Below are 57,671 nucleotides of genomic sequence, written 5' to 3'. Positions count from 1 at the left end.
GTCAACATCGCCGTCATGACCGTATCCGACACGCGCACGCTCGCCGACGACCGCTCGGGCGACGCGCTGGCGGAGCGGCTGACCGGCGCCGGCCACCGGCTGGGCGCCCGCGCCATCGTGAAGGACGACGTCGCCGCCATCCGCGCCCAGGTCCAGGCCTGGATCGCCGATCCGGAGGTCGACGTCGTGCTGACCACCGGCGGCACCGGCGTGACCGGCCGCGACGTGACGCCGGAGGCGGTGGAGGCGCTGTTCGACAAGGCGATCCCCGGCTTCGGGGAGCTGTTCCGCCAACTCAGCTACGCCAAGGTCGGCACCTCGACAATCCAGAGCCGGGCGACCGGCGGGGTCGCCAACGGCACCTACATCTTCGCCCTGCCGGGTTCGCCCAGCGCCTGCCGCGACGCCTGGGACGACATCCTGGTGTTCCAGCTCGACAACCGGCACCGCCCCTGCAACCTCGTCGAACTGATGCCGCGCCTGCGCGAGCATCAGGTGTGACCGACACCGCCGGTCTTCACGGTGCCCTGACGCGGCTGCCGACCTTCGCCGGTTTGCCTTCCGGGGCGCTGGAACCGATGCCGCGCCGGGGCGTGGCGCACGACCATGTGCGGCTGTCGGGAAAGGGCTTGGTCGCCCGCGTCCCGCGCTGGAGCCAGCTCGGGCTCGACCCCTTCGCCAATCTGGAACAGCAGGCCACCGCCTTCCGCCGCGCCGCCCCCGGCGGACACACTCCGGAGCTGGCCGCCGTCCTGCCGCCGGGGCCGGAGCTGCCCATGGGCGCGCTGGTGGTGACGGAAATCGTCGGGCGCCCGCCGCGCCTGCCGGGCAACATGCCGGCCATCGCGCGGGCGCTCGCCGCCTTGCATGCCCTGCCCCTGCCGCCGGACGGCGAGCGTCCCCCTGCCCGCCCCTGCCGACCCGGTGGCGGCGACCCTGGCCCAGGTGGAGCGGCAGGCGGTGTGGTTCGAGCGCGCCGGGCTGGCGCCGAACGCCCTCGCCCTGCTGGAGCGGGAACTCGACGACGCCCGCGCCTTCCGCTGCGCGGCGCCGGTCCCCATCACGCTGGTCGGCAGCGACGTCCACCCCGGCAACTTTCTGATCGACGCCGCCGGCAAAGCGTGGTTCACCGATCTGGAGAAGGCCCAGTACGGCCACCCGGCCATCGACCTCGCCCACGCCAGCCTCTACACCTCCACGATGTGGGAGCGGGAGGTCGCGGCGGTCCTGGCGCCGGACGAGGTCGCGGCGTTCCACGCGGCCTGGGAGGCCGCGGTGCCGCCCGCGCTGGCCGAGGCGGTGCGCCCGTGGCGCCGGCCCTTGCGCCGGCTGACCTGGCTGCGCACCTTGTCCTGGATGGCCCGCTGGCGGGTGGAGGGGCGGCCCTCTCGCCGGACATGCCGGACTCGCTGGCGGCCCACATGGACGCCCACGCGGTCGACGTCCTCCGCCCGGACGTCATCCGGCGTGTCGCCGCCGAATGGCGCCAGGACGGGGGCATTGAGCGGCCGAGACATGCGATGGATCGGGCCGCAGCGTGGTTAACCCTTGCCGGCGGTTGGTGTTAGACTGAGGAATCGAGTTTCAGGCTTTCCTGATCCGGACTCCGTAGGCGTGCAGGTGGACGCGGCATGATGACATTCCGATTTGGCCGGGCCCGATTTGGTCGGACGGCGTTTGGCGCCTTGCTCCTTTCGACGGCGGGCCTCCTGCCGGCCGGCAACGCCGTCGCCGCGGCCCCGGCGGCGACGGAACGTCCGTCGCTGACCTCGGCGACGGGCAGCTATCTGGCCGGGCGCTTCGCCCAGCGCCAGGATGATTGGGCCGCCGCCGCCCTGTTCATGGCGCACGCCCTGTCCGCCGACCCCGGCGACCTGACGCTGCTGCGCCGCACCTACCTGCTGAAGCTGGGCGAAGGGCAGTTCGACGCTGCCATCGACCTCGCCAAGCGGCTGCTGGAACAGGACAACGACCCGCAGATGGCCATCGCCCTGCTGGCCTCCGACAATCTGGCCCGCGGCAAGTTGAAGGAAGCCAAGGCCATGGCCGCGCGCATGCCCAAGGAGGGCATGGCGAAATACATCGGCCCGCTGATCGACGCTTGGCTGGCCGCCGCGGAGGGCAAGACCGACGCGGCGCTGAAGGCGCTGGAGCCGCTCTCCACCGCCAGCGGCTTCGCCGCCCTGCACGACCTGCACGCCGGTCTGCTGCTGGAGTTGGGCGGGCGCAAGGACGCCGCCGGGGAACGCTTCGCCCGCGTGCTGGACAAGGAGGCGCCGCTGCGCGTCATCCAGATCGTCGGCAGCTTCTATGAGCGCAGCGGCCGCAAGGATGAAGCCCGCAAGCTGTACGAGTCCTTCCGCGCCGGCAACCCCGACAGCCTGATGGTCGAGCCGGCGCTGAAGGCGCTGGACGAGGGCACGGCCGCCGCCGCGGTGGTGTCCGACGCCAAGCAGGGGCTGGCGGAGGCCCTGTTCGACCTGGGCAGCGCCATCCATCACGAGGGGGCGGAGGAAACCGCCCTGCTGTTCGGGCGGATCGCCCTTCATCTGCGCCCCGACCTGTCGCTAGCGCGGCTGATGATCGGCGACATCATGGAGAACCGCGACCACCACGCCGACGCGCTGGTCGAGTTCCAGGCGCTTGAGAAGGACCCGGTGCTGGGCTGGACCGCCCGGCTGCGCGCCGCCGAGAGCCTCGCCCGGCTGGAACGCACCGACGACGCCATCGCCGCCTTCTCCTCCCTGTCCGCCGAGCGTCCCGAGCGAACCGACGCGCTGATCCGGCTGGGCGACCTGTACCGCGTCGCCAAGCGCTACGGCGAGGCCGCCGACAGCTACAGCAAGGCGCTGGAGCGCATCGGCACGCCGGAGGAGCGGCATTGGGCGGTGCTCTACGCCCGCGCCATGTCCTACGACAAGGTGGATCGCTGGCCGGACGCTGAACGCGACCTGCGGGCGGCGCTGGCGCTGAAGCCGGACGAGGCCTTTCTGCTGAACTATCTGGGCTACAGCTACGTCGACCGTGGGCTGAACCTGGAGGAGGCCAAGAAAATGATCGAGAAGGCCGTCGCCCTGCGCCCCAAGGACGGCTACATCGTCGACAGCCTGGGCTGGGCGCTCTACCGCACCGGCGATTTCGAAGGGGCGGTGGAGAAGCTGGAGCGCGCGGTGGAGCTGAAGCCGACCGACGCCACCATCAACGACCATCTGGGCGACGCCTACTGGCGCGTCGGGCGCCGCAACGAGGCCCGCTTCCAATGGACCCGCGCGCTCCGCACCGCGGAGGAGGAGCCGCAGAAGGAGGACATCCGGGCCAAGTTGGACAAGGGCCTGATCGACCCCAAGGCCGCCGAGGCGGCAGCGCCGAAGGTTCAGTAAGCGGCGCCTGCATAGGCTCTGGCGCTCACCGCGCCCATGCCGCATAAAGCCCTTCTTCCCCATTCGGGAAGAAGGGCTTTTCGTTTCCGGGGACCCGACCATGAGCGCCATCGCCGAGGCCGCGCCGGCCAAGCTGAACCTCTATCTGCATGTGGTGGGCCGCCGGGACGACGGCTATCACGAGTTGGACAGCCTCGTCGCCTTCGCCGACGTGGCGGACCGGGTGACGGTGCAGCCGGGCGTGGCGCGGATCGCGCTGCGCGGGTGGACCTGCCGCCGGTCGGGCCGCGGCTAGCCATCTCCGGCCCCTTCGGCCCGGCCTTGATGGGGAGAATCCGGCGAACAACCTCGTCATCCGGGCCGCCCACGCGCTGGCCGCCCGGCTGGGGCGCGAGGCCGACGCCATGATCGCGCTGGAGAAAGTGCTGCCCATCGCCTCCGGGATCGGCGGCGGCTCGGCGGACGCCGCGGCGACGCTGCGCGCCCTGGCCCGCCTGTGGGACGTGCCGGTGACCGACCGGCGGATCTACGAGGTCGCGGTCTCGCTGGGCGCCGACGTGCCGGTCTGCGTCGCCGGGCGGAGCTGCTATTTCGGCGGCGTGGGAGAGGTGCTGGAGGAGGCGCCGGCTCTGCCGGAAACCCATGCGGTGCTGGTCAACCCCGGCGTGCCGGTGCCGACCCCCGCCGTGTTCAAGGCGCGCAAGGGCGCCTTCAAGAGCGCCTTCTCGGCACCGGCCCGCTTCACCGAGGCGCCGGCCGACGCTGCGGCGCTGGCCGCGCTGCTGAAGGAGCGGCGCAACGACCTGACCGAACCGGCGCTGACCGTCGCCCCGGTGATCGCCGACGCGCTGGCGGCGCTGGAAGGCACGGACGGTTGCCTGCTGGCCCGCCTGTCGGGCAGCGGTGCGACCTGCTTCGGCCTCTATGCGGATGCGGAACAGGCCGCCGCCGCCGCCCGGTCGATCCGGGCGGCGCGGCCGCGCTGGTGGGCGAAGTCCGCGCGGCTCCTGCCGACCCCGGCGGACGCGCCGCCGCTGCCCAAGGGATTGGTGGCACCGTCCGCGCTCACCACCGCCCCGGCGCCGCCGGTCCCCTTCCCGGACACCGGCGGCTGGGGCGTCGGCTGAGGGATCAGCAACCACCGCTGCGGGTTATCGCGCCACCCAGCATGGCGCCGCCCAGCGTGCCGGCGGCCGTCGCCGCCAGCTTGCCGTCGCCACGCCCGAACTGCGAGCCGACCAGCCCGCCGACCGCGGCCCCGCCCAGCACGCCGATCAGGTCGCCATCGAGTGGCCCGCACTCCACGACCTGCGGCGCCGCGCGGACCACGCGCGGGCGCTGCTGGACGATCACTGGCGGCGGCTCCTCGATGTAGACGGGGGCCGGAGCATAATGCACGACCGGCGGCTCCTCATAGACCACCACCGGCGGGGGCGGCGGACGATCACCACCCGCCCGTCGCCATAGCCGCCGTCGATGTAGCCGTGCTCGTAATACCGGCCACGCTCATGGCGCTCACGGTCATGGCGTTCGCGCTCATGATGGCGCTCCTGCTTGGCGCGCCAGCCATGGGCCGGGGCCCAGTCCAGCGGATCGGCGAGGACCGGGGACACCCCCGCGCCCAGGGCCGCCACACCGGCCAGCAGCGCGACGGCGAGGGATTTGGGGGTGAAGCGGATGTGCGTCATGATGTCTCCAGGGTACGTCTCACCCGAATGAACATCCGGGGCTGGAGTCTTCATCCATCCGACAACCGGGAAGCGCGTGACAATTTTGAGAGTGCGCGAAGGGGGTGGGGCAAGAGCAACCTCACCCCACCGCCGGCAGCCGATCCAGGAACTTGTCCAGCGTGATCGGGTATTCGCGCACCCTCAGGCCCGTCGCGTTGTGGACCGCGTTGGCGACCGCTGCGCCCACACCGCACAGGCCCAGCTCGCCCACCCCCTTCGCCTTCATCGGCGAGGAGATCGGGTCGGCCTCGTCCAGGAAGATCACCTCCTGGTGCGGGATGTCGGCGTGGACGGGCACCTCGTAGCCGGCGAGGTCGTGGTTGACGAAGAAGCCTGTCCGCTTGTCGAGCGCCAGCTCCTCCATCAGCGCGGCGCCGACGCCCATGGTCATGGCGCCGATCACCTGGCTGCGCGCTGACTTCGGGTTCAGGATGCGGCCCGCCGCACAGACCGCCAGCATCCGCCGCACGCGGATCTCGCCGGTCGCGGCGTCGACCGCCGCCTCCACGTAATGGGCGCCGAAGGTCGACTGCTGGTATTTCTTGTCGAGGTCGCCGTATTCGATGCCGTCCTCGGCGGACAGGCCGTCGGCGCCCGCCGCTTCGGCCAACGGGACCCTGCGGTTGCCGGCGACGACCTGACCGTCAACGAACTGCGCGTCGGCGGAGTTGACGCCCAGCCGCTGCGCCACCGCCTCGCGCAGTTTCACGCAGGCGGCGTAGACCCCGGCGGTGGCGTTGTTGGCGCCCCATTGGCCGCCCGAGCCCGCGGACACCGGGAAACTCGAATCGCCGAGCCGCACCGCCACCTTGTCCAGACCCACCCCCATCATCTCCGCCGCGGTCTGGGCGATGATGGTGTAGCTGCCGGTGCCGATGTCGGTCATGTCGGTCTCGACCGTGACGATCCCGCGCTGGTCCAGCCGCACCCGCGCCGCCGATTTGGTCAGCAGGTTGTTGCGGAAGGCCGCCGCCATGCCCAGCCCGACCAGCCAGCGCCCGTCGCGCACCTGCCCCGGCTTCGGGTTGCGCTTGGCCCAGCCGAACCGCTCCGCCCCCAGGCGCAGGCACTGCACGAGCTGGCGCTGCGAGAAGGCCCGGTTGGGATCGGCGGGGTCGGTCTGGGTGTCGTTGCGGATGCGGAACTCCACCGGGTCCATGCCCAGCGTCTCCGCCATCTCGTCCATGGCGACCTCCAGCGCCATCATCCCCGACGCCTCGCCCGGCGCCCGCATGGCGTTCCCTTCGGGCAGGTCGAGCGTGGCGATGCGGTTGCCGATCAGGCGGTTCGCCCCGGCGTAGAGCAGCCGCGTCTGGTCGGTCGCCGTCTCCTCCGAGCCGCCGGGCAGGTTGCCCGACCAGCTTTCATGGGCGATGGCGGTGATCGTGCCGTCCGGCATGGCGCCGATGCGGACGCGCTGGATGGTGGCGGGGCGGTGCGTGGTGTTGTTCATCATCAACGGCCGCGACAGCCCGACCTTGACCGGCCGCCCGGCCTCCCGCGCGCCCAGCGCCGCCAGCAGCGCGTCGGCGCGCAGGAACAGCTTTCCGCCGAAGCCGCCGCCGATGAAGGGGAGATCACGCGCACCTTGTCCTTCGGCATCTTCAGCGTCGCCGACAGGTCGGTGACCATCCAGTCGATCATCTGGTTGGAGGTCCAGACGGTCAGCCGGTCGCCCTCCCAGGCGGCGATGGTCGCGTGCGGCTCCATCATCGCGTGGCTTTCGTCCGGCGTGGTGTAGGTCTCGTCGAGCGTCACGGGCGCCGCCGCGAAGGCGCCGGCGAAATCGCCGACCACCGAATCGCCGTCCTTGGTCTTCTCCGCCTTGTCCTTGACCGCCGCCAGATCATAGGCGCCGTCCGTGGCAGTGTAGTCGATGCGGACGAGCCCCGCCGCGGTGCGCGCCTGCTCGAAGGTTTCCGCCACCACCAGGGCGACGGCCTGCTGGTAATGCTCGATCTCCGGCCCGCCGAGCAGGGTCGCGGCGTTGCGCTTGCTCTTTTCGAGGGAGCCGGCGTTCTCCGCCGTGACGATGGCGACGACGCCGGGGGCCTTTCGCGCCGCTTCCAGATCCATGGACGCGATGCGCCCCTTGGCGATGCCCGAGCCGATGACCCAGCCATAGGCGACGTTCGGCGCCACGTCGTGCCATTCATAGGCGTAGGTGGCCTTTCCCGTCGTCTTCAGCGGCCCGTCGATGCGGTCGGTCGGCTTGCCCACCACCTTCAACTGGTCGATCGGGTTGGTGGTCGCGGGAGTGTCGAACTTCATGTCTCACCCTTTCGCTTCGGCCAGCACCGAGGCGAGCGTCCGCTCGACCAGGGTCAGCTTGAATGCGTTATCGTGCGTCGGCTTCGCATCGGCCAGCAGCCCGGCGGTGACCGCCTTGGCGCCGCGCGGCATCTCGGCCTCGGCGGCCTCGACGCGCCATGGCTTGTGCGCCACGCCGCCAAGCGCCACCCGGCCGCTGCCGTCGCGCTGCACCACCGCCGCGACGGAGACGAGCGCGAAGGCATAGGACGCGCGGTCGCGCACCTTGCGGTAGACGTGGGTGCCGCCGACCGGCTTGGGCAGCGTCACCGCGGTGATGAGTTCGCCGGGAACCAGCGCCGTCTCGATGTGCGGCGTGTCGCCGGGCAGCCGGTGGAACTCCGCGATGGGGATTTTCCGCGTCGTCCCGTCGGCCCGCACCGTTTCCACCGTGGCGTCCAGCGCGCGCATGGCGACGGCCATGTCGCTGGGGTGGGTGGCGATGCAGGCGTCGCTCGATCCGACCACGGCGAGCTGCCGGCTGTAGCCGCCGATGGCGGCGCAGCCGCTGCCGGGCTGGCGTTTGTTGCAGGGCTGGTTGGTGTCGTAGAAGTAGGGGCAGCGCGTGCGCTGGAGCAGATTGCCCGCCGTCGTCGCCTTGTTGCGCAGTTGGCCCGACGCCCCGGCGAGCAGGGCCCGCGACAGCACGCCATAGTCGCGCCGCACCCGCTGGTCGGCGGCCAGCGCCGTGTTGCGCACCAGCGCGCCGATGCGCAGCCCGCCGTCCGGCGTCGCCTCCACGGTGTCGAGCTTCAGCCCGTTGACGTCGATCAGATGGGCCGGCGTCTCGATCTCCAGCTTCATCAGGTCGAGCAGGTTGGTGCCGCCCGCGATGAATTTGGCGCCCGGCCGGCGCTCGACGGCCGCCGCCGCCGCGGCGGGGGAATCCGCCCGCTCGTAGGTGAAGGGTCTCATGCCTCCTCCGTGCAACGTCCGAGATCGCATCGACGATGTTGGAATAGGCGCCGCAGCGACAGATGTTGCCGCTCATCCGCTCCCGGTACTCATCGACCGTAGCCTGCGGTGCGGCGTTGAGGTCGGCGGTGACGTGGCTGGGCACGCCGGCCTTGATCTCGTCCAGCATCGCCACCGCCGAACAGATCTGGCCCGGCGTGCAGTAGCCGCACTGGTAGCCGTCATGCTCCACGAAGGCCGCCTGCATGGGGTGCAGCCTGCCGGGCAGGCCCAGCCCTTCGATGGTGGTGACGCTGCCGCCCTCGTGCATCACGGCGAGCGTCAGGCAGGCGTTGATCCGCTGCCCATCCACGATGACCGTGCAGGCGCCGCACTGGCCGTGGTCGCAGCCCTTCTTGGTGCCGGTGAGGTGCAGATGCTCGCGCAGCGCGTCGAGCAGCGTCGTCCGCGTGTCGAGTTCAAGGTCGCGGCGCTGCCCGTTCACGGTGAAGGTGACCTTGGACAGGACGGGCGACAGAGTGGACGCTTCGGCTCCGGTCGCGGGGGTGGCATGGCGGTCTCTCCAACGGTGGCCGCCCGCGCCGGCGCCCGGAACGGCGCCGCCGTCAGCGCGGCGGTGGCGGCGGTCCCAAGCAGGAGGCCGCGCCGCGTCATGTCGAGGTCGCCGGAATAGTGCATCGGTGGAATCCTCTTCCCTTCCTGGCTGTGACCCCGGCCCCGCGGGGCGGGGCGCAGGCGTGCGGACGGCTCATCCGCTTGTGCGGATGGGGAAAAGCTAGGCCGTGCCGGTCCGTGGATTACCCGCCGGTCTCTGATAAGTCTTATGAAACGGATCAATGGAACGCAGCGGCCCTGTGGACGGTTGAACCGGGTTTGCCCGGCGCTTTCTCATGCACTCGCCTTGATCCGCTTGCGACGCACCGACATGATTGGCCGACGCCGGGGCTCATCGCCCCACGGCAAAGGGCTGAGCAAAGGAAGGTGAGCGTTGGATCTGCGTCAGTTGCGGTATTTCATCGGCATCGTCGATGAAGGCTCCTTCACGGCCGCGGCTCAGAAGCTGAACGTCGCCCAACCGGCCCTCAGCCACAACATCCGCAATCTGGAGGCGGGCCTCGGGGTCAAGCTGCTGACCCGTGGCGTCCATGGGGTCAAGCCGACCGCCGCCGGCACCCGGCTGTACGAGCACGCGGAGATCATCTTGCGCCACGTCGCCCAGGCGACCGAGCAGGTGCGCAACTGCTCGGGCACGCCGAGCGGGCTGGTGACCGTCGGCTTCACCTCCTCGGTGGCGCTGGTGGCGGCGGTTCCCCTGGTGCAGGCGGTCCGCGCCGAGCTGCCGCAGGTGTCGCTGCGGGTGGTCGAGTCCTTCAGCGGGACGATCCTGGAATGGCTGAACGACGACCGGCTGGATTTCGGCTGCATCTACGACGTGACGCGGTCGCGCACGCTGCTGGCGGAATCGCTGGTGCGCGAGGACCTCTACCTGATCGGGCCGCCGGGCGGTGACGATGGCGAGATCGCCTTCGACGAACTGGCCGGCAAGGACCTGATCCTGCCGAGCCGCCCGCACAATCTGCGCGACCGCATCGAACGGGTGGCGCGCGAGACCTGCACGATCGTCACCGTGGCGGTGGAGATCAACGGGCTCCCTCAGATCAAGGCGCTGGTCGCCAAGGGGGTGGGCTATTCGGTCCTGCCGATCTCGGCGGTGAGGAGGAATGGCGGACGGGCCAGGTCTCCGCCCGGCTGATCGTCTCGCCGTCGCTGCGCCGCTCGGTCCATCTCTGCCGGCCCCGCGGCGCCCCGGTGACCGAGGCTGCGGCAGCGGTGCGCGAGACCTTCCTGCGGGTGGTGCGCGATCTGGTCGGCGGCGGCGACTGGCCCGGCACCCTCCTGCTGGACGAAGAAGCGGCGTCCTCGTAGCCGCCTCGGCCTCATAGCGCTTCGTTATGCGATGCATGCCCCATCTGTATTGGATCGGGGCCGGTCCGGCTGTTTACCATCCCGGTCACGGACGATCGGCACAGGCCCACAGCGGAGGCTTTCCAGAATGACTTTACCTCTGTCGGGACGGCTCGTCGTCTCGCTGGAGCAGGCGGTGGCGGCGCCGCTCTGCACGTCGCGCCTCGCCGACGCCGGGGCGCGGGTCATCAAGATCGAGCGGCCGGAGGGCGACTTCGCCCGCGGCTACGACGCCGTGGTCCACGGGCAGAGTTCCTATTTCGTCTGGCTCAACCGCGGCAAGGAGTCGGTCGTCCTCGACATCAAGACGCCCAAGGACGCCGAGCTGCTGGAGCGGCTGATCGCCCGCGCCGACGTCTTCGTGCAGAATCTGGCGCCGGGTGCTGCAGAGCGGGCCGGCTTCGGCTCGGACGCGCTGCGCCGCCGCCATCCCCGGCTGATCACCTGCGACATCTCCGGCTATGGCGACGACGGCCCCTACCGCGACATGAAGGCCTACGACCTGCTGGTGCAGAGCGAGACCGGGCTGGCCTCCATCACCGGGTCGCCGGACCAGCCGGGGCGCGTCGGCGTGTCGGTGGCCGACATCGCCTGCGGCATGAACGCCTACACCGGCATTCTCCAAGCGCTGCTGGAACGCGAGCGCAGCGGCGAGGATCGGCGGTGGCCGTCTCCCTGTTCGATCGCTGGCGGAGTGGATGATGGTGCCGCTGATGCACCACGACCATGGCGGCAAGGCGCCGGGTCGGGTCGGGCTGATGCACCCGAGCATCGCCCCTATTCCGCCTTCGCCCTGGCCGACGGCCGGCAGGTGGTGCTGTCGATCCAGAACGAGCGCGAATGGGTGGCCTTCTGCGCCGACGTGCTGCTGCGGCCGGAGCTGGCGACGGACGAGCGCTTCTCGACCAACAACCGCCGCGTCGCCAACCGGCCGGAGCTGGACGCGCTTGTCGCCGCCATCTTCCGGACCATGGACCACGCCGAGGCCGTGCGCCGCCTCAACCGCGCGCGCACCGCCTTCGGCTCGCTGAACGAGGTGGCGGACCTGTCCACCCACGCGCAGCTGCGCCGCGTGACCGCCGAGACGCCGGGCGGACCGGTCGAGGTGGTGGCGCCGCCGGTGCAGGTGCGCGGCCGACCCTACGCCTCCGGCGCCGTTCCGGCGCTGGGCCAACACACCGACGCCGTCCGGCGTGAGATCTTCGAATCGACGCCGTCCGGCGTCAAACCGTCGAACAATAAGGGGGAACATGAGCATGGACCATTTGCGCGATTGGATCGGCCGGTCGGAAGGCGCCGAGGACGTCGCGGCGCCGGTGGCGCTGACCGGACTGGCGGCGATGCTCGACCACGACACCCCGCCCTGGCCGGCGGGCGAGGTGCCGCCGCTGGGGCATTGGCTGTATTTCCTGCCGAAGGCGCTTCAGCGCGACATCGCCGAGGACGGCCACCCGCACAAGGGCGGCTTCCTGCCGCCGGTGGAACTGCCCCGCCGCATGTGGGCCGGCGACACCCTGACCTTCCACCGCCCCATCCGCAGCGGCGAGGCGATCACCCGCCGCTCGACCATCGAGGAGGTCACCCCGAAGGAGGCCGGTCGGGCCGGATGGTCTTCGTGAAGGTCCGGCATGAGATCAGCACCGCCGCCGGCGTCGCCATCACCGAATTCCATGACATCGTCTACCGCGAGGCCGCCAAGCCCGGCGACGCCCCCGTCCCCGGCGAGCGCCCGGCGGGCGAGGCGGTGTGGCAGCGGCGCATCCAGCCCGATCCGGTGCTGCTGTTCCGCTATTCGGCCCTGACCTTCAACGGCCACCGCATCCATTACGACCGCGACTATTGCCGCGACGTCGAGGGCTATCCGGGGCTGGTGTTCCACGGCCCGCTCAGCGCCACCATGCTGATGGACCTGTTCCTGCGTGAAATCCGGGGGCGCGGGTGACCGGCTTCCGTTTCCGGGCGAAGCGGCCGCTGTTCGACATCCATCCGCTGACCCTGTGCGGCGCCCCGACCGCCACCGGCGCCACGCTGTGGGTGACCGACCACGAGGGCTTCGTGGCGATGTCCGCCGAGCTGGAGGCCGAACGGTCATGACGGCGGCGCATCGCGGCACGGTTGGAGGAGGCGTCTGATGTCCCTGCCGTATCAATCCTACCTCTTCGTCCCGGCCGACAACACGAAGCTGCTGGAGAAGGCCCACCAGCGCGGGGCGGACGCCCTCATCCTCGACCTCGAGGACGCGGTCCTGCCCGCCGGCAAGCCGGACGCCCGCCGCGGGCTGCCTGCGCCGATCGACCGGCTGCACGGGCTGGGCGCGCCGGTGCTCGTGCGGATCAACAGCGGCTGGCGCGACGCCGTCGCCGATCTGGAGGCCGCGGTGCGTCCCGGCGTGGTCGCCCTGGTGGTGCCCAAGGCCGAGGACGCCGGGGCGCTGCGCGTCCTCTCCGCCATGATCGCGGAGTGGGAGGCGGAGCGCAGCCTGACGCCGGGTGCCATCGGCCTCGTCGCCCTCGTCGAGAGTCCGCTGGGGCTGGAGCGGCTGGGCGAGATCGCCGCCGTCCCGCGCGTGGCGGCCCTGGCGCTGGGCAGCGAGGATTTCGCCCTGACGCTGGGGGTGGAGCCGACCGAGGCGCTGCTCGCCCTGCCCTGCCGCCAGATCGCGCTGGTGGCCGCCGCCCGCGGTCTCGCGGCGATCGGCCTGCCCGGCTCGCTGGCCGAGTTCCGCGACCTCGACGCCTACCGCGCCATGGTGGCGCAGGCGCGGGCCGTCGGGATGACCGGCGCGCTGTGCATCCACCCGGCCCAGCTGCCCGTCGTCCGCGACGTCTTCGCCCCCTCCGCCGCCGACATGGCCTGGGCCGGGCGGGTTGTCATGGCGTGGGACGAGGCCCAGGCGGCGGGGCGCGGCGCCGTGTCGGTGGACGGGCGCATGGTCGACCGCCCCGTCGCCGAGCGGGCGAAGGCCATCCTGGCGCGCACCACCGCTACAATCAAAAACGCAGGGTGACGAGACATGAAGACCAGCATCGGTCAGGGCTTCGACGAGATCCGCGACGCCGTGCGCGCGCTCTGCGCCGAATTCCCCAGCGAGTACCATCGCCGCATCGACGAGGAGCGCGGCTATCCCGAGGAATTCGTGGACGCGCTGACCAAGGCCGGCTGGATGGCCGCCCTGATCCCGGAGGAATACGGCGGTTCGGGTCTCGGCCTGACCGAAGCCTCGGTGATCATGGAGGAGATCAACCGTTCGGGCGGCAATTCCGGCGCCTGCCACGGCCAGATGTACAACATGAACACGCTGGTCCGGCACGGCTCGGAGGAGCAGCGCCGCCGCTACCTGCCGAAGATCGCGGCGGGCGAGCTGCGCCTCCAGTCGATGGGCGTCACCGAGCCGACCACCGGCACCGACACCACCCGCATCAAGACCCGGGCGGAGAAGAAGGGCGACCGCTACGTCATCAACGGGCAGAAGGTGTGGATCTCCCGCGTCCAGCATTCCGACCTGATGATCCTGCTGGCCCGCACCACGCCGCTCGATCAGGTGCGCAAGAAGTCGGAAGGCATGTCGATCTTCATCGTCGACATCAAGGAGGCGATGCAGAAAGGCATGACCGTCCAGCCCATCCGCAACATGGTCAACCATGAGACCAACGAGCTGTTCTTCGACAATCTGGAAATCCCCGCGGAGAACCTGATCGGCGAGGAGGGCCAGGGCTTCAAGTACATCCTGACCGGCCTCAACGCCGAGCGGGTGCTGATCGCGGCGGAATGCATCGGCGACGGCTACTGGTTCATCGACAAGGTCTGCGACTACACCCGCGACCGTCAGGTGTTCGGCCGCCCGATCGCCCAGAACCAGGGCGTGCAGTTCCCCATCGCCGAGAGCTTCATCGAGGTCGAGGCCGCCAACCTGATGCGCTTCGAGGCCTGCCGCCTCTACGACGCGGGAGAGAGCCCTGCGGCGCCCAGGCCAACATGGCGAAGTACCTCGCCGCCAAGGCCTCGTGGGAGGCGGCGAACGCCTGCCTGCAGTTCCATGGCGGCTTCGGCTTCGCCAGCGAATACGACGTGGAGCGCAAGTTCCGCGAGACCCGGCTGTATCAGGTGGCGCCCGTCTCCACCAACCTGATCCTGGCCTATGTCGCGGAGCATGTCCTGGACCTGCCGAAGTCCTACTGACCGGACAGGTGTTCCCGGGCGCAATTCCTCATCGGTGCCGGAGGTGGCCTGAAAGCCGCCTCCGGGTTTGAGCTGATCCGCCGCCCGAAAAGGAAAAGGTGGGTGACGGAGCCCGGAAGGCCCCGTCACCCGCCTTGTTTTTGGAGTGCGCTCCGGCCCCGCCGCCTCAGCCGAACCAGCCGGCGGCGTTGCCGGTCTGGCCGAGGATGGTGATGCGGTTGCCTCCGCCGATGTCGAGGGTGGTGTTGCCGCCCTCCACCCGGGCCGAGCGGATCACCGCGCCGAGGTCCATGCTGGCGTCGTAGAGCGCCAGACGGTCGACCCCGACCTGGAAGTCCATCACCACCGATCCGCCCGACGCCCGCCCGAAGGCGAAGACGTCCGCTCCGGCGCCGCCCCACAGCGTGTCCGCACCGCCGTCGGCGAACAGCACGTCGTTGCCCGACCCGCTGTTCAGCAGGTCGTTGCCCGCCCCGCCGAACAGCGTGTCGTTGCCGTCCTCGCCGAACAGCGTGTCGTCGCCGCCGTCGCCGCTGGCCAAGTCGTCGCCCGCGCCGAGACCGATCAGGTCGCGCCCCGCCCCGCCCAGCGCCACGTCGTTGCCAGCCCCGCCGCTGATCGTGTCGTCGCCCGCGTCGCCGATCAGGAAGTCGTTGCCAGCCCCGCCGAACAGCAGGTCGTTGCCCGCCCCGCCGGACAGCGTGTCCTCGCCCTCCTCGCCGGTCAGCGTGTCGTCGCCGTCCTCGCCGAACAGGATGTCGTGGCCCGTCCCGCCGAACAGCGCGTCGTTGCCGACGCCGCCGCCGACCAGGTCGTTGCCCTCGCCGCCGAACAGCCAGTCGTCGCCCTCGCCGCCCATCACCACGTCGTCGCCGTCGTCGCCGTACAGCGTGTCGTTGCCGCCGGCACTGGCGATCGTGTCGTTGCCGCCGCCGCCGTGCAGGATGTCGTCGCCGGCCCCCAGGTACATGTACTGCTGGTGGTCGTCGCCGTAGACGATCTGCTCGCCGTCGCCGCCGACCAGCGTGGCGTTGCCGACCACCGCCGCGAATTCGACGTTGTCGAGCTGGATGGTCACCGGACCCGCCGCCGCCGAGGTGTTGAGCACCACCGCGGTCGGCGCCGTGCTGGCGACCCCGGTGCCGCCCAGCGTGTTGCCGGTCACCTTGGTCTGCACCGCCTGGCCGGCGGTCGCACCCGGCGTGCTGAAGTCGATGGCACGCACCAGGAGCTGGGCCTGGGCGGAGAGCACCGAGAGGAAGCCGTCGCCGCCGCCGGTCAGGTTGCCGCGCGAGGCCGTGCCGGCGTCGGTGCGCGCCTCGATGGCGGCGATCAGACCGGTCAGCCCGGTCTGCGCCTCCGCGGCGGTCTGCCGCTCGGCGCTGCCGCTGGTGGTGACGGCCACGCCGTTGGAGACGCTGACCGTCAGGGTGGTGACGGTGGACACCGCACCGGTCTGCCGGTCGACCACCTGCTCGCGCACCACCGGCACGTCGGCGAGGTCGGCGTTGGCGGTGCTGGTGTCCTCGACCCGCTCCCCGTTGCTGGCCGCGATGGTCACGGTGGTGACGCGCTTGCCGTCGTCGCCGGTGGTGATCGAGCCGTTGACGGTGGCGCCGTCCACGGTGGCCGTCGGCGGCGGGGCGACCGGGGCGGGCTTCTCCGCGGTGGCGGTGAGCTTCTGCGTCGCCGCGGTGAAGGGCGGCGAGGCGTTGCCCGCCGGGTCGGTCAGGCCGAGGGTCAGGGTGAGCGTGCCGTCGCCCAGGCCGGAGAGGTCCAGCCCGGTCACCCGCATGGTCGGACCGCTCATCACGCCGCTGCCGGTGACCTGGCCGCCGCCGGTCGAGGTGATCGTCCAGGTGAAGCTGGTCCCGGCCTCGCCGCCGCTGATGGTGAAGGCGGCGCTGGACTGCTCGATGGCGTCGATGCTGTCGTCCTCGAACAGCACGGTGGCCGTCGGCGGGGTGGTGTCGACGGTCAGCGACTGCGTGCCAGGGATCGAGGTGTTGCCCGCCGCATCGGTGGCGGTGGCCGAGACGGGGTTGGCGCCGTTGGCGTTGAGGCTCAGCGTGCCGGTGACCGGTGTGGCCGTGGCGAGGTCGAGGCTCCAGGCGCCGCCGTTCGTGGCGGTGGTGGTGTAGGTGGCGCCGCCCACCGTGACGGTGACGGTGCTGCCGGCCTCGGCCGAACCGGTGAGGGTCGGCGTCGTGCTGTTGCTCAGCGCCGCGCTGGTCACCGCCGGAGCATTCGGCGCAGTGGTGTCGATGACCAACGACTGGGTGCCCGGCGCCGAGACATTGCCCGAGGCATCGGTCGCCGTCGCAGAGATCGGGTTGGCACCGTTGGCGTTCAGGCTCAGCGATCCGGCGGTCGGCGTGTCGGTAGCGAGGTTGATGGACCAGTTTCCACCCGTCGCGGTGGTGGTGTAGGTGGCGCCGCCCACCGTGACCGTCACCGTCGCCCCAGCTTCGGCCGTGCCGGCGAGGGTCGGCGTCGTGCTGTTGCTCAGCGCCGTCGTGACGGTCGGAGCGTTGGGCAGTGTCGTGTCGATGGTCAGCGACTGCGTGCCCGGCGTGGAGACGTTGCCCGCGGCGTCGGTGGCGGTGGCGGAGACGGGGTTGGCGCCGTTGGCGTTGAGGCTAAGCGCCCCGGCGGTCGGCGTGTCGGTGGCGAGGTTGATCGACCAGTTTCCACCCGTCGCGGTGGTGGTGTAGGTCGCCCCACCCACCATGACGGTGACCGTGCTGCCGGCCTCCGCCGTGCCGGTGAGGGTCGGCGTCGTGCTGTTGCTCAGCGCCGTCGTGACGGTCGGAGCGTTGGGCGGGGTGGTGTCGATGGTCAGCGACTGCGTGCCAGGGCCGGACACGTTTCCGGCGGCGTCGGTGGCCGTCGCCGAGACCGGGTTGGCGCCGTTGGCGTTCAGGCTCAGCGCCCCGGCGGTCGGCGTGTCGGTAGCGAGGTTGATCGACCAGTTCCCACCCGTCGCGGTGGTGGTGTAGGTGGCGCCGCCCACCGTGACCGTCACCGTCGCCCCGGCTTCGGCCGTGCCGGCGAGGGTCGGCGTCGTGCTGTTGCTCAGCGCCGTCGTGACGGTCGGAGCGTTGGGCAGTGTCGTGTCGATGGTCAGCGACTGCGTGCCCGGCGTGGAGACGTTGCCCGCGGCGTCGGTGGCCGTCGCCGAGACCGGGTTGGCGCCGTTGGCGTTCAGGCTCAGCGCCCCGGCGGTCGGCGTGTCGGTAGCGAGGTTGATGGACCAGTTTCCACCCGTCGCGGTGGTGGTGTAGGTCGCCCCACCCACCGTGACCGTCACCGTCGCCCCGGCTTCGGCCGTGCCGGCGAGGGTCGGCGTCGTGTTGTTGCTCAGCGCGGCGCTGGTCACCACCGGGGCGTTGGGCAGCGTGGTGTCGATGGTCAGCGACTGCGTGCCGGGACCGGACACGTTTCCGGCGGCATCGGTGGCGGTGGCTGAGACGGGGTTGGCGCCGTTGGCGTTCAGGCTCAGCGCCCCGGCGGTCGGCGTGTCGGTGGCGAGGTTGATCGACCAGTTTCCACCCGTCGCGGTGGTGGTGTAGGTCGCCCCACCCACCGTGACGGTGACCGTGCTGCCGGCCTCCGCCGTGCCGGTGAGGGTCGGCGTCGTGCTGTTGCTCAGCGCCGTCGTGACGGTCGGAGCGTTGGGCGGGGTGGTGTCGATGGTCAGCGACTGCGTGCCAGGGCCGGACACGTTTCCGGCGGCGTCGGTGGCCGTGGCCGAGACCGGGTTGGCGCCGTTGGCGTTCAGGCTCAGCGCCCCGGCGGTCGGCGTGTCGGTGGCGAGGTTGATCGACCAGTTTCCACCCGTCGCGGTGGTGCTGTAGGTGGCCCCACCCACCGTGACGGTCACCGTGCTGCCGGCCTCCGCCGTGCCGGCCAGGGTCGGGGTGGCGCTGTTGGTCAGCGCCGCCGAGGTCACCGACGGAGCGGTCGGAGCGGTGGTATCGACCGTCAGCGTCTGCGTGCCGGGAGTGGACGTGTTGTTGGATGCGTCCGTGGCGGTGACCGAAACCGGGTTGGTTCCGTTGGCGTTCAGGCTCAGCGACCCGGCGGTCGGCGTGGCCGTGGCGAGGTTGATGCTCCAGGTCCCGCCCGTCGCGGTAGTGCTGTAGGTGGCCCCACCCACCGTGACGGTCACCGTGCTGCCGGCCTCCGCCGTGCCGGCCAGGGTCGGGGTGGCGCTGTTGGTCAGCGCCGCGCTTGTGACGACCGGAACCGCGGGAGCCGTCACGTCGGCCACGTTGACCACCGCGCTGACGCCGGAGATGGTCGCGCTTCCGGTGGCGCCGCCGCTGTCGGTCAGGCCGGCGATGGCCACCGTGCGGTTGCCCAGCGTCGCCGTCGCGCTGGTGTTCTTGTAGGTGACGCCGCCAAGCAACGCGTTCATCTGCGCGTCGCTGCGCTCCAGCCCGCTGACCGTCACCGTGGCGACGCCGCCGACCACCGACACGGTGACGCTGGCGTTGCCGCCCGAAGCGCCCAGGCCGGTCAGGGTGGCGGTGGCGCCGTTGGTCAGGGCGACATCCGTGCCGCCGATGGCCAGAACCTCGGTGGCGTCGACCACGCCGCTGACGGTGAACACCGCGCCGCGGAAGCTCTGCCCCGCCTCCACCGTGGAGGCCGCCACGCCGCTGAACAGGCTGGTCGACGCATCCACCCCGACGCCGAAGGTCTTGCTACCGCCGGTCGCGGTCAGGGTCGGCACGGCGTCGACGGTGATCGTCACGGTGGCGCTGCCCGTGCTGTAGGCGTCCGTGCTGGTGTCGGCGGTGCTGCCCGCCGTGCCGCTGGTCAGGTCCCACGCCTTGAAGGTCAGGCCGCCGGTGTCGGTGTTGGTGAAGCCCGACCCGCTCGGCACGAAGCGCACGCGGTCCGACCCGGCGAGCAGCAGCGCCGAGCCGTTGGACGAGCCCGTGGGAATGTCCGTCCAGGCGCCGGTGCCGATCTTGTACTGCCAGGTGCCGTTTGTGTTGGTCACCCCGGTGACGGCGATGCCCAGCGGAACGACGGTGACGAGCGGGAACGGGCTGTTGTATTCCGCGTCGGTGGCGGTGCCGGCGGAGGCCAGCAGGGCGGTGACCGTCGTCCCGGTGTTGGCGGCGTCGGCGATGCCCTGGTCGATGGCGGTCAGGCTGCGGACGTCGTTGGACAGGATCGGGCTGTCGTTGGCGCCGGTGAAGTTGAGGGTGAGTTGCTTCTCGACGGTCCGGTTGCCGTCGGAAACGGTGAAGGTGCTGGTGCCCTGCATCGGCCCGGCGGGTACGCCGTTGAGGAAGGCGGCGTCGAACACGTAGGCGTAGTGGCCGGTCTGGCTGTTGACGTAGGAGGTGCCGCCCGGCCCGGTGGACCAGGTGTCGTAGGTGACACCGTTGCTCAGCGTGACGCTGCCGTACTGGAGCGGGGAGGCCTGCGATCCGGCGATGGAGTAAGTCAGCGTGTCACCTTCCAAATCGGTCGCGGAGAGCTGTCCGTCGATCAGCGGGAAGGTGTCGTTGGCGGCGGTGTCGACGAGGGTCGGCGGGATGGTGGGGACGGCCAGGACCGGCGGAGCGTTGGTGTCGATGCGGTCGTTGTTCTGGCTGATCGGGGTGGTGTAGGGGGTGTTGGCGTTGCTGGCGCTGTCGACCAGGACGATGTTGACCGGGATGTCCTGGTTGGCGGCGAGGTTGCCGGTGCGCTGGCCGTCAGCGGTGACGGTGAAGGTGGCGGTGTAGGTGGTCGCGCTGAGCCGGGTCAGGTTGCCGAGCGCGAAGCCGTTCACCGTGCTGCCGTTGCCCAGCGTGTAGGTGTCGCTGTCCGACGCCACGGTGATGGTCACCGTCACCGTGTCGCCGACCTTGGCTGGTTGGTTGGGGATGGTGACGTTGGTGATCGACGGCGGCGTCGCGTCGGGCGCCGGGGTGCTGTTCGTCACGGACTGGTTGGTGACGCTGGCCGGAGCGTTGCTCGCGGTGTCGGTCAGGGTGCCTGTGCCCGGGTTGTAATCGAGCGTCACCGTCTCGCCGTGGGTGACCGCCGAGGCCAGCGTGAAGGTCAGCGTGGCGGTGCCGGACCCGCTGGCATAGGTGGCGACGCGGGTCTGGCCGGCGACCGTGACGGTCAGGCCGGCGGCGCTGCTCGCCGACATGGCTTCGGCGAAGGTCACCGTCAGCGTCGTGCCGTTCACCGCCGCGGAGGCGATGGTCGGCCGGTTCGCATCGATGCGATCGGCGCCTTGGCTGATCGCCGTGGTGTAGGGAGTGTTGGAGTTGCTGGCGCTGTCGGTCAGCACGATGTTGACCGGCACGTCCGAACCCGCCGCGACGTCGGTGCCGCCGCTGGTCACCGTGAAGGTGGCGGTGTAGGTCGTCGCGTCGACCTTGGTCAGGTTGCCGAGCGCGAAGCCGCCGACCGTGCTGCCGGTGCCCAGCGTGTAGGTGTCGCTGTCCGACGCCACGGTGATGGTCACGGTCACCGTGTCGCCGATCTTCATGACCGCGTCCGGGATCGACACCGCGGTGATCGACGGCGGTGTCGTGTCGGTGGCGACCGGCGGCAGGGAGACGTAGGTGTCCGTACCGCTCAGCGTCAATGTCTGATAGGGCGTGTAGATGGTCTCGACACCGGACACGAAGACGGTGCCGGCGGTATCGGTGATGGTCACCACATCGTTGCCGGTGCCGCCGATCACCGTTTCCAGCCCCTCGACCTGGACCGTGTTGCCGCCGGCGCCGAGTTGGATGACGTCGGTGCCCGCGTTTCCGACGATGGATTCGACGGCCGACACCGTCATGGTGGTGCCCTGGCTGGTGCGCACCGTCACCACGTCGGTGCCGGTGCCACCGATCACGGATTCCAGGGACCCCACTTGGATCGTGTTTCCGCCATTGGCGAGTTGGACGACGTCGGTGCCGAGCCTTCCGACGACGCCTTCGATCGCGGAAACCGCGAGAGTCATGCCATCGTTGTTGAGCGCGACCAGCACGTCGTCGCCGGAGGTGCCGATGATCGTCTCGAGCAGCGACACCAGCATCGTGCTGCCGGTCGTGTTCCAAGGGATCGGCCCATTGCCGACGACGGCCGTCCCGTCCCGGAGCGTCATGTTGACGACATCCTTGCCGCCGCCACCGATCAGGGTGCTGAGGCTCGCCACCGTGATGGTGTTGCCGACGTCGAGGAGGATGGCGGTGTTTCGGCCGCCGGTTCCGCCAACGATCGTTTCGATCGACGACACGGCAAGTGTGCCGGCAGTGGTCTGGAGATCGGCCGAGCCGGTCTTGAAGGACATCGTCACGACATCGTTGCCGCTGCCGCCCATAAGGGTCTCAAGGAAGGCGACGCCGATCGTGTTGCCGCCGCTGGCCAGATGGACGACATCATTAACGGAAGCGCTGGCGTTCCCCAGGACGATCTCGATGCCTTCCAGGAACATCGTGTTGCCGCCGGTGCCGCCTATGGTGGCGACAAGGTCCAGGCCGTCGGTCCCGATCAGCGTCTCCATCAGGGCCACCGCCATGGTGCTGCCGACGGAGCCTGCGGCGTTGATGTTGATGACGTCCTTGCCGGCGCTGCCGACCATCGATTTCAGATAGCCCACCGACATGGTGTTGCCGGTGGTGCCGGCGAGCGTGATGAGGGCGGTGCCGGTGTTCGTGCCGAGGATCGTCTCAAGCGATTCCACCACCATGGTGGCGCCGGTGGACGTCAGCAGGACCCGGTCGTTGCCGGAACCGCCGATCAGGGTTTCGAGGGCCTGGACGGTGATCGTGTTGCCGGCCGTACCGGCCAGCGTGACGACGTCCTTCCTGGTGCTGGATGTGCCGCCGATGAGGCGATCGAGGTTGGAGACGGTCAGGGTCTGCCCCTGGGTGTTGAGCCGCACGCCTTGGGTGCTGCCGTTGCCGACGATCCCTGACCAAGCCTCCGTCGAAGAGAACACATAGTCCGAGCCGCCCGCGAGCGTCAGTGTTCCACCAGCAGCCATCTCATCCCTCTTGCATCGGCGTTTTGGCTCCGCAGCCGTGGCAGCAAGAGCGTGGCAGTCTCCACAGACTGGCCACTACCTCTTAAAAGCGGGTAAATAAAGTTAATGCTTTATCGGCGTCAGCCTGCCCAAAACCCGAATTCCTGTGGTGGCATTGATCCTGCCGGCCAAATCCAGTTTGGCGCGTTGATGACACAGCACTTCAGCTTCACGGGACAGGACGGTTATGAATCACGATCGTTTGCCCATGCCGCTCCTCACTTGTCGCGTCTTAGTTGACCTGTTCTGGAGATAGGCAAGTCATTTTGTAACGGCGTATTCGTAAAAATGGCTATTGATTACAAAATGCATCAGTATGAATCCAAAGATTGCGTTCATGCGTGCGATTGCCCGGTCACGGCATCGTCCACCGGGGCGGGAGGTTGACAGTCACGCGATCAAACGAGTCTATGGTCGCAAGCGTGGTCTGGCGGTCCGGCCACGGCCAGCCGGGGGGGACGGGGATGGATCATGCGCAGGCCACGACCAGTCTGGAGGCCCTCCTCGCGGCCAATCCCCGTGACGGCGCCGCCTGGAGCATGCTCGGCCACCTTCTGCGCCGTGCGGGAAAACTGGACGGCGCCATCGCCTGCCACCGGCGGGGCTTGGAGGTCGCGCCGGAGAACGCCAGCATCTGGAGCAATCTGGGCAACGCCCTGGTGGAGGCCGGCCGGTTCGACGAAGCTTTGGCCGCGCATGCGGAGGCGCTGCGGCTTGAACCGCAAGCCCCGGCCTTCCTCTTCAACAGCGCCGTGGCCCTGCGCAAGGCGGGGCGCTTCAAGGACACGCTCGCGATGATCGAGCGGGTGGCGGCGAACGGGACCGCCACGCCCGAGTTGCGGTGGGAGCGGGCGCTCGCCCGGCTCCAGATCGGCGACTACGTCCACGGCTTCACGGATTACGAGGCGCGGCGCGGGCTCGCCGCCTATCATGGCCGGCCACCTTCGGAACAGGCCTGGAACGGCGGATCTCTGGATGGGCGCACCCTGTATCTGTTCACCGAGCAGGGATTCGGCGACGCCATCCTGGCGGCGCGCTACGTGCCGCTGGTCAGGGAGCGGGGCGGCCGGGTGCTGTACGACTGCCATCCGGAGTTGCGCCGGGTGCTGTCGGGGCTGGGCGTGGACGCCGTCCTGCAACCGGGAGCCCCGCCGCCGGCCTTCGACGTCGAGGCGTCACAAATGAGCCTGCCGGGCCTGTTCGGTACCACGCTGGCCTCGGTCCCGCCGCCGGTGCCCCTGACCGTTCCGGACTCGTCCCGCGCGAAGGCCGCCCATCGGCTCGGCGCGCGGGAACCGGGCACGCTGCGCGTCGGGATCGTGTGGTCGGGGCGGGTGACCTTCGGCGACAACGGCCGGCGCGCCACCAGCCTCGCCCGGTTCCTGCGCTTCGCCGAGGTGCCGGGCGTGCGGCTGTACAGCCTTCAGAAGGGGCCGCCCGAGGCCGAACTGGCGGACAGCGGCGTCGCCGGACACCTGGTGACGCCGCTCGGCCCCGACCTGGACGATTTCGCCGACACGGCGGCGATGCTGGAACAGCTCGACCTCGTCATCATGACCGACAGTTCGGTGGCGCATCTCGCCGGGTCCCTCGGCAAGCCGGTCTGGAACCTCGTGCAGCACGTTCCCTATTGGATCTACGGCTTTTCCGGTGATCGCACGCCGTGGTACCCGACGATGCGGCTGTTCCGCCAAGGCCCTGACCAGGATTGGGAGCCGGTGTTCGCCCGGGCGGCGGACGCCCTACGCGAGGAGGTCCGCCGCCGCACCGGCCGGTGATACGGCCGGCGTCGGGCGCTCAGCATTCCGCCGCCGCGCCCCGATCACCCCCGAGCCAGAGCCTCCACATGTCGCGGTAGGCCGCCTCGACCGCTGCCGCGAAGCCGCGATGGTCGCTGAGCGCCGAGCGTTCCATCCGTTCCCTCATGCCGCGGCGCAGCGCGGTCAGGCGCCCGGTGTCCCCGGCCAGGGCGACGGCCGCCTCGATATAGCCGGCCTCGTCCGTGGCGATGAACGCGTCCAGCCCGCATTGGGACAGCAGGCTGGCGCCCACCCGCGCAACGTGATGACGGCCGGCGAGCGTGACCACCGGCACCCCCATCCACAACGCCTCGCAGGTGGTGGTGGTGCCGTTGTAAGGGAAGGGATCGAGGCCGATGTCGATCCGGTCGTAGGCCTGCAGGTGATGATCGATCACATCCATCGGGGGAAGCAGATCGACACGGCCGGGGTCAACGCCGTTGCCGGCGAACTGCCGGAGATAGCGTTCCCGCGTCGGCGTGTCGGCGAAGGCGCGGCTCTTGAGGATCAGGCGGGCGGACGGCACGCGCGCCAGGATGGCCGACCACACCCGCACCACCTCCGGCGTCACCTTGGCGGCGTTGTTGAAGGACCCGAAGGTCACGAAGCCGTTGGCCAGCGCCGGCGGTTCGTCGCGCGCGGTGACGAAGCGCAACGGCTGAAAGGCGAGAAACCCCTTGGGCAGGCGGACCAGCCGCTCGGCGTGCCAAGCGTCGGTGAGGCCGGGCGGGTCGGCAACCGCGTCGGTCAGGCGGTGGTCGATCGCCGGCATGCCGGTGGTGTCGGGATAGCCCAGCCAGGCGACCTGGATCGGGGCCGGCTTGCGGGCGAACAGCAATGGCCGGCTGTGCGCCGTGTGGCCGGCCAGATCGACCAGGATGTCGATGCGGTCGCGCTCGACCAGCGCGGCGGCGGCCGTGTCATCCAGGGCGGTCAACGACCGCCAGCCGTCGGCCAGACTCCTCATGTGTTCGGTGATCGCGTCGTGATGGTTCGAGGTGGCGTAGCAGAACACCTCGACCGCACCGCGGTCGTGCTCGCGCAGCAGGGGCTCGATGAAATGGGCGCAGGCGTGGGCGCGGAAGTCGGGCGAGACGTAGCCCACCCGCAGCCGGCGGCCGGGGTTGCGATCGTTGAGGTATCCCCGGTCCAGCGGCATCAGCGGGCGGGCGTGCCGCTCGTTCCAGTGCGCGTGGGCGCGGGCGATGACCTCGGGCGGCACCCAGGGCGTGTAGTGCAGCGCGAACAGCAGGTTGGAATGGAGCAGGGCAAGATCGGGATGGCGTTCGACGCCGCTTTGGAAGACCGCGATGGCCTCGGTGATCCGTCCTTGCTCCTTCAGCGCCTCGCCGAGGTTGACGACGGGTTGCGGCAGGTCGGGCTGCGCCTGCATCGCCATCCGGTAGCAGTCCACGGCGCGGCTCGACTCCCCGAGGTCGCGGTGGACGTCGCCCATGTTGCTGTGGGCCCCGCCCATGCCGGGCTTCAGCCGCACCGCCCGGCGGTAGGCGGCGATCGCCCGCTCGGGCTGCCGCTCCGTCTTCAGGAGGTTGCCGGCGTTGAACCAAGCGTCGGCGTAGTCCGGGCACAGGGACAGCGCCACCCGCACCGCCGCCAGCGCCTCCGCCGGCCGATCGAGGTCGGCCAGCGCGCAGGAGAGGTTGCTGCGGATCGGCGCGTCGTCTGGCAGCGCCTCGACGGCCCGGCGGTAGCAGGCGGCGGCCTCCTCCCACCGCCCCGTGCCGCGCAGCAGGATGGCCAGATTGTTGTTGGCATGGGCGTGTCCGGGATCGTCGCGCAGGATCGCCCGGTAAGCGGCCTCGGCATCGGCGTGCCGGCCCGCCCGGTGATGCTCCAGGGCGGCGGCGAAGCGTTGGAGCGCCATTCCGGCCGGGTCCTCCATCAGCGCAGGCCCGCGTCGTCGAGGATGGCGAGCAGCCGGTCCGCCGCGCGGCTCCAGGGGAAGCGTTGCACCAGATGGTCGCGGGCCGACGGATGGCCGATGTCGTCGCCGCGGATGATGGCGGTCAGGATGTTCGCCGCCGCGTCCTCGTCCGGGTCCCACCAGTCGAGCCCGTGGAACGGCGGGTAGGCCTGCTCGCTGTAGGGCAGGCGCGCGGGGCGGACGGCCGCCGGGATCAGGCGGGCCACCCGGTCGTCGAGATAATCCACATAGGCCGAATGGCGCGGCGCGATCAGGCTCAAGCCCATGGCACCCGCCTTGGAGAGGGGAAGGTCCCAGCCCTCGCCGTGCGACATGCTCCAGTAATGGTTGGCCGCCCGCATCAGCCCCGTCATGTCGGCGTCCGACAGGAGCTGGTTGATCAGCACCACCGGCGCCGCGTCGGCCATCCGCTTTCCGACGGCGGCTTCCGTCCGCCGGACCAGATCGCCGAGTTCCGCGCCGAACGCCGGGTTTTTTCCGTTGCCCAGCTTCAGGATGAGCACCGCATCGTCGGCGGGCGCCGTTCCACGCAGCCAGACCCGCAGCAGCCCGTCGATGTTCTTGCGGGGAATGAAATCCGAAACGTTGAGGAAACGGTGCCGGTAGCTGGAAACCCGACGCCCGCGCGTATCGACCAGGGTCGGCACGGGGCCGTCGGCGGCGCTGTCCTCCGGGTCGACCCCCAAGGGGCAGACCCGCAGGCGATCCTCCGGGAAGCCCTGCGCCGCCCAGGCCGCACGGGACGATTCACTGGGCACGATGATGAGGTCGCTGTGCTCGCTCTGGCGCCGCCATGCCGGCGGTATCCGGGTTCCCTCGAACATCGTGAAGGTCACCGTCGCCAGGCCGGGCACCCGCTCGACCGCCAGCGGGATGAGGAAGTTCACCAGGGCCTTGGCGGGAGCCGGCGGGCCGAGATCCTCCTCCCAGGACTCCGGACCGAAGATCCCGATCGCCTGCAGGGGCACGGTCCGCCGGCGCAGCGTCCGGATGAAGCGCTGGCAGAAACGGCCGTAGCCCGTGGCGCTTGTGAAGGCCCCCCGGACCGCCAGCCCCGATCCGGATACGTGCGCCGCCGATCCGATGACGCGGTAGCGCGTGCAGCGCGTCAGACCATTGGCCGCCTGGGAGGCGGTCGGGTCGAGCCGGAGCGCGCGGCCGAAAACCCCGGCGGCCTCGTCCACCCGACCGAGCCTCAGCAGCGTTTCGCCAAGCTGGACCTGAGCGACGGCGCCCTCGGGCGCGATGGCGACGGCCCGGCGCAAATCCCGGGAAGCCGCCGCCAAGTCACCGGCGAGCATCCGGATCAGGCCGAGATTGTGCCATTGCACGCTCGGGCCGGGATCGAGGCGCGCGGCGCGCAGCAGGAACCGGGCGGAACCGTCCAGGTCCCCCATTTCCTGCGACACCGTGCCCAACCGGCTGCAGACGACCGCGGACTCCGGCTGCACCGCCACCAGAGTGCGCAGCGCGCGGGCAGCAGCGGGCCACTCCCGGCGATGTTGCAGGACGATGCAGAGGTTGGTCAGCGCGGCGGCGTGACCCGGAACGATGCGAACCGCGTCGCACAACGCCTCCCTGGCGGCGCCGTCCTGGCCGGTCGAGAACAGCGCGGCGCCGAGCAGGTTGAGCGCATCGAAACGCCCCGGTTCCACCGCCAGCACGGCCCGGCAGGCGTCGATGGCCTCCGTCAGCCGCCCGGCGCCGTAAAGCCGGGACGCCCCTTCGATCCTGTCCGTCATGACACCCCCACGGCGCGGCGGGCGACCACGGCGGCAATCTCGGCAGCGATCCGGGCCATCACCCCGTCCCAATCGTTGCGGCGCGTCATGCGGAACAGCCGGGTCTGCGGGTACCAGGGCGTGTGGTCGGGGAGGCGCATCCAGCGCCAGTCCCCCAGCCACGGCAAGGCGAGGAACACCGGACGCTCCATGGCGCCGGCGATGTGGCCGACCACGGAATCGCAGGCGACGATCAGGTCCATGCCCTCGATGATCGCGGCGGTGTCGACAAACCCCTCATCCTCACCTTTTCCATCCCGGTCCGGCAGCGAGACGATTCCCAGCCGGTCGTCGGGCCGCTCCCATTGGCCGGGTTCGTCCGCCTTTTGCAGGCTGTACAGCCGCACCCCGGAAAGGTGCGACAAGCGCGCGAAGCGTTCCAGCGGAATCGAGCGGTCGGCCCCCGCGGCGCGCCACTGGATGCCCACCCGGAAGTCGCCCGGCCGCCCCGCCTCGGCGATCCGCCGGCGCCAGAACGCCGCCCGGTCCGGATCGGCCCGCAGGTATGGAACGCCGCCGGGGATCGTCGCCACCGTCGTCCGGCAGCGATTGGGCAGGCTCATCAGGGGCAGGAGGCAGTCGGCCTCGGGAAGCGGTTCGCCGCGCGCCACCAGCGCGTCGATGCCCGGAACGCCGGCGAGGAGGCGCTTGAGAGGCGGCTGGCATTCGAAAATGGTGCGGGCGCCCATGGCCTTGAGCACGGCCATGTAGCGGATGAATTGCACGGTGTCGCCGAGCCCCTGCTCGAAATGGACCAGGATGGTCTTGCCGGCAAGCGGGCCGCCGTCCCACAGCGGTGTGCCGGGACGGTCGCGGTTCCATTGCCAGACGGCTTGGCGGGTGCGCCATTCATACTCGGCCGTGCCCTCCGCGAAGTTTCCGGTGGTGAGCAGGCTGACGCCGAGATTCTTGTGATGCTCGGCGGAGCCCGGCTCAAGCCGGACGGCCCGCCGATAGCTCACGGTGGCGTCCTCCGGCCGTCCTTGCGACAGGAACGCCGCGCCCCGGTTGTTGTTGGCCGCCGCCGCGCCCGGTTCCAGCAGCACGGCCAGCCGGTAGGCGGCCTCGGCCCGTTCGGGCTCGTCCACGGCCATCAGAGCGTTGCCGAGGCTGAACGCCGCGTCCGGGTAACCGGGCCGCAACGCCACGAGACGGAGAAGCGGCGCCACCGCCTCCCCGGTCCGTCGGCATTCGATCAGCAACGACGCCCACTGGAACAGCGTGTCGGCGTCGTCCGGGCGCAGGCGATGCGCGACCCGCAGCGCCACCGCCGCGCCGTCCCCGAGCCCCAGGCCGCGCAGCACCAGCCCCAGGACGAACCAGACCACCGGATGCTCCGGCCGGATCGCCGCCGCCGTTCGGAAGGAGCAAGCCGCCGCCTCCAGTGATCCGGCGTCGACATGACGCAGGCCGGAGCCGAAGCACCGGTCGAACGCTTCGCCGGACCCGTCGAACGTCGCCTCGATCACCCACCCTCTCCATCCAATCGGTCGACCCGGCAAATGGGTTTGGAATTGCCGCGCCCAATGGTAACCCTTTGCCCGATGATTTCACGCTTAGCACGCCTCCATGATGGTCCGGGAGGGGCGGCGGCACCGAGGGGAAGCATGAGCACGGCCCGGCATTTCGCGTCCCCCGCCGAAGCGCTGGGCTACGCCCTGACGCTGCATCAGAACGGCCGGCACGCCGAGTGCAGCGCGGTGTGCCGCGCGATCCTGGCGGTCAAGCCGGACCATCATGGCGCGTCCTTCCTTCTCGGCGTCGCCGCCTTCACGCTCGGTCGGATTGAGGAGTCGCAGCGCCACCTCGCCGTCACCATCGCCCTGAAGCCGGATCTGGCCGACGCCTGCTTCAATCTGGCACTTCTGCTGCGCCGCCGGGGCCGTCTTGCCGAGGCGGCGACGCTTCAGGCGCGGGCGATCCGGCTGGCTCCCGGACAAGCCGATGCCGGGCAGAACAATGCCGGACCGATCACCACTCTGGGCGAAATGCTCCGCGAGCTGGGTCGGATCGCGTCGGCCCGCGCCGTTCTTCGCCGGGCGGTCGCGCAGGCCCCGGACGACGCCGAGGCGTGGCGCGAGTCCGGCCACGCGCTGCGCGATGCGGGCGAACCGGGCGCGGCGGCCGTCGCCTACGGGCGGGCGTACCGGCTCGACCCCGGCCGCACCGAATCCCTTGGCGACCGGCTCCATGCCGCCCTCTCGCACTGCGACTGGAGCGGGTACGACGCTCTGTGCCGGGAGGTCCTGGCGGTCATCGACAGCGGCCGGGGCATCGCCCTGCCGCTGCTCACCCTGCTGATCGACGCGAGCCCAGCGCAGCAGGACCGCGCCGCCCGCCACTTCCACCGCGCGGTGGTGCAGCCGGCGGCTGTCCCGCAAGTCGCTGCGGTCCCCGTGGCGCCTCCCCTCGGCTCCGATGGCCGGCTCACCGTCGCCTACCTCTCCGCCGACTTCCACGAGCACGCCACCGCCTATCTGGCGGCCGAGCTGTTCGAGTTGCACGACCGCGACCGCTTCCATGTCGTCGCCTGTTCCTATGGTCCCGACGATGGCGGCCCGACGCGCCGCCGCCTGGAGGCCGCCTTCGACGCCTTCCACGACATCCGCGGCTGCGATGCGGAGCAGGTGCAGGCGATGCTCACGGCCGAGGGTGTCCACATCCTGGTCGATCTGAAGGGCTACACGCGGCACGTCCGCTTCGACCTGCTGGCGCGCCGGCTGGCGCCGGTCCAGGTCGCCTATCTCGGCTATCCCGGGACGATGGGCAGTGACGTCATGGATTATGTGATCGGCGACCGCTTCGTCACGCCTCCGGAGCATCAGCCGCACTATCGGGAGCGGCTGGTCATCATGCCGGACTCCTATCAGGTCAACGACCGGCGCCGGCCGCTGGACGCGCCCTTGCCGGACCGTGCTGCCTGCGGCCTGCCCCCGCACGGTTTCGTCTTCTGCGCGTTCAACGCGCCGTTCAAGATCACCCCGTCGCTGTTCGGGCTGTGGATGCGCGTGCTGGCGCGGGTGCCGGGGAGCGTGCTGTGGCTGCAGCACCCCGGCCGTGAGGGAGCGGACAACCTGCGGCGCGAGGCCGCGCGGCGCGGAGTCGATCCCGGCCGTCTGGTTTTCGCCCCCCACAGGCCGCAGGCCGAGCATCTCGCCCGCTACCGCTTGGCCGACCTGTTCCTCGACAGCTTTCCCTACACCGGCCACACCACCGTTTCGGACGCCCTGTGGATGGGCCTGCCGGTGGTGACGCGGATGGGCGACACCTTCGCGTCGCGCGTCGCCGCCGGCCTGCTGAACGCCGCCGGCCTGCCCGAGACGGTCACCACCAGCTTCGACGGCTACGAGGCGCTGGCGGTGCGGCTGGCCGGCGATCCGGCGACGCTCGCCGGCTACCGCCGCCGCCTCGCCGCCGCGCGGGCGACGGCCCCGCTGTTCGACATCCCCCGCTTCACCCGTCACCTGGAGCGCGCCTACCGGACGATGTGGGACCGCCACGCCGCCGGCCTGCCGCCCGCGTCCTTCACGGTGCCACCCCTGTAGCCACCAGCCGTTCCAGCGCCGCCCGCACCTCGGAGACGACGGACGTCCAGTCGCCCGGCGCCGCCTGACGGAACAGGCGCATGGTCGGATACCAGGGGGAGGTGTCGCCGCACTCCAGCCAGCGCCAGTCGGCGATGTCCGGCAGCAGCGTCCAGACCGGCCGGCCGAGCGCCCCGGCCAGATGGGCCGGCGCCGTGCAGGAGCTGATGACGAGGTCGAGGTTTTCCATGATCGCCGCGGTGTCGGCGAAGTCAGCGATCTCCGCGCCGAGGTCGATGAAGGACGGTGGCAGCGGTCCGCAGGTCTCCAGGTCCCTCCGTCCCGCACCCTTCTGCAGGCCGAAGACCGCGACGCCCGGAACGTCGAGCAGCGGCCGCAGGGCGGCCAACCCCGGCGAGCGTCGGCGGTCGTCCTTGAATTCGGGGTTGCCGGCCCACACCAGCCCCACCCGCAGCCCCGTCCGCGGCCCCAGGCGCGTCGCCCAGCGCGTCACCAGCGCCGGTTCGGCGCGCAGGTAGGGAATCTCGGCCGGAACGGTCGCCAGCGTGGTGCCGAGGCGGTGCGGCAGGCTGAGCAGAGCGGCGTGGGCGTCGTGCTGCGGCGGCGAGTCGGACCGTCCGACGACGGCGTCCACACCGGGGAGCGTGGCGAACAGGCGGACGAGCCGGTCGTCGCACTCGACGATCACGCGGGCGCCCCGGCGGCGCAGCAGGGGTGCGTAGCGGGCGAACTGGATGCCGTCGCCGAGCCCCTGTTCGTCGTGCAGCAGGATCGTAAGGCCGTCCGGGTTTCCACCCTCCCACACCGGAGTCGGCAAGCCGCGCGGCGTGACCTGACGATCGGCCAGCCGGGTGCGCCACTCGTATTCACGGAACCCCGCCTCCAGCTCGCCGCGCAGCAGCAGACAGGTGCCCAGCAGGGTGTGCGCCTCGGCGTTGTCGGGATCGCGGTCGAGGATGCGTCGGCATTGGGCCTCCGCGTCCCCCATGCGCCGCAGCTTGCTGAACACCAGCCCGAGGTTCAGCCGGGCCGAGGTGAAGTCCGGGTCGATCGTCACCGCCCAATGCAGCGCGCGGGCCGCCTCCTCGTCCCCACCGGTCCGCAGGGAAAGGGCAAGCCCCAGGTTGCTGAGCACGCCGGGTTCGGCTGGGGCCAGCGCCAGCGCCCGGCGTCCGGCGCTGACCGCCTCGTCGTGGCGGCCCATATTCTTGAGCGCGATGCCCAGGTTGGCGCGGGCGCGATGGTCGTCGGGGGCGAGGCGCACCAGCTCCCGCAGCACGCCCTCCGCCTCGCCGTAGCGTTGGCGCATCAGCAGCGCGTGGGCGAGATGGAAGCGGTGGAAGGTGCCGAAGGGATCGAGGACGACGCAGCGGCGCAGCGGTCCGTCGGCCTCCTCCGGCGCGTTGCGGCCGAGCCGCTCCATCGCCAGGGCATGGAAGGCGTCGATGGAGGCGGGGTCGAGGACCACGGCACGACGATGCTCCGACCCGGAGTCCGCGATCGGCTCCTCCGGGACCGGCGGGCCGGTGTCCGGCGAGATCCAGCCGAGCGCGCGGAAATGCTTGATCCGCTCGCGGATCAGCCGGGGGAAGCCGGCGTCGATGGGGACGGGTGCCAGGGACGTCCACATGCCGGGAACGGCACCGCCGTCGAAGCGCCCGGTGGCGTAGAAGCGGTCCAGCCGTTCGCGGTTCGCCGCCGGGTCCTGATCGAAGGCTGCGATCATCTCGCGATGGGCAAAGGCCTGCAGCTTGGCGCGGAAGCGCTCGATCCCGCCCATCCAGGTGAAGTGCCAGCCGGCGTCCGGGACGACCCGCCCATGCCCCAGCTTGGTCAGGTAGCGGGCGCGGTTGGCGCCGATCCGGCGGATCAGCTCCCACGGCGCGGCGGCCACCGACACCCAGGGATCGGGCGATTTGAGGTCGAGGAAATAGAGAAAGATGTCGAGGTGCGGCGCGAACAGGGAGCGGCCGTCGTCCGGCTCCCGGCGCAGCCGCTCCATCACCCAGGGCCGGAGGATTTCGTCGACGTCCGAGACGACGATCATGTCCGTCGGGTCGCAGCCGTCGAGACCGCGGGTGATCGCGTCGCGCTGGTGGGCCTCGCGCTGCCACGCGAAGCCGCCGGGATCGTCATTGACGACGACGTGGATGATTTTGTCGGCGTAGGCCGCGAAGCGCGCGCGGTTCTCCGCGTAATGGAGGGGCTTGGAATCGCCGGCGTGGGTGAAGGTCGCCTCGACCAGGACGAAGCGGTCGACCACCGCGTCCAGCTCGGCCAGCCGCACCTCCAAAAGGTCCAGCTCGTTGTAGAACTGGAAGCAATCGTAGATCCGCCGCCCGCCGGGTGGCGGGGCCGCGGGCGGCGGCGTATCCGTCAGCGTCGTGACGTAGGCGAACCAGGCGTCGAACCCGCGCAGCGTCGTCCAGACGGCCGACCGGTTCTCCTCCGTGTTGTGGTCGAGCCGCAGCGAACCCTCGATCAGCGCGATCAGCGCCCGTGCCTCCGCCCGCCAAGCCTGCTCCTCTTTGGCCGGGGGGCGGGCGTTCAGGTGGGCGCCCAGCGCGTCCAGCAGGCGCTGCTGCGCGTCGGCCAGACTGGCGGTGACGGCCGACGTTGCCATGTCCGCAGCGGCCCTCCGGTCGCCTCTCAGCTCGTCGAACCACGCCAGCCAGTCCCCGGCCCGTCCGGCCCAGCTCATTTCGGTGGTGACGTGATCGACCTGTTCGCGAAGCCGGCGGGCGGTGGTCGCGCCCTCGTCGCGCCACTGGAGCAGGGCCGTCCGGGCGGTCTCGGCGAAGCGGACGGCGTGTTCCGCCGGGTCCTCCGGAACCGGGATCAGCCGGGCGAAGCCGGCCGTGGTTTCCGGCAACGCCGCCAGCGCGCTGGACAGGACGAGGCAGCCGGCGGCCAGCGCCTCCATGACGGCGATGCAGGAGGTCTCGGCGAAGCGGTTCGGGTAGGCGAGGCCGGTCGCGCCGCGCAACGCCTCGGCCAGAGCACCTTGGGAGACCGCCCCCACATAGTCCACGCCCTCGGTCCCGCGGCAGCGCCGGTAGAGGGCGCCGTAGGGGTCCCGTTCAGCGGGGACCTGATAGCCGTCCAGGCTGGAGAACACCCGGACGGTGGTTCCGGGAATCGCCGCCCGCAGGCGGGGAACGCTGTCGAGCAGCACGTCGAGGCCGCGGAAGGGCGTGCTGGTGTAGGCCAGGACCGGCGGCCAGTGCTTCACCGCCCTGATGTCGGCCCCCGGCGGGAACAGGCCGGAAAAGGCCGGCGCGATGCCGTTGCGGAGGATCCGGCAGAGCCGACGGTCGAGGCCGAAGGCAGTAAGATAGCCGTCCATCTGCCAGCGGCTGACGAAGGCGTAGCCGTCCCAGCAGGCGCGCGCCTGGGGCTCCGCAAGGCATTGGGCGGCGGGCTGGTCGATGGCGTGCTGCATCCACAGGATCAGCTTCCGCCCACCGTCGAGGGTCGCGCGCAGCCGGGTCAACGCCTCCGTCGGGCAGCCGTTGAGCAGCACCACGACGTCGAAGGCGCGCATACCCTCCCAGGACACCGCTCCGGCGGGAAGGCAGCGCACCCCGCGCACCAGACCGGGCGTCCGGGTGCCGTTGACCAGCGTGACCTCAAGCCCGGCGGCGGCCAGCGCCTCCGCGAGGTAGCACAGGGCCGATTGCGAACCGCCGAGCGGGTGCAGGCGTGGCGTGTCCGGCGTGTAGTCCCCACCCGCCGGGTCGAGAAAGGCGATCTTGACGGTCATGCTGGCTCGGGCTGGCTGGCTGGCGCTGAACAGCGGCTCACGCTGTGGATCGGCGCCCGCGTTCTGCTATCCTACCATCCAAGGCCATGGGCAAAAAGGATGTGCGGCGCGTGACGGAGTTGGCGGCGGAGGGCGTCGGGAAGCCGTGCGCGGAACAGAATCTGGCACTGACGTGGCAGCTTTCGGAGATCCACGGCTGGGGTCTGGTCGGTGTCCACACGGCGCTGCACCTGATCGACCGGGAGCGGCCGCCGCTCCTGCTGGAAAAGCCGCTTCTGTCCACCCTGCGGCCGGAGAACCGGAAAAAGCTGGAAGCCCTGCTGGACGGCCATCGGCAGATCACCGCCATCGCCGAGCGGTCGGGCAACCGGATGCTCGGCCTCAACGACTGCACCGTCCTGCACGCGCTCGGCAACGGCTTCGTCGCCGGGCCGCTCTCCGCCCGGTTCCGCGGCAGCCGCAACGTCGGGGTCATCGCCTTCGAGGACACCCGGTTCGACGAGGACACGCTGCGCCGCGCGCGGAGCTACGACAAGCTCGTGGTCCATTCCGAGTACAACCGGGCGCTGCTGGCCGAGCAGGGCATCACCGACGTCGGCTGTGCCTTCCAGGGCGTGGACCCGGACGAGCTGGCGCCGGTTCCGCCGTCCCGACGCTTCGGTGACCGCTTCGTCGTCTTCTCGGGCGGGAAGGTGGAGTTCCGCAAGGGGCAGGACATCGTGCTCGCCGCCTTCCGCCGGTTCCATGAACGCCATCCCGACGCGCTGCTGGTCACCGCGTGGCACAACCCCTGGCCGCACACCTCCGCCGACATCGCCGAATCCCCGCTGGTGCCCTCCGCCCCCACCGTTGGCGACAATGGCAAGCTGCGCATCGTGGAATGGACGATGGACTGCGGCGTGCCCCCGGAGGGCTTCGTCGACATGGGCTTTCTCGGGCGCGGCCAGATCGCCGCGATCCTGGCGGACTGCCACGCCGCCCTCTTTCCCAACCGCTGCGAAGGGGCGACCAACCTCGTCGCCATGGAAGCGATGGCCTGTGGCGTGCCGGTCATCCTGTCGGCCAACACCGGTCATCTCGACCTGATCCGCGACGGCAATTGCCTGCCGCTGCTCCGGCAGGACCCCGTCACCGATCCCGAATCAGGTCAAGGTGGCCGGCGCCGCGGCTGGGGAGAATCGTCCGTCGAGGAGGTGGTCGCCCATCTCGAAAGCCTCTACACCGACCGCGCCGCCGCCCGCGCCCGTGCCGACACGGCGCGGGCCTTCCTGCGCGGCGAGCGGACGTGGCGCGCTTTCGCCGAGACCTTCGTGGCGGCGGTGGCCTAGGAATGGCGCGGGATATCAAGGATTCCGAAGGCTCCCCATTACACCGGCCGGCGCTCTCGGTCGATCCGGCCGATGCGGTGGCGTGGCAGCACGCGGCGCTCGCCGCCCGAGCGGCGGGCGACGACCTGCGGGCGATCACGCTGTTCGTCCGGGCCGCCCGCCTGCACGGCGACCTCGAAACGCTCAGCCGGCAGATCGGCGAGCCCCTGAGGCTCGCCGCCAGCCGGGCCTTGATGCGCGTGCAGGACGGGGCGGTCGACGAGGCGGCTGCGTTGCTGGAGCCCTTGGCGCGCCTCATCCCGCCACAGGGCGACCTCGCCCGTGCCCTGGGTGTCGTGCGCCTCGTCCAGGGCCGAGATGCGGAGGCGGAACAGCTGCACGCGGTCGCGGGCTCCGGGGATTGCGGACCGGGAATCGCCCTGCGGGGGATCGCGCGCCTCAAGGCCGATACCGATTTTCTCGGCACCGTGGTGATCCCCGCGCATCGGATGGAGGACACCATCGAGCGGGCGCTCGGCAGCGTCGCCGCCGCGGCCCGCGTCTACCGCGAGACGCTACGGGACCCACGGGCGCAGGTCCATATCTGCGTCGTCGACGATGCCTCCCCCGACGAGACGGCGTCGCGGGTCCTGCGCTGGGCGCGGGCTCATCCGGAGCAGAGCGTCGCGCTGATCGCGAACAACCGCAACCAGGGAGCGGGCCGGTCGCGCAACATCGGCGCCGCCGCGGGGCTTGGCCGGTACATCTGGTTCCTCGACGCCGACGATTACTTCTTCGAGCGGCATTTCGTGCTGACGGCGACGGCGCTGGACCACACCCCCGACGCCGGGTTCGTTCGCACCGGGATGCAGTTCGACAGCATCGACCATGAGATTACCCCTGCGTGGCGTGAAGCGTCGGTGCTGAGCTACCCGTGCAACCTCTGCGTCCGGCGCGTCTGCCACGACCTGATCGGCGGCTTCCCGGAGGAGGCGCCGTTCCACCCGGCCGTGGCCGACGACGTGGCCTACGGCCGGGCGCTCCACAGCATGTTCGGCGGAGTCCGGATCGCGGAGAAGACGGTCCATTACACGATGCGGGCGGACAACGCCCTGGCGCGGCAGCGCCAGACGATGACCAGCGGCGCCAAGCCGACGGAGCAGGTCACGTCCGCCCCCCGTTTCGTCGCGATCGAGATCCTGACCCAGCGCCGCCTCCACGCACTGAAAGCCAGGAGAGACGCGCTTCTGCGCGACGGCCGCTGGAGCGGACCGCCGTTCCTGAGGGCAGAACCCGAGGGTCCGCTCCCGGCCCCGGCAACGGCCCCTTCGGAAACGTGGGACGCCCCGCGCGCCATCGACCTCCTCGCTGTGGCGAAGGAGGCCATCCAGGCCGGGCAGCCCGACCGCGCCGTGGCCGCGCTGACCCGCGCCGCCGCCGAGGACCCCGGCCGCACCGAAGCCTGGTTCGAGTTGGGGTTGCTCGCGCACCGGCTTCGGCGCGACCGGCTTGCGCTGACGGCCTTCCGGGCCGTGACGTGCCTTCATCCCGGCGCGGCGGCCGCGTGGTGCAATCTCGGCTCCATGCTGGTCGACGCCGACGCCCATGCCCAGGCTGCCCCCCGGCTGCGCCGCGCCCTGGCGCTCCAGCCGGGCCTCATCAACGCCCAGCACCTGCTGGGCCGCACGAACCGGCGGCTCGGGCAGGACCGGCAGGGGGCACGGGTGCTGGAACGCGCGCTCCGGCTGGACCCGATGCGGCCCGAACTCAACGCGGACTGTGCGGAGGCCGCGCTGGCCCTCGGCGACGCGCCGGGCGCGGCGGAGCACGCCCGGCGAGCGCTGCGGCTCAGCCCGGAGCTGTACGGCGGCCACGCGGCGCTGGCCGCAGCCCTGGAATCGCTCGGCCGTCCCGACGCGGCGCTGGCGGCCTGGGAGCGGGCGATCCGCTGCAACCCTGGATTCGGCGAGGCCTTCACGCGCCGCGCCCTGTCCCTGGTGACGCGGCGGTGGGGGCCGCCTCCGGCACCCGCCCCGGCGGGCGGGCCGGGGCGGCGCCTCGCCTCGACCGTCCTCGGGCGCAACGGGCGGTTCGCCAACCAGCTTCTCCAGTACGGCGTCCTGCGCCTCTACGCCGCCCGGCACGGCCTCACCCTGGAGGTCCCTCCCTGGCTCGGCCGCCACCTGTACGATCACGACGATCCCCTGCCCGGTCCGGCGCTGCCGCGCGTGGCGGAGGCGGAGGCCGCCGTAATGGCCTCCTTGCTCGGCGGGCGCGCGGGCGTGCTGGCGGACCCGGAGTTGGCGGACCGCGACGTGTCCGGCTATTTCTGCGGCGACACCACGCCCCTGGCGCCGTTCAGGGAGGAGTTCCGCGCGCTGTTCACGCCGGGTCGCCACCTCCAGCCCCACGCGGATGCGCTGCTCGGCCGCCTGCGCGACGCCGGGCGGACCATCGTCGCGCTGCACCTTCGGCGTGGGGATTTCGGCTGGGGGCGGTTCTGGATCGCCCCGGTATCCTGGTACCTGGATTGGCTGGAGACCGTCTGGCCGACGCTCGACCGGCCGGTCCTGTTCATCGCGACCGACGATCCCGCTCTGCTGCGGGAATTCGCCGCCTACCGCCCCGTCACGGCCCGCGATCTCGCCGAGCCGATCGCGGGCGCGGAGTTCTTCACCGACTTCCACGTCCTCTGCCACGCCGACCAGGTCGCCATTTCCAACAGCTCCTTCTCCTTCGTCGCCACCATGCTGAACCGCTACGCCGGCGGGTTCCATCGGCCGGACCCGGCGCGCCGGGCCCTGGTTTCCTACGATCCCTGGGCATCCCCGGTCCTGATCTGATCGACGTTTCGAAAGCACACACGCATGGCCTTCCCCAGCAAAGCCACCCTGGATCGACCCGACCCCGCGGCGCTCGTCGCGGCGGGTCTTGCCCATCACGGGGCCGGCCGGCTGGCCGAAGCGGAGAGCGCGTACCGGCGGGTTCTCGCCGATCATCCCCGCCACCCGGATGCCCTGCATCTCCTGGGCGCGCTGGCGCTGCAGTGCGGCAAGCTGGCGGAGGCCGTGGGGTGGATGAGGCAGGCCATCCGCTCCGCCCCCGACAACGCAGCCTGCTTCTCCAACCTCGCCAGCGCGCTGCGGCGGCTCGGCCGGCGCGACGAGGCCCTGGCCTGTGGCCGGCGCGCCCTGGCGCTGGACGCCGGCTCCGCCGACGCGCTCAACAACGTCGCGAACGTGTTGTCGGACCAGGGCCGGCACGGCGACGCCGCGACCGCGCTGCGCCGGCTGCTGCGCCTCAAGCCGCAGCTGACCGACCAGCGGCTGCTGCTCGCACAGGCGCTCATCCTGGACGGCCACGCCGAGGCGGCGATCGAGGAGCTGATGGTCCTCCTCGGCATGGCGCCGTCGTCGGTCGCCGCCTACGCCAACCTGGGCATGGCCTACCGCCGTCTCGGCCGGGCCGAGGAGGCGGTCCGCTACTACCGCTGCGCGCTGGGCTTCGCGCCGGGCGATCCCGGCGTGCTCAACAACCTGGGCGTCACGCTTCAGGATCTCGGGCGGCTCGACGAGGCGGTGACCTGCTTCCGGCAATCCATCGCGATGCAGCCGGACGCCGCGCACACCCACCTCAACCTCGGGCTGTCGGCCCGCGACCTGATGCGGATCGACGAGATGATCGCCCTGACGCGGGCCGCGGTCCGGCTCGACCCCTCCCTGGCGGAGGCGCACACCGCGCTGAGCTTCGGGCTGCTGATCAAGGGCGAGTTGGAGGAGGGGTTCGCCGAGTATGAATGGCGGTCGCGCATGGCCGACTTCCCGTCCCCCCGACGCAGCTTCGCCTCACCCCCCTGGGACGGCTCCGACCTCACCGGACGGACCCTTCTGGTCCATGACGAGCAGGGGGTGGGCGACACCATCATGTTCGCCCGTTTCGCCCAGCAGCTTCAGGCGCGGGGTGTGCGCGTCGTCATGGAGTGCAACAGCCAGCTCGTTCGCCTGCTCTCCGCCATGCCGGGCGTCGAGGGTGTGGTCAGCCGCTTCGACCCGCCGCCGCCGCACGCAGCGCACGCCGCCCTGGCCAGCCTGCCGCACCGGCTCGGTACCATGCTCTACACGATCCCCGCCGACACCCCTTATCTGCGCGCCGAGCCGGCGCTGGTGACACGCTGGGCGACGCGCCTGGGGCCACCGCCCGGTCAGCGGACGGGGCTGCGGGTGGGTCTGGTCTGGGCGGGAAACCCGGGATTCAAGGCCGACCGCATCCGTTCGCCGCGCCTGAAGGCGTTCCTTCCGCTGCTGCACGTTCCGGGCGTCACGGTCTTCGGCCTGCAGAAGGGGGCGGGACGGGAGGACCTGGAGACCTGCGGGCCGCTGCCACCGTCCTTCATCGACCTCGGCGCGGAGATCGCCGACTTCGCCGACACCGCGGCGATCATGGAAAACCTCGACCTCGTCATCAGCTCCTGCACGGCGCCGGCCCATCTGGCCGGGGCGCTCGGGCGCCCGGTCTGGACGGTGTTGCCCTTCGCCCCCGACTGGCGCTGGCTGGATCAGGGGATGTGCACGCCGTGGTACCCGACCATGCGCCTGTTCCGCCAGGACCGGCGCGGCGAGTGGGCGCCCGTCGTCGGCCGTGTCCGCGCCGCTCTCCAGGCCCTCGCGCGGTCCCGCCCGTAACTCATGGCTCAGGGCTTCATGGCGTCCAGGGTTCGAAGGGCCGGATGCGGCGGGCGGCGACGTCCGGCTCGACGAACAGGCGGGCGCGGGTGTTGAGGCGGGCGGCAAGCGCGCTGAACCCGCTGGCGGCGCTGGTGCCGACCACGTCGGCATTCATCAGCACGTGGAAGTCCTGAAGGAAGTCCAACCCCGCCCATTCCTCCACGACGTCGGCCCGCGTCAGGGGATGGAACTCCGCGAAGGCGTGGCGGACCGCCGCGACGTCGTCGCTGGCCACATAGAGCACTGGCCGGTCGAGGCGCGGCCACCAGTCGCGCAGCCAGTCGACGTACCAGGCGGTCTCGGTGATCGGGTAGTTGGACGTCACGAAGTCGCCGCGCCGGATGTGGAGCGCGACCACCGTGTTTCCCGCCGCCCGCAACCGTTCGACCGCCGGGGCGAGTTGCGGCTCCCAGACCCGACGCGGCCTCAGCCACGATTGGACACGCTGCCGGTATTCCTGCTTGTGCTCGAACAGAAACAGGGGGGAGAGGATGTCGCGGTCGGCGATCGGCGCCCGCTCCGCGCTGCCGCTCACCAGATCGTTGAGAATGCGGCGGGAAAACAGCAGCGGCGGCAGCGGACCGCTCTGCGGCGGATCGTTCAGCTCGAAGAAGGCGCCGCCCACCCAGTCGGGAGTCTCCAGCACGAAGCCGTGCTTCTCGGCGTAGAGCCGGACCAGGATGTACTCCAGGACGGTGTGGGCGAAGCGACCGCGGGTGGCCAGGGACGACGAGGTCACGCGCGGGGGCCGGTGCCCGCCGTCCGCCGTTACGGGGGCGGGGCGGACCAGTTGGAGCCCCTGATCGGCCAGGGTGGCGCGCAAGGCGGCGAGTGACTTCACGGTGAAGAACCAGCCGTTGTCGCCGCGGACCGGAGCCAGCCGGTCGCGGGCGGCGTGTGGGGCGCCGTCCCGCAGATCGAACGCGGCGAGCGCGGTCAGGCATTCCCCGCGATAGACCACGCCGCCGAGCGGCGTCGAGGCCAGCCGGGTGAAGAACGCCCGCCCTTCGGTCCGCCGGTCGCTGCGCAGGAAGAGGTTGCTCAGCAATTCGATGCTGAGGGACACATCGACGCCGGGGATCGGCAGGCTTTCGATCAGTTCCGCCTGGGCCTCCGCCAAGCGGCCCAGATCGCTCAGCACCGTCGCCACCCGCAGATGGGCGAGGGCGAGCCCCAGCCGCGCCGACCGCCGGTAGGCGCGCAGAGCCCCCAGGGGATCCTCATGGGCGTACAGGGCGTTGCCGAAATTGTACCAGTATTCCGGACTGGCCGGGCCGAGAGCCAGCGCGCGCCGCAGGCTGGCCTGGGCCGCGGCGTCATCGCCGCGCTCGAGCAGGGTGTTGCTCAGGCTCATGTGGGCGGGCGCCAGATCGACCCTGACCGCGATGGCGCGGATCAGGCTGTCCACCGCCTCATCGAGTTGGCCGGCACGGCGGAGCACCACCCCCAGATCGTGGTGAACCTCAGCCAAACCGGGGTCGAGGCGGGCGGCATGGCGCAGCGCTTGAATGGCTTGCGGTGTCCCGGCGTCGCCCTGGGCCTGGAAGGCGTCGCCGAGATTGCGCCAAGCCTTCGGCTGCCCCGGATCGAAGAGGGTCAGCCGCCGCCAGTCGGCGGTGGCCTGTGCGGTATGGCCGGCCTTCTCCAGGATGATGGCCCGGTTGACGCGCGCCTCGATCCAGCCGGGACTGAGCCGAAGCGCGCGCCCGATCAGAATCAGGCATGGCGCTGGCTGGCCGCTCTGCCAAACGGCCATCCCGAGCAGATACAAGGCGTTGGGATTCGCCGGGTCGGCTTTCAGGACCCGGCGATAGAGAACGGCCGCCTCGGAAACGCGGCCGGCGCGATGCTCGTCGAAGGCGATGGCCAGGACTTCACCGATCGTGGCCATCACCCCGTCTCCCTCGACCTTCGAAGCGCGACCCGGATTTCAGACGCGTGTCCGGGCGGCCGAAGGTAGCCCAGCGACGGCCGCCCGATCAACTCGGAGCGGGCCGGATCGCCCCTGTGCAAGACGGAACGGTCAAAACATGGTCAGTTGATCGCCAAGTGCTGGAGGGGGCTTGAAGTCGGCACAGTTGAGGGCGGCGTCGCGGACGTTGAGCCCCAGGCGCCGGCAAGCCAGCTTGAAACGCTTCGACAGCAGCTCCGCCACCGGGCCGGAGCCCTTCATGCGACTGCCGAACTGGGACTGGTACAATTCCCCCTCGCGGCACTGGCGGATCAGGCTGAGCACCCGTTCGGCGCGGTTGGGCGCGTGCTCGCGCAACCATTCCTCGAACAGATCGGCGATTTCCAACGGCAGCCGCAGGAGGATGTAATTGGCCTGCGTCGCCCCGGCCTCCGCCGCCGCCGTCAGGATGGCTTCCAGCTCATGGTCGGTGAGCCCCGGGATCATCGGGCTGGCCAGCACCGCCACCGGCACGCCGGCCGCCGTCAGGTCGCGCATGGCGGCGAGGCGCCGTTGCGGCGTGCTGGCCCGTGGTTCCATGCGGCGGGCGAGGTCGCGGTCGAGGGTGGTGACCGACAGCGCGACGTTGACCAGCCCCTTGGCCGCCATCGGCGCGAGGATGTCGAGGTCGCGCAGGACCAGCGCCGACTTGGTGATGATCATCACCGGCTGGTTGAAGTCGCGGCAGACCTCCAGCACGGCGCGGGTGATGCGCTGCTCCCGCTCGATGGGCTGGTAGGGATCGGTGTTGGCGCCGAGCGCCAGCGGCTGGCAACGGTAGGACTTGGCTCGCAGTTCCGCCGCCAGCAACTCCGCCGCCCGCACCTTGCGGAAGATCTTCGTCTCGAAATCCAGCCCCGGCGACAGGCCGAGATAGGCATGGGTGGGGCGGGCGAAGCAATAGATGCAGGCGTGTTCGCACCCCCGATAGGGATTCACCGACCGTTCGAAGATCACGTCGGGCGACGTGTTTTTCGACAGGACCGAACGGGCCGTGTCGTCGAAGACCTGGGTCGGGACGGTCTCCGTCAGCGCTTCGTTCTCGCCCCAGCCGTCGTCGGCCAGCACCCGGGTCTCCCGCTCGTAACGGGAGGTCACGTTGCTGATCGCCCCCCGTCCTTTCAGGGCCTGCCGCGGAATCTCGTCCATGGGAGGAGAATAGCGGCGCGGAAATAGAACGTAAAGCGAACAATCATCCTTCCTTTGGACGCGGGTGGGAACCGATCGCCCTTGACGGCCTGCCCCCGCACGCCTAGCTTCCCGGTCATGACGACGCGCACGCACCACTTCAGCCGCTATTATACGCTGCTCCCATAGGGCGGCGCGTTCAGTCTTGACCATATGAACCATGCCGCCGCTGACCGGCGGCATGTGCTTCGACAGATGATCCCCGGGACGCGGCCCTTCCCTTCCGGAGATCAGCACCATGGCGACCCCCGCCGCTTCCAGCCCCTTCCAGTCCGACTTCCTGCGCGTGCTCGACGAGCGCGGATTCCTGCACCAGGGCAGCGACCTGTCGGGCCTCGACGCCCTGCTGTGCCAGGGGCCGGTGGGCGCCTACATCGGCTTCGACGCCACGGCGGACAGCCTGCATGTCGGGCATCTGGTGTCGATCATGGTGCTGCGCTGGTTCCAGAAGACCGGCAACCGGCCCGTCGTGCTGATCGGCGGCGGGACCACGCGCATCGGCGACCCCAGCTTCCGCGACACCAGCCGCCCCATGCTGGACGACGCGCAGATCGCCGCCAACATGGCTGGCATCGGCCGGGCCTTCGCCCAATACCTGTCCTTCGGCGGCGAAGAGCCGAACGGCGCGGCGATGGTCAACAACGCCGATTGGCTGGACGAGCTGCGCTACATCCCGATGCTGCGCGACATCGGGCGCCATTTCACCGTCAACCGGATGCTGAGCTTCGATTCCGTCAAGCTGCGGCTCGACCGCGAGCAGCCGCTGACCTTCCTGGAGTTCAACTACATGATCCTCCAGGCTTTCGACTTCCTGGAGCTGTCGCGCCGCCACGGATGCCGGCTGCAGATGGGCGGGTCGGACCAGTGGGGCAACATCGTCAACGGGATCGAGCTGGCCCGCCGCGTCGACGGGACGGAGCTGTTCGGCCTGACCACGCCGCTGCTGACCACCGCGTCAGGCGCCAAGATGGGCAAGACGGCGGCGGGGGCGGTGTGGCTGAACGCCGACCGGCGCAGCCCGCACGACTTCTGGCAGTTCTGGCGCAACACGGAGGATGCGGACGTCGGCCGCTTCCTGCGCCTGTTCACCGAGCTGCCGCTGGACGAGATCGCCCGGCTGGAGGCGCTCCAGGGATCGGAGATCAACGAGGCCAAGAAGGTCCTCGCCCATGAGGCGACATCCCTCTGCCATGGCGCAGCGGCCGCCGCCGAGGCCGGGGAGACGGCCCGCCGGGTCTTCGAGGAGGCCGGGGCCGGCGGCGGCCTGCCGACGGTGGAGGCCACCCATGCCGACCTCACCGTCGGCGTCCGACTGGCCGACCTGCTGGCCGCCGCCGGGCTGGCCGAGTCCAAGGGCGCGGCGCGGCGGCTGATCCGCGACGGCGGGGCGCGGGTGAACGGCACCCCCATCACCGACGAGGCGGCGCTGCTGACCCTGGCGGACCTCGACGGCACAGACCAGGACGGGGACGGGCTGATCCGCCTGTCCGCCGGCCGCAAGCGCCACGCGCTGGTCCGGGTTCGGTGAGCAGAGCCGGAGCCGGGCGTCCTCAGCGGCCCCCGGCTTCGGCCACCACCTGCTTCAGGTGATGGGACGACACCGGCTTGTGCAGGATGGCGAAGCCGCTGCGTTGGGCCTCGACGATGCGTTCGGGGGCGGTGTCGCCGGTCAGGATGATGCTGGGAATCGACGCCCCGCAATGGGCGTGGATGGCGCGCAACGCCTCCGGCCCGGTCTTGCCGTTGCGCAGCCGGTAGTCGGCCAGAATGACGTCCGGCCGCCGCCCGGCCTCGTCGAGCAGGCGGATCGCCTCGTCCCCGGCGGTGGCGGCGATGACCTCATAGCCCCAGCCCTCCAGCATGGCGCGCAGCCCCATCAGGATGATCACCTCGTCGTCGATGATCAGGACGAGCCGGCACCCCCCGCCCTTCGTTCGGCCGACGGCGGGAACCGTCGTCACGGCGGGCCGCGGCGGCTCGGCGGTGGGCACGGTGACCAGGAAGGTCGATCCGCTGCCCGGCCGCGACCGCAGGGCCACGGAATGGCCGAGCAGAGCGCACAGCCGCCGCACGATGGCGAGGCCGAGGCCCAGCCCCTTCTCGCGGTCGCGCTCCGGGTTGCCGAGCTGGGTGAACTCTTCAAAGATATCCTCCTGGCGGTCCGGCGGGATGCCGGCGCCGCTGTCGCACACGGCGATGTGGAAGCGGCGGCGCGACCGCCGCACGCCCAGCAGAACCCCGCCGCGTCCGGTGTAGCGCAGCGCGTTGTCCAGCAGGTTGCGGATGACCCGCTCCAGCAGCATGGGGTCGCTGCGCGCATGGAGCGTGGTCGGAACAACGCGCAGGGTCAGGCCGCGCCGCGCCGCCTCCGGCGCGTATTCGGCGGCGAGGCGCTCGAAGAGGGGCTGGATCGCCACGGTGGTGGTCACCGGCTCGACCACCCCGGCGTCGAGCTTGGAGATGTCCAGCAACCCGTCGAGCAGGCGCTTCAGCGCCTCCAGCGCCTGCTGCATGGTCTTCAGTGTGTCGTGGCCCGCCCCGCCCCGTGTCTGCTCGCCCAGAGCCGAGGTGAGGAAGAACAGCGACTGCACCGGCTGGCGCAGGTCGTGGCTGGCGGCGGCGAGGAAGCGCGACTTCGCCCGGTTGGCCCGCTCCGCCTGGTCCTTGGCGCGGCGCAGCGCCGATTCGGTGCGCTTGCGCTCGGTGATATCGCGCAGGATGGCGGTGAAGAAGCGGTCGCCGCCGTCGCTCCAGGCCGACAGCGACAGCTCCAGCGGCACCGCCAGCCCGTCGCGCCGCCGCCCTTCGACCTCGCGGGCGACGCCGTCGGCCAGCCGGTCCGGGCTGAGGGGCTCAGCAATCAGGCCGCCGGGGATCAGGCGGCACACGTCCGTCCCGACCGCGTCGGCCGGGCGATGGCCGAAAATGCGCTCCGCACCGCGGTTGTAGGTGTGCACCGTGCCCTTGGCGTCCACCAGAAGGATCGCGTCGGCGGCGGTTTCCAGCAGGGAGCGGTGACGCTCCACGGCCCGCCGGATCGCCCGTTCGTCCTCCTTGCGGCGGGTCACGTCCTGGGCGTAGACAGCCAGCCGGTCGCCGGTGGCGAACAGGCGCAGGGCGTACCAGTCGCCACCGGCCCGTTTCTCGTCACCGACCAGCCGGATTTCGAATTCCACCGGCTCTCTCCGGTCCAGAGCGTCGCGGAAGCGCGCGGTGAAGGGCTCGGCCACGCCGGGCGGCAGCAAAGCCACGAAGACGTGCCCCACGAGGTCCCCGCCGTCGCCGAACAGGCGCGCCGCCTTCTCGTTGGCAAAGGTCACGCGGCCCTCATGGTCCAGCTCCACCACCGCGTCGGTGGAGGCGGCGAGGATCGCGGCCATGCGGTGTTCGGCGGCGTGGGCGGCGTCGCGGGCCTGCTCCCGCGCCTGAAGCTCCTGCGCCATCGCGTCGAAGGCAAGGCCCAGCGCACCGATCTCCGAACGGTCGCCCGGCCGGCCGATCCGCGCGCCCCGGTCCCCGGCGCTCCAGCGTTCCACCACCCGCTTCAACCGGGCCACCGGGCGCAGCACGAACAGGCGCGCGCCCATCCAGGCCGCGGCCAGGGAGAGCGCCGCCGCCAGCGCCAGCAGGAAGGCGCTCCGCTCGGCCGCGGCGGTGACCGGGCGCAGCGCCTCCGTCCGGTCCAGCCCGACCGCCAGGAACAGCTCGCGGACCTTCTGGTCCACCGGGGCATAGGCCAGGATCCGCGGCTCGCCATCCAGGCCGGGCATTTCGGCGACACCTTCGGACGGTGCGCTCAGCAGGGCCATCAGCGGTCCGGGCAGCGGCTTGCCCACCCGCTGGTCGTCGCTGTCGGGAAAGCGGCCCAGCACGGTGCCGTTGCGGTCGGCGAGCACCAGCATGGCGTTTGGCGGCAACGGTTTTTCCGCCAGATACTCGCGCAGCCATCCGGCGTCGAGCGCGATGGAGACCACCCCCGCCATGCGGCCCGTCCCGTCGGCGTAGGGGGCGGCGAAGGGCAGCACGGGGCGTCCGTCCAGCCGCCGCACCGCATAGTCGCCGACGACGAAGCCCTGCCCGTACAGCGCCATGCGGATGTGCGGCAGCGCCGCCACCATCAGGCCGTTCAGCTTGGCGTCGCTGGCGCAGCGGACCGAGCCGTCGAGATCGGTCAGGGCGATGCCCTTCACACGCGGCAGCCGGCCGCGCAGGCGGTTCAATGTCGTCGAGCATTGCTGCGGGTCGGCGGCCAGCCGCGGCGCCATTTCGGCCACCGTCACCAGCACGCCGCGCATGCCCTCCACGACCCGCTGCTGCTCGTCCTGGATCAGGGTCAGAAGGCGGCGGGCCTCGGCCTCGGCCTGCCGCTCCCCCGCCTCGATGGCGGTCAGGCTGTTGTGGGCCAGGATGCCGATGGCCGGCATGCTGGCGAGGAGAACAAGCAGGACGAGGCGTGTGAGAATGCTCATCGGCAGCCCGGGAACAGCACGGCGGAAGGGAACGGCACAATCCTGCACTTCCCAAGGGACGGACGGCACCCCGGGTCCGACGCACGCCGTCGTATCCGCGGCAGCGGTGTCCCGCTACCCCGCCGGCCACATCCTTACCTTGCGTTTACCAAAAGGAGGGGCTGCGCTCAACCGACTATTTCGCATACGAATTATAAAGGCGCCGGAGGAACGGGTGCCCGATGCCCCGGCGCCGCGGAATTTTTCCGCCCGTCCTCAGGCGGATTCGGCGATGGACTCGACGCTGCCGTCGAGCGACATCAACAGCAGTTCCACCTCCAGACCGGGATGCCGCGCCTTGATCGCGGCGCCCAGCGCGCGGAGTTGCTCGGCGTGGGCGGCGGTTTCCTTGTCCGGGTCCGCCGCGACGTCCGTTTTCAGGAAGACCCGGTAGGCGCCGCAGTCGCGGTGGTCCATGACCATCACGCGCTTGATCCGGTGCAGTTGCCTGGCGACCGCCACATGGTCCCAGAAGGCCTCGCCCCACGCCTTCTTCTGGTCGGTCAGGGCGCCCAGCGACGCGCCGGCCAGGATCACATGGTCGTAGCGGTTGGTCAGTCCGCGCCCGTCCATGTAGCGGCCGATGTCGTCGATCAGCCGGTAATCCATGCAGGAGAGCAGAAGCGCGTCCACCTCGCCGTCGGGCTGGGCGGCGCCGGCGGCGCCAAGGGTCAGGGGGGCCATCAGCGCAGCCCCGGCGCCCAGCGCGGCGATCTTCAGGAAGGTCCGGCGGGAGTCGTGCCGAAGGCCGCCGCAACAGGTCGAGCCGAAGTCAATTCCGGCGCTTTGTCGGTACTGCATGAGGTCTCCACGTCGTTGAGGTTTCGTGGGGCCGAACGCCCATGGAGACCGCAGTACAGCACCGCTTCCGAGACCGCATTATTCGTGAACGAATCTTTCACGGACCAGAAGAGCACAGCATGATGACAGGACTATCTGGACAAACTGGAACGAGAACCTTCGGCCCGTCCACCGGACGCCAAAAAGAAACGGGCCGCTTCCCAGGTGGGAAACGGCCCGTTCGGCATGGTGCTGCCGGTGTTGCGTTGCTGGTATCAGCCGCGGGTGCTGCCCGAAGCCCGGTCGCCGGTGGCGACCGTGTCGCTGGCCGGCTTCTGCGTGCCGGCGCTGGCGCTGTGGCTGGAGGAGCAATCCGCGCTGGCGACCCCCGCCGTCAGGAGGGCGGCGAGACCGAACAGAACGGCTACCGGCTTGGCTCCATGAGACATTGGATCACCTCCTTTCAAAACTGTTGAACACCGCAACAGCATGTGAGGACGATCCGGCGCGAGTCAACGCCCTATACCGCCCGTACAGGGTGCGGCCGAATCGGACGCCAGGGATCAGGTTCCGGTCTCCAGCGCCTCGCGCATGGTACGGAACAGCTCCGCCTTGTCCTCGAAGCCGATGCCCGGCAGATCCGGCAGGCGGACGCGCCCGTCCTCGACCGCGATGCTGTCGGCGAAGCCGCAGAAGGGCTTGAACACGTCCGGGTAGGACTCGTTGCCGCCCAGATGCAGGCCGGCGGCGATGTTCAGCGACATCTGGTGACCGCCGTGCGGCACGACGCGGCGGCTCGACCAGCCGTTCTCCGCCAGCATGTCCAGCGTGCGCATGTACTCGACGAGGCCGTAGCTGAGCGCGCAGTCGAATTGCAGCCAATCGCGGTCCGGGCGCATGCCGCCGTGGCGGATCAGGTTGCGGGCGTCCTGGTGGCTGAACAGGTTCTCGCCGGTCGCCATGGGACGGTCATAATGGTTCGCCAGCTCGGCCTGGAGCGCGTAGTCGAGCGGGTCGCCGGCCTCCTCGTACCAGAAGAGATTGTAGGGCTTCAGCGCCTCGGCGTAGGCGATGGCGGTCTTCAGGTCGAAGCGGCCGTTGGCGTCCACGCAGAGGTTCCGGCCGTCACCGACCACCTCCAGCACCGCCTCGATGCGGCGCAGGTCGTCCTCCAGCGAGGTGGCGCCGATCTTCATCTTCACGACCTTGTAGCCGCGGTCGCGGTAACTGCGCATTTCAGCCTGGAGCGCCTCCACCCCCTTGCCGGGGTAGTAGTAGCCGCCCGCGGCGTAGACCCAGACCGACTCGTCGGCCACGCCGCCGCGGTAGCGGTCGGCGAGCAGGCGGTAGAGCGGCTTGCCGGCGATCTTCGCCACGGCGTCCCACACCGCCATGTCGATGGTGCCGACCGCGACCGAGCGTTCGCCGTGGCCGCCCGGCTTCTCGTTGGTCATCAGCCGCGCCCAGATCCTGAACGGGTCCAGGTTGCCGTTCGCCTCGTCGATCAGGCTGTCGGGGTCGGCCGAGGTCAGGCGGGGGATGAAGCGTTCCCGCATCAGGCCGCCGGCGCCGTAGCGTCCGTTGGAGTTGAAGCCGTAGCCGATCACCGGCTTGCCGTCGCGCACCACGTCGGTGATGACCGCCACGGTGGAGCAGGTCATCTGGCTGAAGTCGATGTAGGCGTTGGCGATGTCGGACTTGATGCCGACGGTCTTTTCCCGGATCTCCACGATGCGCATGGCGCTGCTTCCCTTTGGCTTTTCCGATGCCCTGGGCCGCAGGATAGGGATGGACGGGACCATCGGGCCAATGCCAGTTTCAAATCGCGTGATGCGCGTCCGGCATGGGCTAACGGAATATTGGCTGGCGGAACAGCGATGGAACTGAACTGGCTTGAGGATTTCCTCGCCCTGGCGAAGTGCGGCAACTTCTCCCGCGCGGCGCAGCGGCGCAACCTGACCCAGCCGGCCTTCAGCCGCCGCATCCGCGCGCTGGAGGACTGGACCGGAACGCCGCTGTTCGACCGCAGCACCCAGCCGGTCGGGCTGACCGAGGCCGGGCGCCGCTTCCGTCCCTTCGCCGACGAGACGGTGCGCCGCCTCCTGCAAGGGCGGGAGGAGGCCCGGCTGGCCGGCGGCGCGGCGGCCACGGCGCTGCGCTTCGCGGCGACCCACGCGCTGTCGCTGACCTTCTTCCCGACTTGGCTGAGCCGGTTGGAGGGACAGGCACGGCTGGGCGCCATCCATCTGCTGTCCGACAGCATGCAGGCCTGCGAGCAGGTGATGACGCAGGGGCAGGCGCAGTTCCTGCTGTGCCACGCCCATGCGGCGGCCCCCTCCCGGCTGGAGGCCGGGGCCTTCCGCTCGGCCGCGGTGGGAAGCGACCGTCTGGTGCCGGTCTGCGCCCCGGACGAGTCCGGTCGTGCACCCCGGCACCCTCTGGTCGGCGGCGGGGCCGCCCTCCCCCACCTCGCCTACAGCCCGGAATCGGGCATGGGGCGCATCGTCACGGCGGCGCGCGGCGGCTTTCCGGCTCCGCTGGCGCTCGATACCGTCTTCACCTCGCACCTCGCTGCGGTGCTGCGCACGCTGGCCCGCGACGGGCGCGGCGTGGCATGGCTGCCGGACAGCCTGATCGGCGAGGATCTGGCGCAGGGACGGCTGGTGCGGGCCGGCGAGGCGGGTTGGGAAATCCCGGTGGAGGTGCGCCTCTACCGCCCCCGTGCGCGCCAGAGCCCGGCGGCGGAGTCCTTCTGGGCTTTGGCGGCGGAACAGACACCCCAAGACGGGAGGGAGCGGGAATGAGCGGAGCGGGTTACAGGCTCTACGGAGTGCCGGGCTGGGGATCCGTCCTGGCCGAAGCGATGCTGGTCCAGTGCGGCGCCCCCTTCGTCTTCGAGGACGTCGCGGGCTTCGACGCACCGGGCGAGGCGCGGCAGCGGCTGCTGGCACTGAACCCGCTGGGGCAGATCCCCACCCTGGTCCTGCCGGACGGAACGGTGATGACGGAAAGCGCGGCCATCGCGCTGCTGCTGGCCGAACGGCACCCGGACGCTGGACTGGCCCCACCGCCGGACGCACCGGAGCGCCCGGCATTCCTGCGGCTGCTGGTCTGGCTGGTGGCGAACGTCTACCCGACCTTCACCTACGGCGATTACCCGGAGCGCTGGGTGATGGAGGCTCCGGAAACGCTCGGCGCGGCGATGGTGGAGCAGCGCAAGACGCTGTGGCTCTGGCTGGAGTCGCAGTTGGGCGACGGTCCGTGGGTGCTGGGGGAGCGCTTCAGCGCGCTCGACCTCTACGTCGGGGCGATGGTGCACTGGCGGCCCCGCCGCGCCTGGTTCGCGGAACATTGCCCGAAGCTGTCGCGCGTGGCGGGGCGGGTGCAGGCCCTGCCGAACCTGGAGCCGGTCTGGAGCCGGAACTTCACGCCGGCGTCCTGAAGCTGGAAGCACCGAGTTCATACAGCACGGGGGCGGCCGCTGGGCCACCCCCGTTCAACAATCAGCGCTCGTGACTTAAGACTCGCAGATCAACGCTCGTTGATGGCGCGATACACGATGTAGGCCGGGGTCGCGCGCAGCCAGGCGGCGAAGAACTCGCGGACGGCCTGGAGGGCGGAGGACGGGGCGCGGTCGCTGCCGATGTGGGTGTAGGTCGAGCTGTTCATGATGGTCTCCAATCGTTGGGAGGCGTTATCGGGGGCGTTGTTCGTTGAGACCAATATGCTCTGGTATACCCAATACCACACGCGCGCTTATTGCAGGGCAGACCCCAAAAAACGCAACGCTTTCAATGCTTTACCTTGCAAGCATTCAGCGCCGCGAACTGCTTCCATAACGGATGTCGAATTCTTGCCGCATCGCGGGAAGCGGTGGTCTAGCCAAAGCCGCCCCACAACCCCACTTCTCGTGTCATGCCGCGCGACGACAGCCAGCCCCGCTTTCCCGCCGTCCCGTCCGACCATTGGGACGGGCGCCGCTTCTTCAACCCGCACGCCGACACGGACAAGGGACCGCGCGAGCTGTGGCGGCTCTACAAGGCGCGCGGTCCGCGCTGGACGCCGCCGGACCCGGAACCTCCCCGCCCTTTCCGCGCCGTCACCCCGGCGCGGGGCGAAGTGGCGGTGACCTTCATCGGGCAGGCGACCTTCCTGATCCAGATCGGCGGGGCGGCCTTCCTGACCGACCCCGTCTATTCCGACCATGCCGGCCCCTTCGGGCGGTTGGGGCCGAAGCGGGTGCGCCCACCCGCGGTGCGCATGGAGGATTTGCCGGCCATCGACGCGGTGTTGCTCAGCCACAACCACTACGACCACCTCGACGCCCCGACGCTCCGCCATCTGGCGCGGCGGCGCGGCGTGCCGCAGGTGATGACGGGGCTGGGCAACGGCCCGATGATGCGCCGCGCCGGCTTCGACGCGGTGCACGAGTTGGACTGGTGGGACAGCCTGCCCGGTCCGCACGGCACCCGGATCACCTTTGTCCCGGCGCAGCACTGGTCCGCCCGCAGCCCCTTCGACCGGCGCCGGACGCTGTGGGGCGGCTTCGTGGTCGAGACGCCGGAGGCCGCCGTCTATTTCGCGGGCGACAGCGGCTATTGCCCGCATTTCAAGGAGATCGGGCGGCGGTTCGGCGCCATCGACGTCGCCCTGCTGCCGATCGGCGCCTACGAGCCGCGCTGGTTCATGGCCGCCCAGCACATGAACCCGGCCGACGCCGTGCGGGCCCACCGCGACCTGGGAGCGCGGCGCAGCGTCGCCATGCATTTCGGCACCTTCCAGCTGACCGCGGAGGGCATCGACGCCCCCATCCGGGCGCTGCACCACGCCCTGGCCGAGCAGGCTGTCGATCCCAGTCGGTTCGCCATCCCCGGCTTCGGCGAACCCCTGCGCTTCCGCCGCCCTTCGGCCTAATGGCGAAGGGGAGGATTCGCCCAGCGGCCTATGGCGCAAGCGTCATGGACGGGACCGCGCGGATCGGGGTAACGCCTTGAGGGACAGCACCCACCATACAGGCGGAGCCGGGCGTAAATGCAGTTGGAAATCAGTGCCTTCGTCAGTTCCCTCGGCAGCGAATCGGACCACGGCCCCGACGCGCTGGAGCGGGTGCGGGACAGCATGCGGTCCCTGGCCGACACGCTCGCCGCGCTGAACCTGGGCATCGTTCTGGAAGTGCGCGACGTGCAGCGTCTTCAGACCGTCGCCCGCATCGTCCAGGCCGACGCGCCGAACCGCTAACCGCCCGCTTATCGCCGCAGCGGGCAGGCCCGGCGGGCCAGCCGGGCGTTCAGGTCGCCGGTGTCCACCACCGGCTCGCCCTGGCTGCGCATGACGAAGCCGAAGGTGTCCATCACGCGGTCCAGCACGATTTCCTGGTCGTCCGGACGGCGGCTGACCATCACCACGGCGTAGGCGGCGGAGCGGGCCACCGCCGGCTCCCCGCGCAGCCCGCGCACGCCCCACCCGGCCAGCGCGCCCTTGCAGCGGAACAGCTCCACCGACAGGCTGGCGCCGCCGGTCGCCCCGGCCACCACATAGCCGGCGGCCACCGCCAGCGGGGCCAGCAGCCCGTCCCAGTCCAGACAGTCCTCCCGCGACACCCACATGCCGCCGACCGAGCAGGGGGCGGCGCCGATGGCCTCGCCCAGCCCGGCGCGGAAGGCGCGCAGCACCTCGACCGCCTCCGCCGCGGGCATCGGTTCCACCCGGTTGCCGTCCGGCATCAGCATCAGGCGTCCGGCCCACTCGGTCGAGGGGGGAAGCTGTTCGGTGAGGCGGGCGAGGAGAGCTTCGCGCGCCTGGGCGAAGGGAACGACCTTGGACATGGGGAACGGGGACCAGCGGCAGGTGACGGGAACCGGGGCCGGAAGGAAGCGAAAGCCACGCCCGCTGTCAACCGGCGCGCGAGCGCCTTCGCCACATTTCCGCCCCATTGTCACGGCCCTGCATCGCCACCGCGGGGGTGGCGCGGAAAATCCCACCGACAGGTCGTTTTCCCCTTGCCAGCCCCCGGAAAGGGGCTTATAAGCCGGCCTCCGTTCCGGATTAGCTCAGTCGGTAGAGCAGCGGACTGTTAATCCGCGTGTCGCTGGTTCGAGTCCAGCATCCGGAGCCATATTGCGGGTGTAGCTCAGTTGGTTAGAGCGCCGGCCTGTCACGCCGGAGGCCGCGGGTTCAAGTCCCGTCACTCGCGCCACCTTCCCTCATGGGTGGCTTTCTCCTCTCCCCTCATCGCATCACGGTGACCGTGGCAGCCTCCGTCCGGCTGATCACCACCTCGTCGCCGGGCTTCACCGTTTCCAGCCCCTGCACGTCCGGCGGCACCGGAACCGTGCGCGTGCGCCCCTGCGGCCCGCGCAGCGTGACCATCCGCCGGTTGAGGTCGATGGCCTCGACGACCTCCGTCACCTGGGTGGTGGTGATCGCCGACGCGCGCGGCATCTCGCCGACCGCGGCGCGGTCCGTGCTGCTCCGCTGAATGGCGCCCGGCCCGCCGCCCGGCGGCTGGGTGACGATGTTGGTCAGGCGGGAATACTCGATCTGCACGGTGTCGCCCACTTTGATGCGATCGAAGTTCCGCACCCCGCTTCCGGCGGTCACCGCCTCTTCCCGCCCGTCCTGGAATTGCAGGATCACCGTCCGCGCCGCCTTGTCGACGCCGCGGACCTTGGCGGTGGAGCGGACATTCTCGACCATGGACAGCCGCGGCGTCGGCTCGACGCTCGCCGGGGCCAGGACGGCGGACGGCGGCGCGGTTTCAGACGCCGGCGCGCATCCCGCCAGGACCGCGCCGGTCAGGAACACCGCCAGGACGGCACGGGTTTGCTGCTTCATGGGATCGCCTCCACCTCTTCTGGGACCGGCTCCCGGGCGTATGTCCGGTTCGCTTGGGTCCGGTTCGGGCGCAGGAACGGCACCGTCGCACGGATGTTCCGCATCCCCACCCTGGCCGACCCTGGTGGCCGGTGCAACTTACCGTAAGTTCGCCCTTCGACCCGTCCGATGGGTGGAAACCGTCACCCGGAGGGGTCAGAATTTGAACACCGCTTCCAACCCGACGAAGTGGATCGTCTTCGCGGGGCCGGTGTCCTGAAGGAAGGAACCGGGCCGGAACAGGGAGTAGGACAGCAGCCCCTCGACCGTGCGCCCGGCGGCGTAGGACAGAACGAGTTCCCCCTGCGTGCCGATGTAATGCGAGCGTGATTCGGCGCCGGAGCGGAGCAGGTTCCCGGACAGGTCGTAGACGCCGTCCTCCAGGCTCATCCGCCAATAGGCGATGGCCGAGGCGGACAGGCTGAATTCGTCCGACAGTACCAGATCCACGGAGGGATGCAGGTTCATCAGGTTCAGCGGCCCGACCGGAGTCAGCTCCCCGAAATACTTGGCGCGGGGGAACAAGGGGTTGAAGGTGCCCAGGCGCCCGTCGTCGGGATCGCGGTCGCCGCTGGCGATGTTGGCCTTCAGCCCGAGCCGCGGGCGCAGCGGGACGCCATCCCAGCGGTGGCCGGTGTCGCTGGCGACCGACCATGCGGCGATGGTGTCGCCGTCGATCCGGCCCGTCTGGAGCATGGCCTCCCAGTTCCAGTCCCAGCCATCGGCCTTTCCGAACAGGCGGGTGCCCAGCGTGTGCCGCTCCTCCCGCCCCTGCCTGCCCTCGAAGGACGCCGCCCGGTTGCCGTAGCCAATGTAGTAGGCGTCCAGCCCCGTGCCCCAGCCCGCCGCCGCGCCGTGCGTGGCGTACAGCCCCCAGGTGGAGCGCCCGCCGTCGCGCCGGTCGTCGAACAGGTCGGGCGACGCGCGGACCGGGCGGCCGAGGAAGCCGTCCACCCGCCAGGGACCGGATTGCACGATGCCCGTCACCGCGTC

37 protein-coding genes, 2 tRNA genes and 5 pseudogenes (2 of these 44 only partly in view) are annotated in these 57,671 nt (G+C 70.7%); 23 read left to right on the top strand and 21 right to left on the bottom strand.

Annotated elements, in window-relative coordinates; genetic code table 11:
- Positions 1-501: the 3' portion of a molybdenum cofactor biosynthesis protein B gene (gene moaB / locus ACWPXE_RS08610; protein ID WP_454017471.1), read on the top strand. It extends 36 nt beyond the left edge of the window; 501 of the gene's 537 nt are visible here — the last part of the coding sequence; the start codon falls outside the window, past its left edge; it ends in the stop codon at positions 499-501.
- A gap of 16 nt (positions 502-517) precedes the next feature.
- Here the strand turns inward: moaB and ACWPXE_RS08605 are convergent, their stop codons facing one another.
- Positions 518-835: a hypothetical protein gene (locus ACWPXE_RS08605; RefSeq protein ID WP_454017470.1), complete on the bottom strand. Its 318-nt coding sequence runs from the start codon at positions 833-835 to the stop codon at positions 518-520.
- Positions 836-867: 32 nt separating this feature from the next.
- On the opposite strand from ACWPXE_RS08605, the gene ACWPXE_RS08600 reads away from it, so the two are divergent.
- The 3 genes and pseudogenes from ACWPXE_RS08600 to ACWPXE_RS08590 all read left to right on the top strand — a co-directional run.
- Positions 868-1,545, top strand: a complete 678-nt coding sequence (locus ACWPXE_RS08600) for a phosphotransferase family protein (protein ID WP_454017469.1) — start codon at positions 868-870, stop codon at positions 1,543-1,545.
- 140 nt (positions 1,546-1,685) lie between these two features.
- On the top strand, positions 1,686-3,380 hold the full coding sequence (locus ACWPXE_RS08595; RefSeq protein ID WP_454017468.1) for a tetratricopeptide repeat protein: 1,695 nt from the start codon (positions 1,686-1,688) through the stop codon (positions 3,378-3,380).
- A gap of 100 nt (positions 3,381-3,480) precedes the next feature.
- Positions 3,481-4,411, top strand: a pseudogene (locus ACWPXE_RS08590) (4-(cytidine 5'-diphospho)-2-C-methyl-D-erythritol kinase); the annotation flags it as partial.
- Between the two features lie 100 nt (positions 4,412-4,511).
- Here ACWPXE_RS08590 and ACWPXE_RS08585 read toward each other — a convergent pair.
- The 5 genes and pseudogenes from ACWPXE_RS08585 to ACWPXE_RS08565 form a co-directional block, all read right to left on the bottom strand.
- Positions 4,512-4,733 carry a glycine zipper 2TM domain-containing protein gene (locus tag ACWPXE_RS08585; protein WP_454017917.1) on the bottom strand — a complete coding sequence of 74 codons (222 nt, stop codon included), beginning with the start codon at positions 4,731-4,733 and terminating at the stop codon, positions 4,512-4,514.
- Positions 4,730-5,068 (bottom strand): hypothetical protein, encoded by a 339-nt coding sequence (locus tag ACWPXE_RS08580; RefSeq protein WP_454017932.1) that lies wholly within the window; start codon positions 5,066-5,068, stop codon positions 4,730-4,732. Before ACWPXE_RS08580 ends, ACWPXE_RS08585 begins: the two co-directional genes overlap by 4 nt.
- A gap of 124 nt (positions 5,069-5,192) precedes the next feature.
- Positions 5,193-7,262: pseudogene (locus ACWPXE_RS08575) on the bottom strand (molybdopterin cofactor-binding domain-containing protein); the annotation flags it as partial.
- A gap of 122 nt (positions 7,263-7,384) precedes the next feature.
- Positions 7,385-8,335, bottom strand: coding sequence for an FAD binding domain-containing protein (locus ACWPXE_RS08570; RefSeq protein WP_174452257.1), 951 nt, complete (start codon positions 8,333-8,335; stop codon positions 7,385-7,387).
- A gap of 64 nt (positions 8,336-8,399) precedes the next feature.
- Positions 8,400-8,840 (bottom strand): annotated as a pseudogene (locus ACWPXE_RS08565) (2Fe-2S iron-sulfur cluster-binding protein); the annotation flags it as partial.
- Between the two features lie 483 nt (positions 8,841-9,323).
- On the opposite strand from ACWPXE_RS08565, the gene ACWPXE_RS08560 reads away from it, so the two are divergent.
- From ACWPXE_RS08560 to ACWPXE_RS08530, 7 genes and pseudogenes are all read left to right on the top strand, one after another.
- On the top strand, positions 9,324-10,088 hold the full coding sequence (locus tag ACWPXE_RS08560; RefSeq protein ID WP_454017467.1) for a LysR substrate-binding domain-containing protein: 765 nt from the start codon (positions 9,324-9,326) through the stop codon (positions 10,086-10,088).
- Between the two features lie 204 nt (positions 10,089-10,292).
- Positions 10,293-11,468: pseudogene (locus ACWPXE_RS08555) on the top strand (CaiB/BaiF CoA transferase family protein); the annotation flags it as partial.
- 82 nt (positions 11,469-11,550) lie between these two features.
- The gene (locus tag ACWPXE_RS08550; RefSeq protein ID WP_454017916.1) at positions 11,551-11,919 is read left to right on the top strand and encodes an FAS1-like dehydratase domain-containing protein; all 369 of its coding nucleotides are present in this window, start codon (positions 11,551-11,553) and stop codon (positions 11,917-11,919) included.
- 319 nt (positions 11,920-12,238) lie between these two features.
- Entirely contained in the window at positions 12,239-12,394 is a 156-nt protein-coding gene (locus tag ACWPXE_RS08545; protein ID WP_454017466.1) for a hypothetical protein, read from the top strand.
- A gap of 37 nt (positions 12,395-12,431) precedes the next feature.
- Positions 12,432-13,307, top strand: coding sequence for an HpcH/HpaI aldolase/citrate lyase family protein (locus tag ACWPXE_RS08540; protein WP_454017465.1), 876 nt, complete (start codon positions 12,432-12,434; stop codon positions 13,305-13,307).
- Positions 13,308-13,313: 6 nt separating this feature from the next.
- Positions 13,314-14,198 (top strand): annotated as a pseudogene (locus ACWPXE_RS08535) (acyl-CoA dehydrogenase family protein); the annotation flags it as partial.
- 77 nt (positions 14,199-14,275) lie between these two features.
- Positions 14,276-14,479: an acyl-CoA dehydrogenase family protein gene (locus ACWPXE_RS08530; RefSeq protein ID WP_454017464.1), complete on the top strand. Its 204-nt coding sequence runs from the start codon at positions 14,276-14,278 to the stop codon at positions 14,477-14,479.
- A 166-nt stretch (positions 14,480-14,645) separates the two neighbouring features.
- Here ACWPXE_RS08530 and ACWPXE_RS08525 read toward each other — a convergent pair whose 3' ends face one another.
- Positions 14,646-22,475, bottom strand: a complete 7,830-nt coding sequence (locus ACWPXE_RS08525) for an Ig-like domain-containing protein (protein ID WP_454017463.1) — start codon at positions 22,473-22,475, stop codon at positions 14,646-14,648.
- A 503-nt stretch (positions 22,476-22,978) separates the two neighbouring features.
- On the opposite strand from ACWPXE_RS08525, the gene ACWPXE_RS08520 reads away from it, so the two are divergent.
- Complete coding sequence (locus tag ACWPXE_RS08520; RefSeq protein ID WP_454017462.1) at positions 22,979-24,292, top strand: tetratricopeptide repeat protein; 1,314 nt, start codon at positions 22,979-22,981, stop codon at positions 24,290-24,292.
- A 19-nt stretch (positions 24,293-24,311) separates the two neighbouring features.
- Here the strand turns inward: ACWPXE_RS08520 and ACWPXE_RS08515 are convergent, their stop codons facing one another.
- Genes ACWPXE_RS08515 through ACWPXE_RS08505 form a run of 3 tightly spaced genes read right to left on the bottom strand, consistent with a single transcriptional unit; the run spans position 24,312 to position 29,508 of the window.
- Positions 24,312-26,198, bottom strand: coding sequence for an O-linked N-acetylglucosamine transferase, SPINDLY family protein (locus ACWPXE_RS08515; protein WP_454017461.1), 1,887 nt, complete (start codon positions 26,196-26,198; stop codon positions 24,312-24,314).
- A 17-nt stretch (positions 26,199-26,215) separates the two neighbouring features.
- Complete coding sequence (locus ACWPXE_RS08510; RefSeq protein ID WP_454017460.1) at positions 26,216-28,000, bottom strand: tetratricopeptide repeat protein; 1,785 nt, start codon at positions 27,998-28,000, stop codon at positions 26,216-26,218.
- Positions 27,997-29,508: a tetratricopeptide repeat protein gene (locus ACWPXE_RS08505; protein ID WP_454017459.1), complete on the bottom strand. Its 1,512-nt coding sequence runs from the start codon at positions 29,506-29,508 to the stop codon at positions 27,997-27,999. The genes ACWPXE_RS08510 and ACWPXE_RS08505 overlap by 4 nt, the downstream gene beginning before the upstream one ends.
- Positions 29,509-29,646: 138 nt before the next feature.
- On the opposite strand from ACWPXE_RS08505, the gene ACWPXE_RS08500 reads away from it, so the two are divergent.
- The gene (locus ACWPXE_RS08500; RefSeq protein ID WP_454017458.1) at positions 29,647-31,584 is read left to right on the top strand and encodes an O-linked N-acetylglucosamine transferase, SPINDLY family protein; all 1,938 of its coding nucleotides are present in this window, start codon (positions 29,647-29,649) and stop codon (positions 31,582-31,584) included.
- On the opposite strand, the gene ACWPXE_RS08495 is transcribed toward ACWPXE_RS08500, so the two are convergent.
- Complete coding sequence (locus tag ACWPXE_RS08495) at positions 31,565-35,347, bottom strand: tetratricopeptide repeat protein (RefSeq protein WP_454017457.1); 3,783 nt, start codon at positions 35,345-35,347, stop codon at positions 31,565-31,567. The two genes, ACWPXE_RS08500 and ACWPXE_RS08495, sit on opposite strands and share 20 nt — an antisense overlap.
- Before the next feature lie 86 nt (positions 35,348-35,433).
- Between ACWPXE_RS08495 and ACWPXE_RS08490 the strand changes: the two genes are divergently transcribed.
- Genes ACWPXE_RS08490 through ACWPXE_RS08480 form a run of 3 tightly spaced genes read left to right on the top strand, consistent with a single transcriptional unit; the run spans position 35,434 to position 41,336 of the window.
- On the top strand, positions 35,434-36,675 hold the full coding sequence (locus ACWPXE_RS08490) for a glycosyltransferase family 4 protein (protein WP_454017456.1): 1,242 nt from the start codon (positions 35,434-35,436) through the stop codon (positions 36,673-36,675).
- Between the two features lie 2 nt (positions 36,676-36,677).
- Positions 36,678-39,497 carry a glycosyltransferase gene (locus tag ACWPXE_RS08485; RefSeq protein ID WP_454017455.1) on the top strand — a complete coding sequence of 940 codons (2,820 nt, stop codon included), beginning with the start codon at positions 36,678-36,680 and terminating at the stop codon, positions 39,495-39,497.
- A gap of 24 nt (positions 39,498-39,521) precedes the next feature.
- Positions 39,522-41,336 (top strand): tetratricopeptide repeat protein, encoded by a 1,815-nt coding sequence (locus tag ACWPXE_RS08480; RefSeq protein WP_454017454.1) that lies wholly within the window; start codon positions 39,522-39,524, stop codon positions 41,334-41,336.
- Between the two features lie 16 nt (positions 41,337-41,352).
- Here ACWPXE_RS08480 and ACWPXE_RS08475 read toward each other — a convergent pair whose 3' ends face one another.
- Together ACWPXE_RS08475 and ACWPXE_RS08470 are read right to left on the bottom strand one after the other, a co-directional pair.
- On the bottom strand, positions 41,353-43,269 hold the full coding sequence (locus tag ACWPXE_RS08475) for a tetratricopeptide repeat protein (protein WP_454017453.1): 1,917 nt from the start codon (positions 43,267-43,269) through the stop codon (positions 41,353-41,355).
- A 132-nt stretch (positions 43,270-43,401) separates the two neighbouring features.
- Positions 43,402-44,478, bottom strand: a complete 1,077-nt coding sequence (locus ACWPXE_RS08470; RefSeq protein ID WP_454017452.1) for a PA0069 family radical SAM protein — start codon at positions 44,476-44,478, stop codon at positions 43,402-43,404.
- Between the two features lie 277 nt (positions 44,479-44,755).
- On the opposite strand from ACWPXE_RS08470, the gene tyrS reads away from it, so the two are divergent.
- On the top strand, positions 44,756-46,045 hold the full coding sequence (tyrS, locus tag ACWPXE_RS08465; protein WP_454017451.1) for a tyrosine--tRNA ligase: 1,290 nt from the start codon (positions 44,756-44,758) through the stop codon (positions 46,043-46,045).
- Positions 46,046-46,067: 22 nt separating this feature from the next.
- On the opposite strand, the gene ACWPXE_RS08460 is transcribed toward tyrS, so the two are convergent.
- The 4 genes from ACWPXE_RS08460 to ACWPXE_RS08445 all read right to left on the bottom strand — a co-directional run bounded on the left by ACWPXE_RS08460 (position 46,068) and on the right by ACWPXE_RS08445 (position 51,544).
- Positions 46,068-48,986: a PAS domain S-box protein gene (locus tag ACWPXE_RS08460; protein ID WP_454017450.1), complete on the bottom strand. Its 2,919-nt coding sequence runs from the start codon at positions 48,984-48,986 to the stop codon at positions 46,068-46,070.
- Between the two features lie 255 nt (positions 48,987-49,241).
- Entirely contained in the window at positions 49,242-49,826 is a 585-nt protein-coding gene (locus tag ACWPXE_RS08455) for a carbonic anhydrase (RefSeq protein WP_454017449.1), read from the bottom strand.
- 254 nt (positions 49,827-50,080) lie between these two features.
- Complete coding sequence (locus ACWPXE_RS08450) at positions 50,081-50,254, bottom strand: hypothetical protein (RefSeq protein WP_155903579.1); 174 nt, start codon at positions 50,252-50,254, stop codon at positions 50,081-50,083.
- Positions 50,255-50,368: 114 nt separating this feature from the next.
- Complete coding sequence (locus ACWPXE_RS08445; RefSeq protein WP_454017448.1) at positions 50,369-51,544, bottom strand: mandelate racemase/muconate lactonizing enzyme family protein; 1,176 nt, start codon at positions 51,542-51,544, stop codon at positions 50,369-50,371.
- Positions 51,545-51,682: 138 nt separating this feature from the next.
- Here ACWPXE_RS08445 and ACWPXE_RS08440 point away from each other — a divergent pair, with 138 nt between their 5' ends.
- Positions 51,683-52,609, top strand: a complete 927-nt coding sequence (locus ACWPXE_RS08440; protein ID WP_454017447.1) for a LysR family transcriptional regulator — start codon at positions 51,683-51,685, stop codon at positions 52,607-52,609.
- Positions 52,606-53,247, top strand: coding sequence for a glutathione S-transferase family protein (locus ACWPXE_RS08435; RefSeq protein ID WP_454017446.1), 642 nt, complete (start codon positions 52,606-52,608; stop codon positions 53,245-53,247). The genes ACWPXE_RS08440 and ACWPXE_RS08435 overlap by 4 nt, the downstream gene beginning before the upstream one ends.
- Before the next feature lie 89 nt (positions 53,248-53,336).
- Here the strand turns inward: ACWPXE_RS08435 and ACWPXE_RS08430 are convergent, their stop codons facing one another.
- Positions 53,337-53,474: a hypothetical protein gene (locus tag ACWPXE_RS08430; RefSeq protein WP_454017445.1), complete on the bottom strand. Its 138-nt coding sequence runs from the start codon at positions 53,472-53,474 to the stop codon at positions 53,337-53,339.
- A gap of 246 nt (positions 53,475-53,720) precedes the next feature.
- Here ACWPXE_RS08430 and ACWPXE_RS08425 point away from each other — a divergent pair, with 246 nt between their 5' ends.
- Positions 53,721-54,719: an MBL fold metallo-hydrolase gene (locus ACWPXE_RS08425; protein ID WP_454017444.1), complete on the top strand. Its 999-nt coding sequence runs from the start codon at positions 53,721-53,723 to the stop codon at positions 54,717-54,719.
- Positions 54,720-54,836: 117 nt separating this feature from the next.
- On the top strand, positions 54,837-55,043 hold the full coding sequence (locus ACWPXE_RS08420; RefSeq protein ID WP_137105531.1) for a hypothetical protein: 207 nt from the start codon (positions 54,837-54,839) through the stop codon (positions 55,041-55,043).
- 8 nt (positions 55,044-55,051) lie between these two features.
- Here ACWPXE_RS08420 and ACWPXE_RS08415 read toward each other — a convergent pair whose 3' ends face one another.
- Entirely contained in the window at positions 55,052-55,630 is a 579-nt protein-coding gene (locus ACWPXE_RS08415) for a hypothetical protein (RefSeq protein ID WP_454017443.1), read from the bottom strand.
- A 214-nt stretch (positions 55,631-55,844) separates the two neighbouring features.
- Here ACWPXE_RS08415 and ACWPXE_RS08410 point away from each other — a divergent pair.
- Both ACWPXE_RS08410 and ACWPXE_RS08405 read left to right on the top strand, forming a co-directional pair.
- Positions 55,845-55,920, top strand: a tRNA-Asn gene (locus ACWPXE_RS08410).
- Positions 55,921-55,924: 4 nt separating this feature from the next.
- Positions 55,925-56,001, top strand: a tRNA-Asp gene (locus ACWPXE_RS08405).
- Positions 56,002-56,033: 32 nt separating this feature from the next.
- Here the strand turns inward: ACWPXE_RS08405 and ACWPXE_RS08400 are convergent.
- Positions 56,034-56,639, bottom strand: a complete 606-nt coding sequence (locus tag ACWPXE_RS08400; protein ID WP_454017442.1) for a hypothetical protein — start codon at positions 56,637-56,639, stop codon at positions 56,034-56,036.
- Between the two features lie 195 nt (positions 56,640-56,834).
- A protein-coding gene (locus ACWPXE_RS08395; protein WP_454017441.1) for an alginate export family protein crosses the window boundary here: on the bottom strand, positions 56,835-57,671 show its 3' portion. 564 nt of this gene lie beyond the right edge of the window; only the last 837 of its 1,401 coding nucleotides appear in the window; its start codon lies off the right edge, out of view; its stop codon occupies positions 56,835-56,837.

This window comes from Azospirillum sp. Marseille-Q6669 (genome assembly GCF_965111635.1).
Note: the sequence above shows the minus strand (reverse complement) of the source record. Positions and strands in the feature narration are given on the sequence as shown.

Excerpts from the sequence above, each read along its gene's own strand:
- ACWPXE_RS08605 (WP_454017470.1), bottom strand. The coding sequence starts at position 835 with ATGTTGCCCGGCAGGCGCGGCGGGCGCCCGACGATTTCCGTCACCACC.
- ACWPXE_RS08600 (WP_454017469.1), top strand. The coding sequence starts at position 868 with ATGCCCTGCCCCTGCCGCCGGACGGCGAGCGTCCCCCTGCCCGCCCCT.
- ACWPXE_RS08580 (WP_454017932.1), bottom strand. The coding sequence starts at position 5,068 with ATGACGCACATCCGCTTCACCCCCAAATCCCTCGCCGTCGCGCTGCTG.
- ACWPXE_RS08570 (WP_174452257.1), bottom strand. The coding sequence starts at position 8,335 with ATGAGACCCTTCACCTACGAGCGGGCGGATTCCCCCGCCGCGGCGGCG.
- ACWPXE_RS08550 (WP_454017916.1), top strand. The coding sequence starts at position 11,551 with ATGAGCATGGACCATTTGCGCGATTGGATCGGCCGGTCGGAAGGCGCC.
- ACWPXE_RS08540 (WP_454017465.1), top strand. The coding sequence starts at position 12,432 with ATGTCCCTGCCGTATCAATCCTACCTCTTCGTCCCGGCCGACAACACG.
- ACWPXE_RS08530 (WP_454017464.1), top strand. The coding sequence starts at position 14,276 with ATGGCGAAGTACCTCGCCGCCAAGGCCTCGTGGGAGGCGGCGAACGCC.
- ACWPXE_RS08525 (WP_454017463.1), bottom strand. The coding sequence starts at position 22,475 with ATGGCTGCTGGTGGAACACTGACGCTCGCGGGCGGCTCGGACTATGTG.
- ACWPXE_RS08520 (WP_454017462.1), top strand. The coding sequence starts at position 22,979 with ATGGATCATGCGCAGGCCACGACCAGTCTGGAGGCCCTCCTCGCGGCC.
- ACWPXE_RS08515 (WP_454017461.1), bottom strand. The coding sequence starts at position 26,198 with ATGGCGCTCCAACGCTTCGCCGCCGCCCTGGAGCATCACCGGGCGGGC.
- ACWPXE_RS08510 (WP_454017460.1), bottom strand. The coding sequence starts at position 28,000 with ATGACGGACAGGATCGAAGGGGCGTCCCGGCTTTACGGCGCCGGGCGG.
- ACWPXE_RS08500 (WP_454017458.1), top strand. The coding sequence starts at position 29,647 with ATGAGCACGGCCCGGCATTTCGCGTCCCCCGCCGAAGCGCTGGGCTAC.
- ACWPXE_RS08495 (WP_454017457.1), bottom strand. The coding sequence starts at position 35,347 with ATGACCGTCAAGATCGCCTTTCTCGACCCGGCGGGTGGGGACTACACG.
- ACWPXE_RS08490 (WP_454017456.1), top strand. The coding sequence starts at position 35,434 with ATGGGCAAAAAGGATGTGCGGCGCGTGACGGAGTTGGCGGCGGAGGGC.
- ACWPXE_RS08485 (WP_454017455.1), top strand. The coding sequence starts at position 36,678 with ATGGCGCGGGATATCAAGGATTCCGAAGGCTCCCCATTACACCGGCCG.
- ACWPXE_RS08480 (WP_454017454.1), top strand. The coding sequence starts at position 39,522 with ATGGCCTTCCCCAGCAAAGCCACCCTGGATCGACCCGACCCCGCGGCG.
- ACWPXE_RS08475 (WP_454017453.1), bottom strand. The coding sequence starts at position 43,269 with ATGGCCACGATCGGTGAAGTCCTGGCCATCGCCTTCGACGAGCATCGC.
- ACWPXE_RS08470 (WP_454017452.1), bottom strand. The coding sequence starts at position 44,478 with ATGGACGAGATTCCGCGGCAGGCCCTGAAAGGACGGGGGGCGATCAGC.
- tyrS (WP_454017451.1), top strand. The coding sequence starts at position 44,756 with ATGGCGACCCCCGCCGCTTCCAGCCCCTTCCAGTCCGACTTCCTGCGC.
- ACWPXE_RS08460 (WP_454017450.1), bottom strand. The coding sequence starts at position 48,986 with ATGAGCATTCTCACACGCCTCGTCCTGCTTGTTCTCCTCGCCAGCATG.
- ACWPXE_RS08455 (WP_454017449.1), bottom strand. The coding sequence starts at position 49,826 with ATGCAGTACCGACAAAGCGCCGGAATTGACTTCGGCTCGACCTGTTGC.
- ACWPXE_RS08450 (WP_155903579.1), bottom strand. The coding sequence starts at position 50,254 with ATGTCTCATGGAGCCAAGCCGGTAGCCGTTCTGTTCGGTCTCGCCGCC.
- ACWPXE_RS08445 (WP_454017448.1), bottom strand. The coding sequence starts at position 51,544 with ATGCGCATCGTGGAGATCCGGGAAAAGACCGTCGGCATCAAGTCCGAC.
- ACWPXE_RS08440 (WP_454017447.1), top strand. The coding sequence starts at position 51,683 with ATGGAACTGAACTGGCTTGAGGATTTCCTCGCCCTGGCGAAGTGCGGC.
- ACWPXE_RS08435 (WP_454017446.1), top strand. The coding sequence starts at position 52,606 with ATGAGCGGAGCGGGTTACAGGCTCTACGGAGTGCCGGGCTGGGGATCC.
- ACWPXE_RS08430 (WP_454017445.1), bottom strand. The coding sequence starts at position 53,474 with ATGAACAGCTCGACCTACACCCACATCGGCAGCGACCGCGCCCCGTCC.
- ACWPXE_RS08425 (WP_454017444.1), top strand. The coding sequence starts at position 53,721 with ATGCCGCGCGACGACAGCCAGCCCCGCTTTCCCGCCGTCCCGTCCGAC.
- ACWPXE_RS08420 (WP_137105531.1), top strand. The coding sequence starts at position 54,837 with ATGCAGTTGGAAATCAGTGCCTTCGTCAGTTCCCTCGGCAGCGAATCG.
- ACWPXE_RS08415 (WP_454017443.1), bottom strand. The coding sequence starts at position 55,630 with ATGTCCAAGGTCGTTCCCTTCGCCCAGGCGCGCGAAGCTCTCCTCGCC.
- ACWPXE_RS08400 (WP_454017442.1), bottom strand. The coding sequence starts at position 56,639 with ATGAAGCAGCAAACCCGTGCCGTCCTGGCGGTGTTCCTGACCGGCGCG.